This is a genomic window from Pelomonas lactea (genome assembly GCF_043555885.1).
Taxonomy (GTDB): Bacteria; Pseudomonadota; Gammaproteobacteria; order Burkholderiales; family Burkholderiaceae_C; genus Pelomonas; species Pelomonas lactea.
In genome coordinates this window covers 674,672-729,672 of the sequence record NZ_JBIGHX010000003.1, presented here as the reverse complement: position 1 = coordinate 729,672, position 55,001 = coordinate 674,672, and the positions used below count along the sequence as shown (strand labels likewise).

The following is a 55,001-nucleotide window of genomic DNA, read 5'->3' as shown; positions in this document are numbered from 1 at the left end:
TGGAGCAGTTCAAGCTCGACCTGAAGGTGGAGCGCAGCAGCACTGACGCCAACCGCGTCGACGCGGTCATCCCGCCGGACGTCATCAACCAGTTCCGCGTGTTCGCGGCGCAGGTGCAGTTCCGCCTCTGAGGCTTTTTCGCCGAGGCGAAAGGACTTTGAACCCGATGAAAACGACGATCAAGAACGAGGACGCCGAGGGCTCGACCAAGTGCCTGTCGGTGATGGTGGTGACGGTGGGTGACCTCTCCAACAAAGAGGTTCGCCATGCCCTCAAGCCCGGCGAGTCTGTGACGGTGGATGTTGCCGCCGGCCAGTTCGTGATGGTGGACGAGAAAGAGGACTGAACCATGCCCATGACGCATTCGCGCGCCTACATCAAGGTGGACGGCGCGCTGCTGGAAACGATGCCCGGCCCCAAGTGGAAGCTGGGCGGCAGCAAGCGCACGCCGGTCGTGGGCAACCGCGTTCTCGGCTACAGCGAGATGACGGAGCCCGGCGAGCTGGAATGCGAGCTGGTGCTGACGCAGGGCATGAGCCTGGCCGCGCTGAAGGACATCACCGACGCGACGCTGACCATCGAGGCCGACACCGGCCAGACCTACGTGGGCCGCAATGCCTTCGTCACCGATGCGCTGGAAGTGACCAGCGGCGACGGCGGCAAAGTGGCGCTGAAGTTCGCCTGCGACCCGCTGGAGGAGATGGGCGTATGACCACCGATGTGATGCAGGACCGCGTGTACACGCTGCTCGTGCCGGTCGAGCTGAAGAGCACCAAGGGTGAGGTGCTGGACACGCTCACCGAGCTGACCTTCAGGCGCCTGAAGGGCTCGGACGCTCGCAAGGTGCTCAACGCGAAGGACAAGGGCACCGGCGAGTTTGTCGCCGCGCTGGTGTGCGCCAGCGCTGGCATCCCGCCCAGCACGTTCGACCAGCTGGACGCTGCCGACATCTTCAAGGCGGGGGAGCTGGCCTCCGATTTTTTCGGGGTGTCCCCCACGACCTGAACGACGTCCAGGCCGAACTGGCCTTCGTCTTCCACTGGCCGCCCAGCGTGCTGGACGAGCTGACGATGGACGAGATGGCGGCCTGGCATGCCCAGGCCGTTCGCCTGATGAAGAAGTTCCACGGCGCCACCTGACCCATGCTCAAGCTCCAGTTCGTCATCGACGCGGTCGACAAGGCCACCAGCAAGCTCACCGGCATCAACAAGGCCGTGGAGAAGTCCGTCGAGCGCGCGACGGCACCCTATCGCAAGCTCCGTGCGTCGATCAACGGCCTGGTCGAGAACAGCGGCCTGGACAAGCTGCAGGGCGCCTTCGATGGGGTGAAGAGCCGCATCGCCGCGCTGCCGGGTGTGGCCGCCTTGTCGATGGGTGGCGCGTTCGCCGTGATGGTCTCGACCATCCGCCGCATCGACGAGATGGGCGACGCGTCCAAGAAGCTGAACGTCCCCATCCAGCAGTTCCAGCGGCTGGGCTACGCGGCGCAGATGAGCGGCAGCAGCGAGCAGGACATGGCGGCGTCGCTGCAGTTCCTGTCGCAGAACATGGTCGAGGCGATCAACGGCTCGAAGGAGATGCAGCTGTGGTTCACGCGTGTGGGCCTCTCGGTGCAGCAGCTGCGCCGCATGAACGCTGTGCAGGTGTTCGAGGCCATCGCCGACCGCTTCGAGAAGGTGGGCAATGGCGGCCAGAACGCCGAGAAGAAGATCGCGCTCACCCGTGCGCTGATGGGTCGCGGCGGCGCCGAGATGATCCAGATGCTCAACCAGGGCAGCAAGGCGTTTCAGGCGCTGTACGACGAGGCCGACAAGTTCGGCACGCTCACCGAAGAGCAGGCCGGCCAGTTCGCTGACACGGCCGACAACCTCGACCGATTCGAGTTCAGCCTTCGCGGGCTGCTCGCCTCAATCACGCGCATCGCACTGCCTGGGCTGGATGCGATGCTCAAGAAGGTGGCCGACATGAACGCCGCCAGCCGCGCGGAGCTGGGCGACAAGATCGGCCGCTTCCTGTCCGCGGTCATCGAGAAGATGCCCAAGGTGCTGGCGTCGCTGGGCCAGATCGCCAAGGGCCTGATCGTGCTGCTAGGCATCATGGACACGGTGGCGCAGGCGTTCGGCGGGTGGGACACGCTGATGGTGGTGTTCGCCTCGGTGATGGGCGCCAAAGGCGTGTGGGCGGTGTTCGAGATGGTGAAGGCCATCGGCATCCTGTCCGGTGCGCTGGCGCTGACGCCGCTGGGCTGGTTCTTGCTGGCGGTGGGCGCCATCGCGGGGGCGGTGTACCTCGTCTACAAGAACTGGGAGCCGATCAAGAAATGGTTCACGGACCTGTGGGACGGCATCGTCAAGAAGTTCGAGTGGGCGCGCGACAAGGTCACCGGCTGGCTGCCTGAGTGGATGAAGAGCGGCGCCAACCATGCGTATCCCGTGAGCACAGCTGTCGGCCGCGCCAGCGCGGTCCCGCAGGCGGTGGGCTCGCCGATCCGCCCGGAGTTGGGCGGTACGCTGAAGATCGAGATCGACGGTGACGGCAAGCCGCGCGTGCGCGAGATGCGCAAGGCGCCGGGCAGCGTGATGGACTTCGATGTCTACGGCGGCGCCGCGATGGGGATGCCGTGAGCACGTGGCGTGATCAGCTGAAGCCGGCAACGTTCCGCGGCGTGCCATTCTTCGTGGACAACCACGAGACGGCGCTCGGCCGCCGCGTGCACGTCCACGAGTTCCCGCAGCGCGACAAGCCGTATGCCGAAGACCTCGGCCGCCGCACTCGGACGATCAACGTCGTGGCCTATGTGCTGGGGCCGGACTACATGGCGGCGCGCGACGCGCTGGCGACGGCGCTGGACGCGGCCGGGCCCGGGCTGCTGGTGCATCCCTATCTCGGCGAGATGACTTGCTCCGCGGCCGAATGCAGCCTGAGCGAAAGCACAGCCGAAGGCGGCAAGGCGTCGTTCAAGATCGCGTTTGTCGAGTCAGGCGAGAACATCTTCACGACCGCAGCCGAGAGCACGTCGGCGACGGCTGTTGCCAAGGCGGACTTCGCTTCGGCGGCCGTGCAAAGCAACTTCGAGCGCCGCCACAGTGTGCAAGGCAAGCCCGCGTTCGTGGCGCAGGCGAGCGCTGGCATCTTCGGCAAGGCGCTCGGCGGCATCGAGTCGGCCGTGGCGCTGGTGCGTGGTGCCGCCAGCAAGGTGGCCGAGCTGCAGCGCGACATTGACGCCCAGCGCCGTGAGCTGGTGGACCTCATCTACTCGCCCGCGTCGGCCGCGCAGGCCCTCGTCGGCAACATCAAGGCGCTGGTGCGCGGTGTTGCCGAGACGCCGGAGGATGCGCTGAGCCTGGCGCGGTCGCTGTACCGCTTTGGCGCTGACCTCCCTTTGATCGTGCCGGCCACGTCGAGCCGCAAGGCGCAGGCCGCCAACCAGGCGGAGCTGGTGCAGCTTGTGCGTGTGGCGGCGCTGGCCGAGGGTGCGCGCGCCGCGGCGCGCGTGGAATTCGACAGCTATGAGGCTGCGGCCGCGGCGCGTGATGAGCTGGTCGACGGGCTCACGGACGCGATGGAGCGCGACGGCCTGGCCGACGAGGTGTATGACGCGCTGCGCGGGCTGCGCTCGGCTGTCGTGCGCGACATCGCCGCCCGTGGCGCTGACCTGGCTCGCCTGGTCGCCTGGTCGCCGGCGGCCACATTGCCCAGCCTGGCGCTGGCGCAGCAGCTCTACGCGGATGCGTCGCGCGAGCCGGAGCTGCTTGCCCGCAACCGCATCCGGCATCCGCTGTTCGTGCCGGGCGCCGTGCCGCTGGAGGTGCTGGCGGATGGCTGAGCTGGTGGAGCTGCTCGCGGCCGGCCGCAGCCATGCGGGCTGGGAGTCCGTGAGCATCACGCGGAGCATCGAGCACGCGGCTGGCGGGTTCAGCCTGGTCGTGTCCGAGCGCTGGCCTGGTGTGGAGGCGCCGCGCCAGGTGCGGGCTGGCGACGCCTGCGAGCTGACCGTGGGCGGCCAGACGGTCATCACGGGTTTTGTCGACGAAGCCGAGAGCGACCTGGACGCTGCGAGCCACCTGATCTCCGTCGCCGGTCGGGACAAGGTGGCCGACCTGATCGACTGCGGCGCCGTGCGCAAGAGCGGCCAGTGGCGTGGGCTGCGGATCGAGCAGATCGCGGCCGAGCTGGCGGCGCCGTTCGACATTCGCGTGTCTGCTGACGTGGACACCGGCAAGGCCCTGACGAGCTTTGCGCTGCAAGAGGGTGAGAGCGTCTTCGAGGCCATTTCGCGCGCGGCCCGCATTCGTGCGCTGCTGCTGGTGAGCGACGGGAAGGGCGGGCTGCTCATCACCAGGGCCGGCGAGACGCGCGTCGCGACGGTGCTGGAGATGGGTGTGAACCTTCTGTCCTGCCGCGTCAAGCTGGACCTGAAGGACCGCTTCAGCTCTTACCTGCTGAAGGGCCAGGCGCCGGGCACGGACTGGCTCAGCGGTGCATCGGCGGCCCAGGTCGCCGCGAAGGCGGCCGATCCGGGCGTTCGCCGCTACCGGCCTCTCGTCATCACCGCGGATGCGCCGGACATCGCAGCGACGCTGCAGCAGCGCGCGCAGTGGGAGGCCAACAGCCGCGCTGCTCGCTCGCTGACCGTGACCGGCAAGGTGCAGGGCTGGCGGCACGCCGGCGGGTTGTGGGCGCCGAACACGCGCGTCAAGGTTGTCTCCGAGGAGCAGCACGTCAGCGATGAGCTGCTCGTGACGGGCGTCGAGTTCAGCCTGGCCGAGGGTGGTGGCTCCACCACTACGCTCACGATGACGCGCGCTGACGCCTTCACGCTGCTGCCGCTGAAGGCGCCTGACGCGCAGGGCGCGTTCTGGACGCTGCCCGCCAAGGGAGAAGCCAAGTGATGCCCGGCCTGCAGCGCATGCTTCGCCCGCTGGCCCAGCGCGTGCAGCTCATGATTGGCCGCGCGGTGCTGCAGCTCGTCGACGACGGCACCAAGATGCAGAGTCTCCAGGTGGCGCTGCTGGCCGACGAGTTGCGCGGTGATGTGGAGCGCTTCCAGAACTACGGTTTCACCAGCCATCCGATGCCGGGCGCCGAGGGCGTGGCGGTGAGCGTGGCGGGTAGCCGCGACCACGTCATCGTCGTGGCGGTGGATGACCGGCGCTACCGCCTCACCGGCCTGGCCGAGGGCGAGGTGGCCATCTACACCGACGAGGGGGACCACATCGTCATCAAGCGCGGCGGGACCATCGAAGTGCTGGCGGCAACGAAGGTGGACGTTCGTACACCACTCGTCGAGTGCAGCGGCGACCTGGTCGTGCGCGGCACGCTCACGGTCGACGGAGCGGCTGAACTCAACGCAACCCTGCACGTCGACGGCGACATCAGCTCAGACGCCAACATCGCCGCACAGGGCAACGTGGCCGACCAGGGCGGGGCCAAGACGATGGCCGGGATGCGCACCACCTACAACGGCCACAAGCACGGCACGTCGGCCACGCCGACGCCGGGGATGTGACGCATGGCTGACATCCGCACTGCCTGGATCGGCCTCGGCGGCGACTGGCGCCTGTCGGGGCCTTCGCTTGACGAGGACGACGGCCTGGAGACGGGCGTGGTGATCAGCCTGTTCACCGACAGGGTTGCCGACAACGGCGAGGCTGGTGTCGCCGCGACAGCGCGGCGGGGCTGGTGGGGCGATGCCTACGCCGACGCAAGTGGTGACCGGATCGGCTCGCGCCTGTGGCTGCTCGCGCGCGAGAAGCGCACGGCCGAGGTGATGAGTCGGGCCGAGCTGTACGCCCGCGAGGCGCTGCAGTGGCTGATCACCGATGGCGTCGCTCGCAGCGTGGCGGTGACTGCAGAGGCGGCGGGCCAGGCCGGCGAGGTGTTGGCGCTGGCCGTGACGATCACGCGCAGCGCACGGCCTGTTGTTCAGTTCCGTTTCGAGTCTTTCTGGAAGGGGCAGTAAATGCCGTTCGCACGACCATCGCTCACCGACCTGATCGCGCGCGCGGCGGCCGACATCGAGGCCGCGCTGCCGGGTGCCGACGCGCGTCTGCGCCGCAGCAACCTGGCGGTGCTGGGGCGCATGCATGCGGGAGCTGTCCACGGCCTCTACGGCTACCTGGACTGGCTGGCGCAACAGCTCATGGTGGACACGGCCGAGACTGTTTTCCTCGATCGCTTCGCAGGCATCTGGGGCGTACAGCGGGTGCCGGCGGCATTCGCGGCTGGGCCTGTCTCGGTGACGGGAACTGCGGGCGTGGTGGTGCCCGCTGGCACGCAGCTCCAGCGGAGCGACGGCATGGGCTACACGACGACGGCCGATGCGGTGCTGGTGGCCGGCGCGGCCAACGTGCCGGTGGCCGCACTGACGGCTGGCGTGGGTGGCAATGCCGACGCCGGCACGCGGATGGCCTTCACGGCGCCGGTGTCCGGTGTGAACACGGTAGCTGCCGTCGCCGCTGGCGGGCTGACGCAGGGCGCCGATCACGAAGACGACGCGGCGCTGCGCGGGCGCGTGCTGGCGCGCATCCAGCAGCCGCCGATGGGCGGCGCCAGGAACGACTACGAGGCCTGGGCACTTGAGGTTGCGGGCGTCACACGTGCGTGGGTCTACCCCCTGGAGAACGGCCCAGGCACGGTGGTTGTGCGCTTCGTGCGCGACGGTGACGCAAGCCTCATCCCTGATTCGGCCGAGGTTGCCGCGGTCCAGGCCTACATCGACGAGCTGCGGCCGGTGTGCGCCCAGGTGACGGTCGAGGCGCCGACGCAGGCCGCGCTGAACATGACGATCCAGCTCACCCCGAACACAACCGCGGTGCGGGCCGCTGTGCAGGCCGAGCTGGCCGACGTGCTGCAGCGTGAAGCCATGCCGGGCGGCACGATCCTGCTCAGCCATCTGCGCGAGGCGATCAGCGTGGCCGCGGGAGAGACGAACAGTGTGCTGGTCACGCCGACTGCCGACGTCGAGCACGACCCGGGCGAGATGCCGGTGCTGGGCACTATCACCTGGAGCTGAGCATGCCGCAAACCATCGCCATCACCGAAGACGACGGCCTGGAGCTGATCGAGGACTTGATCCTGCGCCGCCTGCGGCTGCGCATCCGGCGCGACGTGGTCGCGTACCTGGGCGACCTGGCCGACCCCTCGCGCGCGGATCGTGGTGCCGGCGTGATGGCCTTCAACCCGCTGCTCGACTATCCAGTCGGCAGCGTCGGCGCTCGCCTCAAGGCCATCATCACCGGCATCGGCGAAGGCCAGCCCTGGGCTGATGTGGACGCGCTGCTGGATGACCTGGTCGGGAAGATCGACCTCGGCCAGCTGCACGCCAGCCTGCAGGCCACCATCGACCTCATCACGGCGGACGCCACCACGACCAACAGTGTCAACAAGCGGTTGGCGGACGAGGCTGCGGCGCGGTCGCTGGCGCTGCTCGCCGAGGCGCAGGACCGGGCGAACGCGATCTCTACAGCCATCGGCGAGCTGCAGACGACGCTGGTCGCCGCGTACCAGGCCGGCGACTCGGGCATCAACTCGCGCATCACGACCGAGATCGGCCTCAGCCAGGACCGCGACACTGCTCTGGGCGCGCGCATCGACACGGTGACTGCACGGCTGAACAGCGGGGGCGACATCTTCAGCGCTATCGCAACGGCGCTGAGCTACTCGTACAGCAAGGCCACCATCGACTCAGCGATTGCTGCGTCGGCTGCGACGCTGACGACGAACTACCAGGCCGGCGACACGTCGCTGAACACGCGGATCAGCAATGAGGCGCAGGCCAGCTCGGACCGGGACACGGCCCTCGGCTCGCGCGTGGACACCATCACCGCTCGGCTGAACACCGGCGACATTGCCACGTCGCTGGCGTCGCTCGCGACCTATGCCTACACGAAGGCGCAGACCGACGGCGCGCTTTCATCGCTCGGCTCGACGCTGCGCAGCGAGTTCACGCCGATCAACAACCGCCTGAACCCAGGTGGCGACATCTACACGTCATTGGCGACGGCGAACAGCTACGCCTACACCAAGGCGCAGAGTGACAGTGCCCTGTCGTCGCTCGGCACGACACTGACGAGTTCCTACACCGCGGCCGACGACGTCATCAAGGCCCGGCTGAATGCCGGCGGTGACATTGCCAACGCCATCGCCACCGCGTCGACCTATGCCTACACGAAGGCCCAGGTCGACGGCGCGCTGTCTTCGCTGAGCACCAGCCTCACCAGCTCGTTCACCAGCGCAGACGACGTCATAAAGGCCCGCCTGAACGCGGGAGGCGACATCGCCACGGCCATCGCCAATGCGTCGACCTACGCCTACACCAAGGCGCAGACCGACTCGGCCATCGCCAGTAGCGCATCGACGCTGCGCAGCGAGTTCAATCCGATCAACGCCCGCCTGAATGCGGGCGGCGACATCTACAGCTCGCTCTCCACGGCGCTGACCTACGCCTACACGAGGGCCCAGTCGGACTCGGCGCTGGCTACCCAAGCCACCACGCTGCGCAGCGAGTACAACGGGCCGCTGTCGTCGCTGAACAGCTCGGTGAGCACGCTTCAGACGGCTGTCGCTGGTGCGGGCGGCCTCCAGGCCCAGTTCGCGCTGAAGACGGTGGCCACGCGCTCGGATGGGAGGCCGGTGATCGGCTATGTCGGCCTGGCCTCGACGGCGCCAAGCGATGGCACTGGTGGTAGTGAGCTGATCCTTCAGGCTGGCCGTATCTTGTTCGTGCCGGACAGCAACCCGAACGCGGCGCCTAGCCAGATGATGGTGCTAGGCACGGTCAACGGTGTTTCGACGCTCGTCGTGCCTGCGGCGGTCATCGGCGATGCCACCATCGCGGCGGGCAAGTTGTCGGTCCCGTACCTCTCGGCGATCTCCGGGAACATGGGCACCTTGATCGCGGGCTCAATCACCGCGGGCTTCTATCAGTCCGACGTGCCAGGCGCAAAGCGCGTCACGATCAACGAGGCGAACGACGTTCGCATCTACTCGACGCTGAGTGGCTCCTACCTTCAGGTGGCGCAGATCGGTGAGTCCTATGACTCCGACTGGGGTAGCTACTTCGCTGGCCGCTTCGGCCACGAGTCGTGGGTGGGAAGTGGCCTGCGCGTTCGCGCCGGCTCCGGCTACGGTGCGTTCATCACTGCCGGCGGTCACGGCGTCTTCTCCCAAAGCACGGGCGGCATCGCCGGCATCTTCTACGGCAAAGGCAGCAAGGGTGCGGTCGTGCTGGGCACCAGCGACGGCGGCGCGATGTCTGAGGCGGCGACGGTCGACGGCACCGTGGTGCTGGGCGCTGGTGCGTCGTCCGCCGGCGGCCGCATGAAGATCGCGAACTACTCGCGCGTGGGTTCGGTGCTGGACACCAACAACATGACGATCACGTCAAGCTCCGCTGCGCCGACCGGCGGCGCGGACGGTGATCTTCATTTCATCGTCTGAGCCATGCCGCAGTTCTGGGTCAACAAGGGTGGCACCTGGTACCAGGTCAAGCAGCTGTGGGTCAACCGCGGCGGTGTCTGGCACCGGGTCAAGACGGCCTTCGTGAATCGCGGCGGCGTATGGAACAACGTGTTCGCTGGCGGCGCGGCGGCCACCGGCAGCCACCTGTTCAACGGTCAGTACGGATACGTCGAGCTGTCGCTGAACCCGGACGGAACGACAAACGTTGGGGCCGATTGGGCGGCGCCGGTCGGTAGCGGGGCCAGTGAGCTGTGGGTGAAGTTCACAAAGGCAGCCGGCGCGGCGAGCTCATCCATCGGCTTTGGTGCTTGGGCCCAGATGGCAAGCCCTCGTGTGCTGTGGCTCGATGGTGAGGGCAGCTACATCTCATCGAGTGGCAACTACTACGTATCAACGGATGGCAGTGACGCGACCGTGATCGGCGGCGGCACTTGGCAGCTCATCACAGAGAACGCTTGAGGGAACTTCAATGGGAATCGAACTGGCAATGAAGCGCCCTGACGGCGCCGTCATGAACTACCACCGCATCGACACCGTGCGCATCACCCGCGCCATCGACCCTCCGCATCGTGCCGCGGGCTTCATGGCTCTGGCCTACATCAACATCACGTCGTTCTCTGACCGAGAGGCTGCAAAGCGGTGGGATCAGCGAGATGACCTGGTGCCGACGGAGGTGATTCAGCGTGTGTGCCCGCTGGCCTCGTTTGAGGCTGTGTCCATCGCCAGCCTGTACGAATGGCTCTGCGCGCCGCTCCAACTGGGCGAAGACGGCAAGCCAATCAACGAAACGGGGTTCAACGACGGCGTGGCTGTCGTTGAAGAACGCGGCGAGTCGTGATGCCAGGTGGTCCGACCTATGACCACGTCTACGTCACCACGGGCGATGGCAGCTTCGTGGTGTTCGGCTCGGCCTACCTGATCTGGGAGCCCAAGATGCAGCAGCAGTTCGGCGTGTCGAGCCGCACGGAAGAAGAGTACCGAGACGCGCTGGCCGCGCTGCTCCCGACCGGCGGCGCCTGGCCGCGCGATCCGCAGTCGCAGCTGATGCGATTCGTCGGTGGGCTGGCTGCTGAGCTTGCCCGCCTCGACGCGCGCGCGGCGCTGCTACTGGCGGAGACTGATCCAGCCGCCACCACCGAGCTGCTGCCGGACTGGGAGCGCGTAGTGGGCCTGCCCGACCCTTGCGTCACGCTGGCCCAGACAGTGGCACAGCGGCGCCAGGCTCTTGAGGGCCGGCTGACGGCTGTCGGCGGTCAGAGCCGTCGCTTCTTCGTCCAGTTGGCGGCGCGTCTGGGCTATGCCATCACCATCGATGAGTTCGCTTCAGCCGCCGCGGCCACGGCGGCAGGCATCACCTTTACTGGCGATGGTTGGGCGCACACATGGCGCGTCAACGTGCCCACGTCGGTTTCCGTCACCCCCTTTCGCGCCGGAGCCGGTGCGGCCGGCGAGCCGTTGCGCGCCTGGAGCAATGAGGTGCTGGAGTGCCAGTTCAACCGCTACAAGCCCGCGCACACGCGCGTCCTGTTCGCCTATGCCGGCGCCTGATTGACCGGCTTTCAAAGGGACTTCAACCATGCATCGAATCGACGGACCTGCAGCTGCGCCTGGCGGCCAGTTCACGGAGGGCGACCCCGGTGTCGGCACACCCGCAACGGTAGTCACCGACGACTGGCTGAATGCCGTGCAAGAAGAGATCGCGAGCGTTGTGGAGGCCACTGGGGTGGCTTTGGCCAAGCCGAACAACGCGCAGCTCCTGGCGGCCATCCGCACGCTGGTTGCAGCTGCGCTGCCGCCTGGCGCGATCCAAGCGTTCGCGGTATCGGTCGTGCCGGAGGGCTGGCTTGAGTGCAACGGCGGGACGTTCGCCGCCGCGGCGCATCCCGCGCTCGCGGCTGCGCTGGGCACCACCTGGGGGGCGGCGCCGGCCGGCCAGATTCGCTTGCCGGACCTGCGTGGCGAGTTCCTGCGCGGCTGGGACAATGGCCGAGGTGTCGACGTTGGGCGCGCGTTGGCTAGTAGCCAGGCTGACCAGATCGAACGCCACAAGCACTTGAACTGCTTGGGCGAAGCCGGCGCCGGCAGCGGCTTCTTCGGCACGTCGAACACTGGCGGCCGCCAGGGTACGAACGGCACCGACTACGACAACTATTGGTACCACACCAACGACGGCAGTGATTACGACGGCGTCGTCAACCCGGCCGGCGTGATCGGGAACGAGACCCGACCGAGGAACGTGGCCGTGCTGTACTGCATCAAGGTCTAGCCGGTTTTGCGACACTTGGTCTGATGCCGCAGATCATCTGTCGTGATGCCTCAGACCAATTGGCGCTTTACAGAAGCTGAGCGTTTTCGCGCGCCGTTGTCGGCGACACGGTGCTCGCGTGCGGTTCAGCGCCTCTTCTTTGGTGACTTTCTTCTGGCGCCGCAGAAGAAAGTTACCCCGCCGCCGGGCGGGACTCCCGGCAATGCACCGATCAGCAGCCAACTCCGCAAAGCCAACCAACACTCACAAACCACCACTCGCCGTCACCCACGGCCCGGTGATCCCGTCCAGCTCGCAGTCCCACAGCGCCTGCGCATCCATCTCGTCGACGACACCCTCGCCATAGACCTTCAGCGCCAGGCTGCGCAGCATGATGACCATGCCGCGCACGAACGCCGCGCGGCCCGCCTCGCCGGCCACGCCCAGCAGCACCGACGCGTCCAGCTTCACGTAGTCCAGCCCCGCCTGGTACAGCCGCTCCACCTGTGCCAGCCCGGCGCCGGCATGCTCCAGCCCCAGCTTGACGCCCAGCGGCCGCAACTGCCGCCCCAGCTCCAGCAGCCGCTCGAAGTGATCGGTGGCCGCCGCCTCCGCCAGGTCCAGCAGCAGCGAGCGCGCCGCCTGCGGCCACTGGCCCAGCAGTTCGCGCAGCTGCGGCAGGAAGCCGGCATCGGCCAGCGACGCCGGCGCCACGTTGATGCAGCGGGCGCGGCCGTCCGCGGCAATGGCCTTCAACGCGAGCCCCACGGCGAACAGGTCCACGGCGGCGGTCATGCGCGCCCGCAGCGCCAGCGGTAGCCACCCGGCGGCTGGCACGAAGCCGCCCTCCAGCTGCAGCTCCAGAGGGCTCTCCAGGTGCAGCACGCGCCCGCCACGGTCGCGCACCGGGAACTCCACCAGCCGGCCGCGCTCCAGCGCCACCGCCTCCTGCAACTGCGCCCGCCACAGGCCCTCGCCCTGCTCACGGCCCACGCCGGGGTCGGCCACCACCTCGACGACGAAGCCGCCGCGCGACTCGCTCAGGTGCTCGGCCCGCGCGAGCGCGGCGTCGGCCTCACCCAGCCAGACGCTGCCGGGCCGCTCGCGCGGCAGCTCGATGGCGCCCAGCGCCACCTGCACGCCGGGGCCGAAGGCCGGCAGGCTGGCGCGCAGCGCGTCGGCCAGTGCATGGGCCGTCTCGGCGGCCACGCCCTGGGCGGGCAGCCACAGCGCGAAGTCCCCGCCGTTGAGCCGGCCCACACGGCAGCCGGGCACGGACTCCGGATAGGCCTGCAGCGCCGTCACGATGGTGAGCAGCACGTCGTCCACCGCGCCGCGGCCCAGCCGGGCGTTCAGGCCAGCCAGGTCACGCAGCCGCACCAGCACGAGGCCGGCGATGACCGGGCCGTCGTCGCGCTGCAGCGCGGCGTCCAGCTCGGCCAGGAAGTGCCGGCGCGTGGACACACCGGTGAGCGCGTCGTGATGCACCTGCTCGCGCAGCACCAGCAGCTGGCCGGCCTGCGCCTCGAACAGCTCGCGCACGCGCTGCACCATCGCATTCATCGCCCGCGTCAGCCGCTGCAGCTCGGGCACGCGCGGCTCGACGACCTGGCCGTAGCTGCCTGCCAGCACGCCCTCCGCCTGCGCCACGGCGGCGTCCAGCGGGCGGCGGATGCGGCGCAGGCCCGCCCAGGCCACCAGCGCCGCGACGATGCCCACGCCCAGCAGCCAGGCCAGCAGCCGGCGCGACGCCAGCCACAGCGTGTCGTAGGCATAGCTGGCATGGCTCTTCAGCTCCACCGCGCCGATGGCGTTCCAGCCGTTGGACAGCTGCGCGACGCCCGGCGCGGCATCGATGCCGACGAGGCCGCGGAACCAGCCCGGCGCCTGGCCCGGCCGGACGGCGCCGGTGCGCTCGAAGCGCAGCTGGCCCTGCGCATCGCGCCAGCGCACGAACTCGTAGGCGCCGGTGTCGTACTGCGCCGAAATCAGCAGCTTGATGAGCTCCGCATCGCCTTGCTGCTGCGACAGCGCCAGCGCCAGCGCCTGCGCGTTGTCGGCGTTCTTGGTCTGCAGCTGGGTCTGCATCAGCTGCCGCGCCGACAGCGTGGACAGCCCCACGGCGCCCACCAGCGCCGCCAGCACCACGCCGAGCACCAGCCAGGCGATCTGCCGCATCAACGACATGTTGTTTCCCTCATATGAAGCCCTCCGCGCGCACCTTCGCGACCAGTTCCCGCCACAGCGACAGCCGCGCCAGCGGGTCGCCCGCCGTGACCTGGCCCGTGCCCTGCCACAGCCCCTCGGTGTTGAAGCTGAACACCGGCGTCAGGTCGCCGCGCAGCGACGCGGGCAGCACCTCGGGCCGCAGGTTGTCCAGGATCAGCGGCTCGGCGCCCGGCTGGGCATAGTAGGCCAGCACCATGTGCGCCAGCGACTGCCCCGAGAGCCGCGCCCGCACGTACACCATGCGCAGCTTGGCCGTGGGCACCCCCGTCGCGGCCAGGCTGAAGTACTTGGCGATGGCGTAGTCCTCGCAATCGCCGGCGCGCTTGTCCAGGCTCTCCAGCGGGGAGGCCCAGTAGTCGGGCAGGCCCCAGGTGACGGCGTCGTCGCGGAAGGCCAGGCGGCGGTTGAAGAAATCGTTGATGTCCTTGAGCCGCTGCAGCTCGTCGGGCTGGGTGCCGCTGCGGTCGATCTGCTGTACCAGCGCCTGCGCCTGCTCCACAACGCGCGGCCCCCGCTCCGCGGCAGCCTCCAGCACGCGGGCCGCGTCGTAGGCGGCCGCCACCAGCACCGGCACGGCTGCCAGCACGGCCAGCCACCAGCGGCTCGGACGCAGTGACAGGGCGAAACAGGTGGGCGAAGTCGGCAAGATTGACGGCGGGCAGCGGTTGATTTCACTGTAACCGCCGGTTGCACCTCTAAGATTTTCGGATCATGCAGAACCCGGCACCTTCCCACGCCAGCGCCCCCCCTGGCACCCGCACGCAGCAGATCCGTGACGACATCGACCAGTCGCGCCGCCGCGGCCCGTTGCAGCAGATCCAGATCCCACCCTGCCCCGAGCTGCTGGCGCAGCTGCAGCAGGCCATGAGCCAGCCGGAGCCCGACCTCAACCTCGTCGCCCGCATCGCATCCAGCGACGTGGCCATGGCCGCGACGCTGCTGCGCATTGCCAACGGACCGCTGTTCAAGCCCGTCGGCCTGCCCTGCACGACGGTGGGCCAGGCCATGACGCGCATCGGCCTGCGCGAGAGTGTGGCCGTCATGACCGGCTTCCTGGTACAGCACGCCATCCCCGTGAACTCGCCGCAGCTGGCGCGCTTCTGGGAGCGCAGCGCCAAGCGCGCCGTCGCGATGGCCACCATCGCCCGCGAACTGCCGGGGCTGTCGCCCGACCTGGCGCACAGCTTCGGGCTGTTCCTGCACGTGGGCATGCCGGTGCTGCTGCAGAGCATGCGCGGCTACGCGGCCACGATGGTGGAGGCCGGCGCGCGCATCGACCGCCCCTACATCGCCACCGAGAACGCCAACCACCGAACCGACCACGCGGTCGTCGGTGCCCTCGTCGTGCGCGTGTGGAACCTGCCACCGACGCTGATGGCAGCCATCCGGCTGCACCACGACTATGCGGCGCTGGGCCATGCCGACATCGACCCGGAGGTGCACACGCTGATCGCCGCAGGCCTGATCGCCGAGCACCTGATGCGCCGCCACGAAGGCCTGCCGGAGGACGCCGACTGGGCCGGCCACCACCAGGCTGCGCTGGACTGGCTGCACATCGGCTGGGACGAGCTCAGCCACTGGGAGGAAGCCGTCGTCGCGCAGTTCGATGCGGCCTAGGCTCCCGCGCCTGCGGGTCATCGTGCTCGCGGCGATGGTGGTGGGCACCACGGCCACGCTGGGCTGGCATTTCCTCGGCCCGTCGGGCGTGGCGGTGGAGCTGGTCAAGCGCAGCTGGCGCTACGAGATCGTCATCGAGCGGCTGCGCGCCGAGTCCGGCTCGGACTGGTGCGACGAGCTGCCCGCCGACGCCCGCGACGTCACGCGCCGCCTGATGGCCGACCCCAGCGGCCGCCGCGCCGAGCCGGCCGAGCATTGCCGCTACACGCAGCTGGCCTGGCGGCGCAGCTGGATCGTCAAGGCCGAAGGCGGCCCCGAGGACCGGCCCGACTGGCCGCGCCCGCCGCTGCGCATGGCCGCACCCGGCGAGCCCGGCGGCGAGCGGCTGGGCCGGCGCGAGGCCTTCTACGAGATCGAACTGCGCGACCGCGCCAACCACGCCTGGGTCTGCCGCGTCGACCCGGCCCGCTGGCAACAACTGCGCGTGGGCCAGCGCTTTCGCCTGCCGGTGGACCGCTTCGGCACGGCCAATTGCCCGGGCATGTACGAATCGGCACTGTGAATCGGCACCTGCCCCGGGCCGCTACCATCGCACGCCTCGGCCGGGGCAACGCCCCGGACCGCCATCCTGGAGAGAACCCATGTCTTTCGCGCTCCGCGCTCCGTTGACCCCGTCGCTGGCCCTGTCGCTGGCCCTGTCCATGGGCACCGCCCTGGCGGCCGACCTGCCGCCGCCGCCCAAGGTCGAACTCAAGCCGGCCATCAGCGCCCAGGGCGTGGACCTGAAGGTCACGCTGTCGGTGGACAGGCTCAAGGTGTCCATCCTGCAGGGCGACGACATCGGCGGCAACGCGATCGGCTGGTTCTGCAGCAACCGCCAGGCGCTGGTCGCGAACGAAAACTTCATCAAGTCCGCGGGCGTCTACCTGTCCAGCCTGACGACTCAGGAACTCAAGCGCCTGGGCTACCCACTGGCCGGCAAGGGCAAGGCCAACGCGTTCGACGTGGACGTCAACGCCGCGCCGGACTTCCGCATCGGCGGCATCCTGACCGAGCTGAAGCAGGAGGTCTGCACCGAACCCGGCAAGGCCGAGGGCTGGGTGCACTACAAGGTCGACTGGGCGCTGTTCTCCGAGAAGAAGCAGAAGGTGGTCTACCAGGCCGCCGCCGAGGGCCTGAGTGTCAGCAAGGAGAAGGTGCCCGACCTGCACAAGCGCGCCTTCCTCGCGTCGCTGGGCAACTTCCTGGCCGCGCCGGCGGTGCTGGAGGCGCTGAAGGCCAACGAGGGCGAGCCCGCCAGCGCCGCTGCGCCCGGCAGCGCGGCCTCCGCGGCCGAGTCCGTCGCGGCCACGAGCGCCGCCACCACGACGCTCAAGGGCGCCGCGCTGGCCGGCGGCGGTGCGCTGAAGAACCAGGCCCAGCTGCGCAACGCCGTCGTCACGCTGGAGACGGCGTCCGGCTCGGGCAGCGGCTTCTTCATCGACAAGACTGGCCACCTGCTGACCAATGCGCACGTCGTGCGGGGCGCCAAGTACGCCCGCATCAAGCTGCAGAACGGCGACAAGGCCGTGGCCGAGGTCGTCAGGGTCAATGAGCAGACGGACGTGGCACTGCTGAAGACCGCGCTGACAGACGGCGACGCCCTGGCGCTGCGCAACGGCCCGGCGCTGGAGGTGGGCTCGGACGTCTACGCCATCGGCTCGCCGCTGGGCGTGCTGAACAACTCGATGACGCGCGGCGTGCTCAGTGCCGACCGCGTGCTGCAGGGCCGGCGCGTGCTGCAGAGCGATGCGGCGGTGACCTTCGGCAGCAGCGGCGGCCCGCTGCTGGACGGCGACGGCCGCGTCGTCGCCATCACGCGCGGTGGCGTCGAGGCGGGCAAGGGCTTCAACTTCTTCATTCCCATCGACGACGCGCTGAAGGCGCTGCAGCTCAGCGTCACGCCCTGACCCTCAGCCCCGCATGACAAAGGCCCCTGCCGCGTCACGGCAGGGGCCTTTGCTTTGCAGCCGCAGGTTCAGCGGATCAACTGCCAGAACCCGACGATGACGTGCCCCCACACCATCACGTTGAAACCCGCCAGCGTGAAGGCGCGCAGGAAGTTCCACAGCTTGGCGGCCCGCTGCAGGGCAGCATCCTCACCGGTGACGAGGTAGAGACCGAGGTAGAACACCGAGGGCAGCAGCGTCGCTGCCATCACGAAAGCCATCAGGCCGTAGAAGAAGCTCATGGCGGCATTGTGGCGTCGCCCGGGGCCGCCTCGCCCCCGGCGTCACCCCAGCCTCCAGCGCACGCACACCATGAAGAAGGCCCGGCACCTTGCGGTGCCGGGCCTTGCTCGATGCGTGCGCGACAGAAGGCTTACTTCTTGCGCGCCGGCGGCACATCCGTGCAGGAGCCGTGCGCCACTTCCGCCGCCATGCCGAGCGACTCGCCCAGCGTGGGGTGCGGGTGGATGGTCTTGCCGATGTCCACCGCGTCGGCGCCCATCTCGATGGCCAGCGCGATCTCGCCAATCATGTCGCCGGCATGCGTGCCAACGATGCCGCCGCCGATGATGCGGTGGCTTTCCTCGTCGAAGATCAGCTTGGTGAAGCCTTCGTCGCGGCCGTTGGCAATCGCGCGGCCGGAGGCCGTCCAGGGGAACAGGCCCTTGGTGATCTTGATGCCCTTGGCCTTGGCCTCGTCCTCGGTCATGCCCACCCAGGCCACCTCGGGGTCGGTGTAGGCCACGCTCGGGATCACGCGGGCGTCGAACTGGCTCTTCTGGAGCTTGTCGTCGCCCAGGATCTCACCGGCGCAGACTTCCGCCGCCACGTGGCCCTCGTGCACCGCCTTGTGAGCCAGCATGGGCTGGCCGACGATGTCGCCGATGGCGAACACGCTCGGCACGTTGGTGCGCATCTGCACATCCACCGGGATGAAGCCGCGGTCACCCACGATGACGCCGGCGTTCTCGGCGCCGATCTTCTTGCCGTTGGGCGTGCGGCCCACGGCCTGCAGCACCAGGTCGTAGCGCTGCGGCTCCTTGGGCGCGCCCTCGCCTTCAAACGTCACGTAGATGCCGTCGGGCCGCGCTTCCGCCGCCACCGTCTTCGTGTTCAACATGATGTTGTCGAAGCGGTGCTGGTTGAACTTCTGCCAGACCTTGACGAGGTCGCGGTCCGCACCCGTCATCAGCGTGGGCAGCATCTCGACCACGTCCAGGCGCGCGCCCAGCGTGGAGTACACCGTGCCCATTTCCAGGCCGATGATGCCACCGCCGACGATGAGCATCTTCTCGGGCTTGACCTGCATCTCCAGCGCGCCCGTCGAGTCGACGATGCGCGGGTCGTTAGGCAGGAAGGGCAGGCGCACGGCCTGCGAACCGGCCGCGATGATGAGGCGCTTGAACGCCACGGTCTGCGCCGTGCCGGTCTTGGCCTGGCCCACGGCGCCTTCGGTGGCTTCCACCTTCAGGTGCTGGGCATCCAGCACGGTGCCCACGCCGCGCAGCACGGTGACCTTGCGCATCTTGGCCATGGCGGCCAGACCGCCGGTCAACTTGCCGGTCACCTTGTTCTTGTGGGCGCGCAGCTTGTCGATGTCCACCGTGGGCGCGCCGAAGACGACACCCAGGTCGGCCATGTGGCTGGCCTCGTCCATGACGGCGGCCACGTGCAGCAGCGCCTTGGACGGGATGCAACCCACGTTCAGGCAGACGCCGCCGAGCGTGGCGTAACGCTCGACGATGGCGACCTTCAGGCCCAGGTCGGCCGCACGGAAGGCGGCCGAGTAGCCGCCGGGGCCGCCGCCCAGCACGACCACATCAAAGGCCTGGTCCGCATTGCCGCTGTAGGTGGCGGCCGCGGGGGCCTGCACCGGCGCAGCCGCCGGTGCCGAGGCAGGAGCCGCAGCGACCGGAGCCGGTGCGGGCGCCGCGGCGCCGTCGGCTTCCAGCGACACGATGACCGAGCCCTTGCTGACCTTGTCGCCCAGCTTGACCTTGATCTCCTTCACCACGCCCGCGGCGCTGGAGGGGATCTCCATCGAGGCCTTGTCGCTCTCGACGGTGATCAGGCTTTGCTCGACCTTGACGGTGTCGCCGGGCTTGACCAGCACCTCGATGACGCCGACTTCGTCGAAGTCGCCGATGTCGGGAACTTGAACTTCAATGAGTGCCATTGGTTCTGCTCCCGATCAGAGGGCGATGCGGCGGAAGTCCGCCAGCAGCGACGCGAAGTAGACGTTGAAGCGTGCGGCCGCCGCGCCGTCGATGACGCGGTGGTCCCAGCTCAGCGACAGCGGCAGGATCAGGCGCGGCTGGAAGGCCTTGCCGTCCCACACCGGCTCCATCGAGCTCTTGCAGACGCCCATGATGGCCACTTCCGGCGCGTTGATGATGGGCGTGAAGTACTTGCCGCCGATGCCGCCGAGCGACGAGATCGAAAAGCAGCCGCCGCTCATGTCGGCCGGGCCCAGCTTGCCGTCGCGAGCCTTCTTGGCCAGCTCCGACATCTCCTGGCTGATCTGGAAGATGCCCTTCTTGTCGGCGTCCTTGATGACGGGCACGACCAGGCCGTTGGGCGTGTCTGCCGCGAAGCCGATGTGGAAGTAGTTCTTCAGCACCAGCGTGTCACCGTCCAGCGAGCTGTTGAACTCGGGGAACTTCTTCAGCGCCGCGACGGCCGCCTTGATCATGAAGGCGAGCATCGTGACCTTGATGCCGGCCTTCTCGTTCTCCTTGTTCAGCTGAACGCGGAAGGCTTCCAGCTCGGTGATGTCCGCGTCGTCGTGGTTGGTGACGTGCGGGATCACCACCCAGTTGCGGTGCAGGTTGGCGCCCGAGATCTTCTTGATGCGGGACAGTTCCTTGCGCTCGGTGGGGCCGAACTTGTCGAAGTCCACCTTGGGCCAGGCCAGCACATTCAGGCCGGAGCCACCACCGGCCGCGGCGGCAGGCGCGACGGCCTTCTGCGCGGCGGTCTGCACGGCGCCGGCCATGACGGCCTTCACGAAGCCCTGGATGTCGGCCTCGACGATGCGGCCCTTGGCGCCGCTGCCCTTGACCTCGGCCAGCGGCACGCCCAGCTCGCGGGCGAGCTTGCGGATGCTGGGGGACGCGTGCGGCAGCTGGCCGGTGGGCGCTGTCGGCTGATGGGCCGGCAGCGCGGCGGACGGTGCGGCCGCCTGCACGGGGGCCGCGGCGGCCGGAGCCGGCGCGGCAGCAGCTGGCGCAGCGGCAGCCGCCGCCGGGGCGGGTGCAGCCGCACCGCCCACCGTCTTCACGCGGGCCAGGGCCGTGCCCTTGGCGACCTTGTCGCCCAGCTTGACCAGCAGTTCCTCGACGACGCCGGCCGTCGACGACGGGATCTCCATCGACGCCTTGTCGCTCTCGACGGTGATCAGGCTCTGCTCCACCTTGACGGTGTCGCCCACCTTCACGAGCACCTCGATGACGGCGACCTCGTCGAAGTCGCCGATGTCCGGCACGACGACGGTGACGCTGCCACCGGCAGCAGCCGGCGCAGCAACGGGCGCGGCCACCGGGGCGGGCGCGGGCGCCGCAGCCACGGGGGCCGGTACGGCAGCCGCCGGCGCGGGCGCTGCAGCGGCGGCGCCCTCGGCCTCCACCACCACGACGACGCTGCCCTGCTTGACCTTGTCACCCACGGCGACCTTGATCTCCTTGACGACGCCGGCCTGCGACGACGGGATCTCCATCGATGCCTTGTCGCTCTCGACGGTGATCAGGCTCTGCTCGACCTTGACGGTGTCGCCAACCTTGACCAGCACCTCGATGACGCCGACTTCGTCGAAATCGCCGATGTCGGGAACTTGGACTTCAACCAATGCCATGTCTTGTCTCCCTCGGCTTTACGCGTACAGAGGATTGATCTTGTTGACGTCGATGCCGTACTTGGCGATCGCCTCGGCCACCTTGGCCATCGGGATGGTGCCCTCGTCGGCCAGCGACTTCAGCGCGGCCACGACGATGTAGTGGCGGTTCACCTCGAAGTGGGCGCGCAGCTTGGAGCGGAAGTCCGAGCGGCCAAAGCCGTCGGTGCCCAGCACCTTGTACGAGCGGCCCTTGGGGATGAAGGCGCGGATCTGTTCCGCATAGTTCTTCATGTAGTCGGTGGAGGCGATCACCGGGCCGGTCGTGCGGCCCAGCTGCTGCGTCACGAACGGCACGCAGGCCAGCTCGGTCGGGTGCAGCAGGTTCCAGCGCTCGGCGTTCTGGCCGTCGCGCGCCAGTTCGTTGAAGCTCGGGCAGCTCCACACGTTGGCGCCGATGCCCCAGTCCTCTCCCAGCAGCAGCTTGGCGACCTGGCTCTCGCGCAGGATGGTGCCCGAGCCCAACAGGTTGACGCTGACGGTCTTGCTCGCGTCGGCCTCTTCCAGCAGGTACATGCCCTTGAGGATCTGCTCCTCGGTGCCGGCCTTCAGGCCCGGCATCGGGTAGTTCTCGTTCAGCAGCGTGATGTAGTAGAAAACGTTTTCCTGGTCTTCCACCATGCGCTTCAAGCCGCGGTGCATGATGACCGCCACTTCGTGCGCGAAGGTCGGGTCGTAGCTGACGCAGTTCGGGATGGTGCCGGCCAGGATGTGGCTGTGGCCGTCCTCATGCTGCAGGCCTTCGCCGTTCAGCGTCGTGCGGCCGGAGGTGCCGCCCAGCAGGAAGCCGCGCGCCTGCATGTCGCCCGCCGCCCAGGCCAGGTCGCCGATGCGCTGGAAGCCGAACATCGAGTAGTAGACGTAGAACGGGATCATGATCCGGTTGTTCGTCGAGTAGCTCGTGGCGGCCGCCACCCAGCTGGCCATGCCGCCGGCTTCGTTGATGCCCTCTTGCAGGATCTGGCCGGCCTTGTCCTCGCGGTAGTACATCACCTGGTCCTTGTCGACCGGGGTGTACAGCTGGCCCTTGGGGTTGTAGATGCCGATCTGGCGGAACAGGCCTTCCATGCCGAAGGTGCGCGCCTCGTCGACCAGGATGGGCACGACACGCGGGCCGATTTGCTTGTCGCGCAGCAGTTGCGTCAGGAAGCGCACATAGGCCTGCGTCGTCGAGATCTCGCGGCCTTCCGCGGTCGGGTCCAGCACGGCCTGGAAGGTGGACAGCTCGGGCGTCGTGAACTGCTCGTCGGCCTTGGCGCGGCGGCTGGGCAGGTAGCCGCCCAGCGCCTGGCGGCGCTCGTGCAGATAGCGCATCTCCGGCGTGTCATCGGCCGGCTTGTAGTACGGGATCGCGGGCAGCTCGCTGTCCGGCACCGGGATGTTGAAGCGGTCGCGGATGTACTTGATGTCCTCGTCGGTCAGCTTCTTGGTCTGGTGGACGGTGTTCTTGCCTTCACCGGCCTTGCCCATGCCGTAGCCCTTGACGGTCTTGACCAGCAGCACGGTGGGCTGGCCCGTCTTGTTGTTGTGGGCGCGCTCGAAGGCGGCGTAGACCTTCTCGGGCTCGTGGCCGCCGCGGCGCAGCTCGAAGATCTCGGCGTCGCTCATGTGCTCCACGAGCTTGGCGGTCTCGGGGTACTTGCCGAAGAAGTTCTTGCGGATGTAGGCGCCATCGTTGGCCTTCATGGCCTGGTAGTCGCCGTCCAGCGTTTCCATCATCAGCTGCTTCAACTTGCCACTCTTGTCGCGCGCCAGCAGCTCGTCCCAGCCCTTGCCCCAGATCAGCTTGATGACGTTCCAGCCGCTGCCGCGGAACTCGCCTTCGAGCTCCTGGATGATCTTGCCGTTGCCGCGCACCGGGCCGTCCAGGCGCTGCAGGTTGCAGTTGACGACGAAGACGAGGTTGTCCAGGCCTTCGCGCGCGGCCAGGGCGATGGCGCCCAGGCTTTCCGGCTCGTCCATCTCGCCGTCGCCCATGAAGGCCCAGACCTTGCGGTTCTCGGTGTTGGCGATGCCGCGGGCGTGCAGGTATTTCAGGAAGCGCGCCTGGTAGATGGCCATCAGCGGGCCCAGACCCATGCTGACCGTGGGGAACTGCCAGAAGTTGGGCATCAACTTCGGGTGCGGGTAGCTGGACAGGCCCTTGCCGTCGACTTCCTGGCGGAAGTTGTCCAGCTGCTCCTCGCTCAGGCGGCCTTCCAGGTAGGCGCGGGCATAGACGCCCGGCGCGCTGTGGCCCTGGATGTAGAGGCAGTCGCCACCGTGGTTCTCGCTCTCGGCGTGCCAGAAGTGGTTGAAGCCGGCGCCCAGCATGGAGGCCAGCGATGCGAAGGAGCCGATGTGGCCGCCCAGGTCGCCACCATCGGCGGGGTTCAGGCGGTTGGCGCGCACGACCATGGCCATCGCGTTCCAGCGCATGTAGGCGCGCAGGCGCTTCTCGATCTGGATGTTGCCGGGGCAGCGGGCTTCCTGGTCCGGCGCGATGGTGTTCACGTAGCCGGTGGTGGCCGAGAACGGCAGGTCGATGTTGTGGTGGCGCGCGTGCTCCAGCATCTCCTCGATCAGGAAATGCGCGCGCTCGGCGCCCTCGCGGTCGATGACGGCGGACAGCGCGTCCAGCCACTCCTTGGTTTCCTGCGGATCGTTGTCGTTCGCGGCGGCGCCGAGAAACTCTTGCGGCTGGGCTGACATGGCCGGTCTCCTACATGGGCCGCCTCTGACGGGCGGCGGTGTCTGAAAGATGTGCTGACGAGGGCGAGCGCGGACGCAGGCGGCCGCGAGCGGGCGGAGTGTCGCACAGGCCTCGCCATTTTCTCAAATGGTGCGAGATGATTTCTTAATATGAAATATTGAGCGACGGCGGGGCCCCGGATAATTTGCCCATGGCCCTAGATTCCCCCGTTCCCGAGGTCCGCACGCGCGGCCAGCGACTGATGGCGCCGCTGCGCCGGCTGGTGACCACCTGGTGGTTCCGGCAGTCGCCGTCGCGCCAGGACCGGCTGGCCACGCTGGGCCCGCTGATCTCGGTGCTGCTGTTCCTGGCGGCCATCATTTCGGCGTTCTGGTACCTGCGCAACGAAGAGATCGAGCGCGAGACCGAGTCCGTCAAGCGCGACACCGAGATCGCGCAGCAGCAGATCCGGCTGCGCCTGATCGAGAACCAGGAGCAGCTGGTGCGCATCGCGCGCGAGGTCGTCACGCGCCAGATCGACGCGCACGAGTTCTCCGCCCAGGCCCAGGCCTTCGCGCGCGACCGGCCGGAGCTGACGCACGTCACCTGGCTCAGCGCCAAGCGCGAGCGCCGCAGCAGCGTCGGCGCGGCCGGCTTCCTGGCCGACGGGCTGATGTCGGCCGACGGCACCGACCCGTCCATGCCCATGCCCAACCAGTCGAACGCGGCCTCCACCGCGTTCGAGGAGGCCAGGCAGCGCCGCCAGCCGTTCTACTCGCCGCCCTTCACCGACAGCAACGGCGTCACCGTCTTCCAGCTGCACATCCCGCTGATCGACCGCGGCGGTTTCGCCGGCGTGCTGATCGCCGAGTACACGGTGGAGTCGCTGCTGCGCTACTACGTGCCCAGCGAGGTGTCCAACCGCCACAGCATCGCGGTGCTGGACGTGCCGCGCGATCAGATCGTCGCCAGCACCGTCACGCCGATGCCGGGCCAGGTCTTGCGCCGCGCCTCGCTGCTGCACGACGTACCGCTCGCGCCGGCGCTCAACGGCCTGGTGCTGCGCGGCCAGGGCTGGCGCACGTCCATCGGCCTCATCAGCAACGCGCTGTTCTGGCTGGTGCTGGCGCTGGCCGGCCTGACGGTGTGGATGCTGCTGGGCAGCTGGCGCCACATGCGCCGGCGCACGCAGATCCAGAACGCGCTGACGCTGGAGACCAACTTCCGCCGTGCGATGGAGAACTCCATGCTGACCGGCATGCGCGCCATGGACATGGACACGCGCATCACCTACGTGAACCCGGCCTTCTGCGCGATGACCGGCTTCTCCGAGGCCGACCTCGTGGGCCGCACGCCGCCCTACCCGTTCTGGCCCACCGACCGCCGCGAAGAGAACGCCCGCCTGCTGCAGCAGGAGCTGCAGGGCCGCAGCCCGTCGGGCGGCGTGGAAGTGAAGATCCAGCGCAAGGACGGCAGCCAGTTCGATGCGCGCGTCTACGTGTCGCCGCTGGTGGACACCAAGGGCAAGCAGACCGGCTGGATGACCTCGATGACCAACATCACCGAGGCCAAGCGGGTGCGCGACCAGCTGTCGGCCTCGCACGAACGCTTCACCACCGTGCTGGAGGGGCTGGATGCGGCCGTGTCCGTGCTGTCCGTGCAACCGCCCGAGCTGCTGTTTGCCAACCGCAGCTACCGGCTGTGGTTCGGCGCCGATCCGGCCGGCCACGCGTTGCTGGCCGGCGGCCAGCTCGGCGGCACCACCAGCCGCCACGGCGGCCTGGACGAAGGCGCCGACGAGGAGGTGGACGACTACTCCGGCCTGCCCGCCGAGGCGCTGACCGACCTGGGCTCCGACCCGCGCGAGGTCTACGTCGAGTCGCTGGCCATGTGGTTCGACGTGCGCGCACGCTACTTGCAATGGACCGACGGCCGCCTGGCGCAGATGCTGATCGCCACCGACATCACGATGCGCCGCCACGCCGAGGCGCAGGCCGCGCTGCAGGCCGAAAAGGCCCAGGTCACCAGCCGCCTGATGACGATGGGCGAGATGGCCTCCAGCGTCGCGCACGAGCTGAACCAGCCGCTGACCGCCATCACCAACTACTGCAACGGCATGGTCAGCCGCGTGCGCAACGACAGCATCGACAAGGACGCGCTGCTGGCCGCGCTCACCAAGACGGCCAAGCAGGCCGAGCGGGCCGGGCAGATCATTCACCGCATCCGCAACTTCGTGAAGCGCAGCGAGCCGCAGCGCCAGCCCGCCCACGCCGCCGACATCGTCGAGGATGCCGTGGAGCTGGCCGGCATCGAGCTGCGCCGCCGCAACGTGGCCATCCACACCTACGTGGCGCAGCGCCTGCCGCAGCTGATGGTGGACCCCATCCTCATCGAGCAGGTGCTAATGAACCTGCTCAAGAACGCCGCCGAAGCCATCGACAACGCGTCACTGCCGACGTCGCGCCGCCACATCGAGCTGCGCGTTGTGCCCAAGCACAGCGCCGAACTGGGCGGGCACATCGAGTTCTCCGTCACCGACATGGGCCCGGGCTTGCCGGATGAAGTCCTCGCGCGCATGTACGAGGCCTTCTTCTCCACCAAGGCCGATGGCCTGGGCATCGGATTAGGGTTATGCCGGTCTATCGTCGAGTCCCACCAGGGCCGGATAAAAGCCGAGAACCTCTACAATGGCTCCCTGGTCGTCGGGTGCCGATTCGCCTTCACGATCCCGGTCACCATCACGTCCGAACACCTGCGGCAAGACCCCGCCAACGGTACCGCCAGCAGCGCTCAGAGAACCGAACCCACCACACCATGAGCTTGATCCCCAAGAAGGGCAATGTCTACGTCGTTGACGATGACGAAGCGGTCCGCGACTCCCTGCAATGGCTGCTTGAAGGCAAGGATTACCGGGTCAAGTGCTTTGACTCCGCCGAGTCCTTCCTGACTCGCTACGACCCCCGCGAGGTCGCCTGTCTGATCGCCGACATCCGCATGGACGGCATGACCGGCCTGGAACTGCAGGACCGCCTGATCGAGCGCAAGAGCCCGCTGCCCATCGTCTTCATCACCGGCCACGGCGACGTGCCGATGGCGGTGCAGACGATGAAGAAGGGCGCGATGGACTTCATCGAGAAGCCCTTCAAGGAAGAAGAGCTGCTGGCGCTGGTGGAGCGCATGCTCGACCAGGCCCGCGACGCCTTCTCCAGCCACCAGGAAGCCGCCAGCCGTGACGCGCTGCTGGCCCGCCTGACGACCCGCGAGGCGCAGGTGCTGGAGCGCATCGTCGCCGGCCGCCTGAACAAGCAGATCGCCGACGACCTCGGCATCAGCATCAAGACGGTGGAGGCGCACCGCGCCAACATCATGGAAAAGCTCAACGCCAACACCGTGGCCGATTTGCTCAAGATCGCCCTGGGTGCCACGGCGAAGGCCTGATCCCCGCGCAATTTCACAGAGGCCGCTGCATGCGGCCTCTTTGCATTTAGGAGTTTGAAGATGACCGCCCAACTGATCGACGGCCTCGCCCTCGCCAAGCAAACCCGCGCCGACGTCGCTGCCCGCGCCGCGGCGCTGACCGCACAAGGAAAGCGCCCGGGCCTCGCCGTCGTGCTGGTGGGCGACAACCCGGCCAGCCAGGTCTACGTGCGCAACAAGGTCAAGGCCTGCGAGGAAGCCGGCATCCACTCGGTGCTCGAGAAGTACGACGCCACCATGACCGAGGCCGAGCTGCTGGCCCGCGTCGACGCGCTCAACAACGACCCGACGATTCACGGCATCCTCGTGCAGCTGCCGCTGCCCAAGCACATCGACGACCACAAGGTCATCGAGGCCATCTCGCCGGCCAAGGACGTCGACGGCTTTCACGTCGCCAGCGCCGGCGCGCTGATGGTGGGTGAGGCGGGCTTCAAGGCCTGCACGCCCTACGGCTGCATGAAGATGCTGGAAAGCATCGGCATGAAGGACCTCAAGGGCAAGCACGCCGTCGTCATCGGCCGCAGCAACATCGTCGGCAAGCCCATGGCCATGATGCTGTTGGCCGCCAACGCCACCGTCACTGTGTGCCACAGCGGCACCGCCGACCTGGGCGCGATGACCCGCCAGGCCGACGTCATCGTCGCGGCCGTCGGCAAGCGCAACGTGCTGACGGCCGACATGGTCAAGCTCGGTGCCGTCGTCATCGACGTGGGCATGAACCGCAACGACGAGGGCAAGCTGTGCGGCGACGTGGACTTCGACGGCGTCCGCAATGTGGCGGGCTGGATCACCCCGGTCCCGGGTGGCGTCGGCCCGATGACCATTGCCATGCTGCTGGTCAACACGCTTGAATCCGCAGAACGTGCCGCAGGCTAGGCACACCTCCTACCGGCTTCGCCGTGCCAAAGCCAGACGCTTTGTCCTTCGGCAGGCACAAAGAGTCCTCAGGACTCTTTGTGTCCGGCCTCAGTCCCCTCAAGGGGACGCCGCCAGTGGCCCGGCAAAGCCGGTTCCACGGCGGCCGCGCGATGGCCGGCCCGCAAAGCGGCCGGCTTGAAATCTGCGCGAGACTCAACACATGGCTGAAATGACCAATCCCCTGCTGTCCACCGCCGCCCTGCCCGACTTCGCGGCCATCCAGCCCGAGCATGTGCAGCCTGCCATTACCGAGTTGCTGGCCGCGGCGCAAGCTGCGCTCGATGAGGCGGTGAAGCCCGAGACGCCGGCCGACTACGACGTCCTCTCGCGCATCCTCGACACCGCCACCGAGCAGCTGGGCACCGCCTGGGGCGCGGTGGGCCACCTGAACGCCGTGGCCGACACGCCGGCGCTGCGCGAGGCCTTCAACGCGATGCTGCCGGCCGTCACCGAGTTCAGCACCGCCATGGGCGCCAACGAGGCGCTGTTCGCCAAGTACAAGGCCGTGATGGCCACGCAGGGCGACCGCCTGAGCGCGCCGCGCCAGCAGGTGCTCAAGCACGCCATCCGCAATTTCGTGCTGTCCGGCGCCGAGCTGCAGGGCGAGGCCCGCGAGCGCTACGCCGTCATCCAGGAGCGCGCCGCCGAGCTGCAGCAGCAGTTCAGCGAGCACGTGCTGGACGCCACCGACGGCTGGAGCTACGTCGCCACCGCCGAAGAATTGACCGGCGTGCCGCAGGACGTGCTGGACGCGACGAAGCTGGACGACGGCGGCCACAAGCTCACGCTGCACTTCCCGGTCTACCTGCCCGTCATGCAGTACGCGGAGAACCGCGCACTGCGCGAGCGGCTCTACCGCGCCTACGTGACGCGCGCCAGCGAGCAGGGCAAGCCCGAGTGGGACAACACCGCCGCCATGCGCGAGATCGTCGCGCTGCGCCAGGAAGAAGCGAAGCTGCTCGGCTATGCCAGCTTCGCCGAGGTGTCGCTCGCGCCCAAGATGGCGTCGTCACCCGCCGAGGTCATCGCCTTCCTGCGCGACCTCGCCCGCCGCGCGCGGCCCTTCGCCGAGAAGGACCTGGCCGAGCTGCGCGAGTTCGCCAAGGGCGAGCCGCTGGAAAGCTGGGACGTGTCCTACTGGAGCGAGAAGCTCAAGGAAGCCCGCTACGCCTTCAGCGACCAGACCGTGAAGCAGTACTTCACGGCACCCAAGGTCGTCGCCGGCCTGTTCTCCATCATCGAGCGGCTGTTCGACGTGCAGATCAGCGAGGCCCGGGCCTCGGTCTGGCACGACACCGTGAAGTTCTACGAACTCCGGCGTGGCGGCCAGCTCATCGCGCAGTTCTACCTCGACCTGTACGCTCGGCCGGGCAAGCGCCCCGGCGCATGGATGGACGAGGTGCGCAGCCGCTGGCTCAAGCCCAGCGGCGAACAGCAGACGCCGGTCGCGCAGCTGGTGTGCAACTTCGCATCGCCCGTCGGCGACAAGCCCGCGCTGCTGACGCACGACGACGTCATCACGCTGTTCCACGAGTTCGGCCACGGCCTGCACCACATGCTCACGCAGGTGAACGACCTGGGCGTGTCGGGCATCTCCGGCGTCGAGTGGGATGCCGTCGAGCTGCCCAGCCAGTTCATGGAGAACTTCTGCTGGGAGTGGGACGTGCTGCAGCAGTTGAGCGGCCATGTCGACAGCGGTGAGCCGCTGCCGCGCGAGCTGTTCGACAAGATGATCGCGGCCAAGAACTTCCAGAGCGGGCTGATGACGCTGCGCCAGATCGAGTTCGCGCTGTTCGACATGCGGCTGCACGGCGAGCCCGGCTCGGAGGCTGACGTGCAGAAGGTGCTGAACGAGGTGCGCGCCGAGGTGGCCGTGCTGATCCCGCCAGCCTTCAACCGCTTCCAGCACAGCTTCTCGCACATCTTCGCGGGCGGCTATGCGGCCGGCTACTACAGCTACAAGTGGGCCGAGCTGCTGAGCGCCGACGCGTGGAGTGCGTTCGAGGAAGAAGGCGTGTTCAACGCCGCCACCGGCAAGCGCTTCCTGACCGAGGTGCTGGAACAGGGCGGCGCGCGCGACGCCATCGACAACTTCAAGGCCTTCCGCGGCCGCGAGCCGCGCATCGATGCGCTGCTGCGCCATCAGGGCATGAGCTGATCGTCAGCCGGCGTCGTCCAGCGCGTGCACGCGCATGCCCAGGTCGTCGTGCCAGGGCGTGCGCCAGGCGGCCCGGGCCAGCACACGCTGGCCATCCTTCAGGCCCGCAGCCCAGCGGGCGGCGAGCCGGCTGTCGCTGAAGTCGATGTCGCGCCAGGAGTCCTCGCCCGGGAGCGCCTGCATCACGAGATGGACCACGTCGATGCGTGAATCGCAGCCCAGCGCCAGCAGCGCCTTCACGGCGGGGTCCGCTGCCGTCTTCGCGTCCAGCCGGCGGCCGATGACGCGCAGCGCACGGCGCAGGTTCTGCATGCGCTCATGGTCGTCCAGGTGCTCGCAGATGCGGCTGGCGTACTGGATGTCCTTGTAGCGCGTCAGCGCGCCCGCCATGGTGCCGGGCGCGGCCTCGCTGGCGTCCCACAGGTCCACCATGAAACACAGCGTGTCGCGGCGCTCGGCGTCGTCCAGCACCACGTCCAGCGGCGTGTTGCTGTAGATGCCGCCATCCCAGTAGGCCTCGCCGTCGATGACCACTGGCGCGAAGCCGGGCGGCAGCGCGCCGCTGGCCAGCACATGCTCGGGGCCGATGCGCGTCTTGCCGTCGCGGTTATCGAACAAGGCCAGCGCCCCCGAGCGCACGTTGACGGCGCACAGCGTCAGCCGCGTCTCGGCGGCGGCGATGCGGTCGAAGTCCACCAGCTCGCGCAGCGTGGCGGCCAGCGGTGAGGTGTCGTAGAAGCCCAGCTCGGCCAGCGGCGCGCGGCGGTTCATGTCCCAGGCCTGCGGGCCGCGCGGCTTAAAGAAGCCGGGCACGCCGCTGGTCAGCGTCTGCCAGGTCTGCAGGCCCTGCTGCCACAGCGCCGTCCAGGGGCTGGCGGGCAGCTGGAACGATGGCGCCGGCCGCGTCACGCGGTCCCAGAAGCTGCGCAGCGCGGCCAGCCGGTCGGCCGGCGCATTGCCGGCGATCAGCGCAGCGTTGATGGCGCCGATGGACGTGCCCACCAGCCAGTCCGGCGGCAGCTGCGCGTCCTTCAATGCCTCGACGAAACCCGCCTGGTAGGCGCCCAAGGCGCCGCCGCCCTGGAAGACGTAGACGGTCTGGGGCGGGCGGCGGGTGGCCATGGGTCAGCCCAGCTGGACGGCGTCGTCGCAGGGCACGGCGCGGAACACTGGCAGCTGCTCGACGGCATCGGCATGCGCGGCCAGGTGCGGGAAGGCCTCGGCCGGCGCGCACTCGGGCAGCACGAAACGCGTGAAGCCCCAGGCCACGCCCACCGTGATGCCGGCCTGCGTGAGCCCGGCCTCGGTGACCGTGTGCAGCGGCCGCGCGGCCAGCTCGGCGTCCAGCGCGCAGTGGGCGGCGGCCAGCTGCCCCGTGACGCGGTCCACCCAGGGCTGGTGGTGCTTCTCGGCCGGGCGCAGGCCGCGTTCGTAGACGATCTGCGCGGTCTTCTCGCAGGCCGCCAGCGCCAGGCCGATGAGCCGCAGCTCGTGTTGCAGCCCGGCCGGCGTGGTGGGCAGCAGGCTGCGGCCGGCCAGCGCCTCGGCGTACTGCAGCAGCAGCGTGGAGTCCATCAGCACGGTGCCGTCGTCGCAGACCAGCGTGGGCGCCTTGACGACCGGGTTGATCTGCCGGAACGCGTCGAAGCCGCGGAACACCGACACGGCCGCATGCTCGAACGGCAGCCCCAGCAGCCGCATCGAGATGGCGACGCGGCGCACGAACGGCGAGTCCAGCATGCCGATGAGCTTCATGGCTTGTCCTTCTCGTCCTTGCCGCCATCGGGCGGGCTGGGCATGGGCAGCAGTTCGTCCGCGACCTCGCGGCCGTGGCGGCGCTCGATCTCGGCGCGCATCACGCGGTTGTACGCGTCGGCATGGGCCTGGGTCAGCGGCGTCGGCGACTTGCCCTTGTTGACCCACGTGAGCCCGTAGCGCTGCTTCGCGAGCCGGGCCTGCGCGGGTGTGACCGCGTCGCCGAAGGTCTCCAGCTGCAGCAGGCTGGCCTCGACGTCCGCACGGGCCCGGGCCTCGCCGCGCGCGGCCGCGCCGGCCGGGTTGCCCACGCGCAGGTCCACCGCCGCGACGAGCTGCCGCTCCACCTTGCCGGGCCGGTTGGCCTCGATGACGCCGAACTCGCTGAACAGCACGTAGACGACGCCCGCCGCCAGCAGTGCGCTGAGCACCGCCACGACGTGGATCTTGCGCACGCCGCGGCGCTGCTGCCACTTGGGCTCCACCCAGTCAGGAAACATCGCGGGCGACGGGTCGGGTTTCACGGTGCTCGCCGAACGCGGCGATCAGCGGCATGGCCTGCGCGATGACGGCCTTCACGGCCGGCAGCTGCAGTGACGCCTTGTGCGCGGCGGCGTCCGTCCAGACCTCGGTGACCCACACGGTCACGTCGTCGGCGGGGTCCTCGGCCACCACGTAGCTCAGGCAGCCCGGCATGTCGCCCGTCTCCGCCAGCAGCAGGCGGATGAGTTCGGCCCGCCGGCCCTCGGCCGCCTTGAAGCTGCCAATCAATCCATACATCGCATCAACTCCTTGGGCCACGATTTTCCGCCAGCGGCGCGAGCGCGGCCCGCACCCGCCCCTGCCAAGCCGTGCGCTCGTCGGCCGCCCAGTCGGGCCAGCGGCCGGCGTCGGCCTCCAGTTCGTCCGCCAGCGCCTGCAGCGGCGCCTGCCCGGACACGCGCGCCGCCAGGCTCAGCCGGGCCAGCCACTCCTGCGCCTCGCGCACCTTGGGATAGGCCGCGAACAGCCAGCGCGCCACGTCGGGCCGCGCGCGCCAGTCGTCGACGGTGCCGAAGCGCGCCGTGGCCAGGGCGGTCAGGCGCTGGCCGGCGCCCAGGCAGTCGAAGGCCACGCAGCCGCTGAAGCCGCGCTCGATGAGGTCGCCGTGGATGCCGCAGCGGTGGTCGGCGCACAGGTGCCGGCAGGGTGTCTCGGCCGGCTTGTCGAAGCCGAAGCCCTGCACGGCGTCGAACGGCGGAATCACGCAGCACAGCGCCGCGCAGGACGAGCAGTCGGCCAGCAGGTGCGCGGGCAACTGGGCGGCCTGCATCAGGGCGCCGCGTCGTCCGATACGCCCACCATCCAGCTGACGCCGAAACGGTCGGTCACCATGCCGAACAACGGTGCCCAGAAGGTCTTGCGCAACGGCATGCTCACCTGGCCGCCCTCGGCCAGCGCCGCGAAGGCCTCGCGGGCGGCGTCGGCGTCGGGGCAGTCCAGCGACAGCGAGAAGCCCTTGAAGCTGGCCTCGCCACCACACAGGCCGTCGGACATCATGACCAGCGCGCCGCCGATGTGCACCGACGCATGCATGACCTTGTCCTCCGCCCCCGGCGGCAGCATGCCCTCGGGCGGCGGCTCAGGGCTCTCGGCATTGCGCATGAGGAACTCCACCTTGGCGCCCAGCGCCTGCTGGTAGAACTCGATGGCTTCCTCGCAGCGGCCGTCAAAGAACAGGTAGGGCTCGATCTTCATCGCAGTCTCCGAGACATCGGCGGTATGCCAACTCTACGGATTCTTGAAATCGCCGGCGGTCGAGATGATGAAACTGTCGGCACGGATGTGCTTGCGCCAGGCGGCGTTGGCCTGCTCGACGGTCACATTCGCCAACGCCTCGTCACGCTTCTGTGCCTGGCCCCAAGTCTCGCCGCGCTCGGCCATGCTGGTGAGGCCACCGGCCAGCGCGCCGGGGTCGGCGCGGCCCTGCTTGCGGCCTTCCAGGATGTCCTTCTTCGCACGCGCCAGTTCGGCGGAGGTGAGGCCGTCGCGGGTCATGCGCTCGACCTCCTCCTGCACGACGGCGATGACGCGCTCGCGCTTGTCCGGCGCGTAGCTGGCCTGGATGGCGAAGCTGCCGGCATTGCCCCAGTAGCCGGCGCCCAGCGAGGCGCCGATGCCGTAGGTCAGGCCCTCTTTCTGGCGCACGCGCTCGGACAGCCGGCTCTCCAGCCCGCCGCCGCCAAACACATGCACGGCCAGCTCCAGCGCCGCGTAGTCGGCGTCCTCGGTGTTCAGCGGCAGCGTCTGGTGCAGGCGCACGATGGCATTGGCCTTGTCGCGCGCGATGGCATCAAAGCGCGCCGGCGGCACCGCCACATGCTGCGGCACATGGCGCACGAACTTCGGCGCGGCCGGCTTCTTCCAGTCGCCGAACAGCTGCTCCAGCTCGGCGGCCAGGCCGTCCGGCAAGGCGCCGACGACGCTGACCTGCGCCTCGTTGGCGCTCCAATAGTCGGCATAGAAGCGCTTCACGTCGTCCAGCGTCGTCGCCTTCAGGTTGGCGATGCGCTCGTCCACGCTCATCACGTAGTCCGGGTGGCCCAGCGTGACGCCGCGCGCGGCGTTGTAGTGCTTGCGCGTGGCCTCCTGGCGCAGCACGCCGGGCTCCTGGCGCGAGGCCTCGATGCTGGCCAGGCTGGCCTTCATGTCGCGGTCGAAGCCGTCCTGCGGCAGGTTGGGCCGGCGCAGTGCGTCGGCGGCCACGCGCAGCGCGGGCAGCAGCGTGTCGCGCTCGGCGCTCAGGTAGATGGTGGCGCCCTGGTCGTAGCTGGTCACGTTGAAGCTGGCGCGCAGCTTGATGAGCGCGTCCTGCAGCTGCTGCTTGGTGTAGCCGGCGCTGCCCTCGTCCATCAGCTGGCCCACGGCACCGGTGCCGTTGCGGGCGAAGGTGGCGTCGCGCTCACCCCAGCGCAGCTGCATCTGCAGCACCACGGTGTTGCCGCGCGTCTGCTTCTGCAGCGTGTGAAGCGCGATGCCGCTGGGCAGCGTCGTGCGCCTGGTGCGCGACTCCAGCACCGCCGGCACCGGCTCCAGCTGCTCGCCGGACTCCACCTTGGGCGGGCCCTTCAGGTCGGCCAGCCGCCGGTCCAGCGGCGGCGCGACGGGAATCTCCACGCGCTCCACGGCCGCGGCCGGCAGGTAGCGGCCCAGCGTGCGGTTGGCGGGCTTGAAGTAGGCCGCGCGCACGCGCTCCACGTCGGCCAGCGTGACCTTGGGAATGTCCTCCATCAGCTGGAACAGCAGCCGCCAGTCGCCGGCGGCGATGAGGCCGGAGATCTGCTGGATCAGTGCCTCGGGGTTCTTCATCTGCTGGCGGTAGCTGTTGACGGCGATGTCGCGCACGCGCGCCAGCTCGCTCTCGTCGAACGGCTTCGCGTCGCGGCCTTCGGCGAGGTCCAGCAGCAGCTTCTCGACCTTGTCCACATCCGCGCCTGGAGGCAGCGCCGCGAACGCGTTGGCCACGCCCGGCTCCGCGCCGCCCGAGCCGCCGATGCCGGCCGCCACGGCCAGCTTGGTGTCGACCAGCTGCTTGTAGAGCTGACCGCTGGGCTGCAGGCTCATCAGCAGGCCGTAGACGATGAGGGCCGGCGTATCCGGGTGCGTGATGGCGGGCACGTGGTAGGCCGCCAGAAGAATCGGCTGGCCGCCCACGCGGCGCACGACGACGCTGCGCTCGCCGTCCTGCGGTGGCTCCACCGTGTACGGCTGCGGGATGGGCTCGGCGGGCCGGGCCAGCGGGCCGAAGTGCCTGCCGATCAGCGCCAGCGTGGCCGCCTTGTCGAAGCTGCCGGCGATCAGCAGCGTCGCGTTGTCGGGTCGGTAATAGCGCTTGTAGAAGCCCTGCAGCTTCTCGATGGGCACGTTCTCGATGTCGCTCTTCGGGCCGATGGTGGCGTGGCCGTACGGATGCCAGGCGAAGGCCGCCGCGTTGACGCGCTGGGCCAGCACGGCGAAGGGCTGGTTCTCGCCGCGCTCGAACTCGTTGCGCACCACCGTCATCTCGGTGTCCAGGTCGGCCTTGGCGACGCGGCTGTTCACCATGCGGTCGGCTTCCAGATCCAGCAGGAAGGCCAGCGTGTCGGCATTCGCGTTGAAGCTGGCGAAGTAGTTCGTCCGGTCCGTCGTCGTCGTGCCGTTGAAGCGCACGCCGCGCTGCGCCATCGCACCGGGGATGTCCTTTTGGCGCGCGGTGCCCTTGAACAGCATGTGCTCCAGCAGGTGGGCCATGCCGTACTCGCCCGGCGCCTCATGGCGGCTGCCGACGCGGTAGGTGATGTTGACGGTGGTCGTCGTCTGCGTCGCGTCGGGGAACAGCAGCACCTGCAGGCCGTTGGGCAGGCGGTACTCCTCGATGCCGCCCAGCTCCCGCACCGGCTCGGGCTGTGCCGCCGCGGCGACGGCCACCGGGCGTGGCGCGCCGGGCTTGACGCGCGCCGCCGGCTGCGCCTGCGCGCTCCCCAGCGCCAGCCCCAACAGGGCAGCGCCCAGGCTCCGCGCCACCCACCCATTCACCGTGATCCGCATCTGTCTCGCTCCAGCGGCCGCATGTTCGGCCTGGCGCGGATTCTGCGTGCTTTTGCGACGGGGGCCGTTCGTCAGATCCTAATCGCCGCTTGGGCAGCCCGGCGCGGCGTCAGCGGAACACGCCCACGGCGTCCACCAGGCTGGCCGCCTGCTGGCGCAGGCTGTAGGACGCGGCCGTGCTCTGTTCCACCAGCGCGGCGTTCTGCTGCGTCACCTGGTCGAGATGGCTGACGGCCTGGCCCACCTGGGCGATGCCGGTGCTCTGCTCGCGCACCGAGCCGCTGATCTCGCCGATCAGGTCGGACACGCGCTGCACCTTGGTCTGGATCTCGGCCATCGTCTTGCCGGCGTCGTCCACCATGCGCGAACCGGCCTCCACCTGCTCCACGCTGGCGCCGATCAGCGACTTGATCTCCTTGGCCGCCTCGGCCGAGCGCTGCGCCAGGCTGCGCACCTCGCCCGCCACGACAGCAAAGCCGCGGCCCTGCTCGCCGGCACGCGCGGCCTCCACCGCCGCGTTCAACGCCAGGATGTTGGTCTGGAACGCGATGCCGTCGATGGTGCCGATGATGTCGGCAATGCGGCGCGAGCTGGCGGAGATGTCGCCCATGCGCGCGATGACCTGGGCCACCGCCTCACCCCCCTGCGCCGCGGCGGAGCGCGCCTGGCCCGACAGATCGTTGGCCTGCGCCGCCGTGTCGGCGTTGTTCTTCACGGTGGCGGTCATCTGCTCCATCGACGAGGCCGTCTGCTCCAGGCTGGACGCAGCCTGCTCGGTGCGCGAGCTCAAGTCCTCGTTGCCCTTGGCGATCTCGTTGACGGCGGTCTGCAGGTTCACCACCTGCTGGCTGACGTCGCTGACCAGCCAGCGGAACATCAACCCCAGCTGGCTGATGCAGCGCATGCTCATGCCGATCTCGTCGACACGGCCCATGTCGGCCACATCCTGCTGCGCGCCGGTGGCGACGGCCAGCGCCTGGCGCTGCAAGGCCTCCAGCGGACGCGCGAACATCTGCTCGAAGACGATTGCCGTGATGACCATGCCGACGCCAACGACCGACGCCAGCCGCGCCAGCGCCGCCCAGTCCGACGCGATGGGCATGCCCACCAGCAGCATGACCAGCCACACCACCGACAACGTGAGCCGGATGCGGCCCCGCGCGCCCATCGTCTTGCGCCAATTCGACAGTGCCCCGAAAGCCCCGCGGCCCAGCAGCAACCCCTTGTGCAGGCGCACGCTGGCGCGGCCCGCTCGCATCTCGGCATAAAGCTGCTCGGCCGCGGCGGCCTCGTCGCGAGAGGCCCGCGTGCGCACCGACATATATCCCTGCGTGCGCCCCCCGCGCACGATAGGCACCGCGTTGGCCCGTACCCAATAGTGGTCGCCGTCCTTGCGGCGGTTCTTCACCAGCCCGGTCCACGGCTCGCCGCCCTTCAGCGTGGCCCACATGTCGGCGAACGCCGCTTCCGGCATGTCTGGATGGCGCACGAAGTTATGCGGCTGCCCGATGATTTCTTCTCGCGTGAAGCCGCTGACCGCGACGAACGCGTCGTTGGCGTACTTCACATGGCTCTGCGGATCGGTGGTTGACATCAGCGTGGCATCGGCCGCGAAGTCGAACTCACGCTGGGTCACCGGCTGGTTGACGCGCATATCACCTCCCTGAATGGTTGATGCGTATTCCGGACGCCCCATGATCGCGCAATCACTCCGGTTGAGGGCGGCGTTAGTGCGATTCGCGCCACTGCCTGGGAAAGCCCTCATTCGGTGCTGGATGGCCGTCAACCACAGCGCGACCATGGCCAACGGCCGCACGAAGGGCGGGTCGTGCAGCTGGAAGTGGCCGCCCGCGGCCAGCGCGAGGTCGGGCCGCGGCGGCTCGCGCACCCGCAGCAGCGCAGCCGCGACGGCTGCAACGGCCGAGCAATCCGGCAGCAACAGCCGCGGCAGCAAAGCGCACATGCCAAGCCGCCTCATCGACGGGGGCTGGCCGGCCAGCTGGACGCCGCCAGTAGCACGGCCGGTCCCGGTGCCTGCCACGGAGGCTGCCGTTGATCGTCGGCCTCGCGCACCGCCGCAGGCCGGGCGCCCGGGGCGTTCTGCAAAACCCTCTCTAGAGCTTGCGTGCCGGAAGCTGTGCCAGCAGCAGCGCGCCGGCCATCACCCACATGGGCGCCGCCAGCGCCGTCGCCGCGGCCAGCATGCCGAAGCCCATGGGCATGCTCACCGTTGCGCCGTTCACCGTCAGCATGCGCAGCCCCAGCGCCTGGCCGTGGCGCTCGGGCGGCGTGGCGCGGTGCATCATGGCCAGGATCATGGGCTGCACCGAGCCCAGCGCCGTGCCCAGCAATGCCGAACCCAGCATCAGGCCCAGCGTGCCGGGCAGCCAGGCGTAGGCGATGAAGGTCAGCGTCGCCAGCGCCATCGCGGCGCGCAGCACGCGGGCCTCGTCGATGTCGTCGGCGAAGCGCACGATGGCCAGCCGCACGGCGGTGGCCGCCGTCGCGAAGCTGCCCAGCACCAGCCCGATGCTGGCCGCCGACAGCCCGCGCGCATGGCCCACCACGGGCACGACGAAGCTGTGCGCATCCCACCCCGCCGACAGCGCCAGGTTGACCAGCAGCAGGCGCCGGTAGGCCGGCAGGCGGAACAGGTCCCACGCCGCGGGTTCGCGGAAGCTCTTGGTGACGACCTTGGGCGGGTTGCGCGGCACCTTGCGCGCCAGCGCCCAGGCCAGCAGCGGCAGCAGCGTGGCCAGGCCGAATGCAGCGGTCATGCCGACGTGGTCGATCAGCAGGCCCGCGACGATGGGCGACAGCGCGTTGGACAGCGCCGGCCCCAGCGCCATCCAGCTGAAGATGCGCTTGAGGTCGCCGGGATCCTCGGCCATCAGCCCGGCCTCGCGCTGCAGCGCGACGGCCGCCACGGCCACGGCGCCGCCGCACAGCAGGCAGCCGGTGGCGATGGCCCAGAGCTTGGGAATGGCCAGCGCCAGCAGCGCGCCGGCAAACGCCAGCGCCACGCCCACGCCCACCGGCCGATGAAAGCCGTGCCGGTCGGCCAGCCGGCCGGCCCACAGCGACAGCACGATGGGCGCCACGGCGAACAGGCTCAGCAGCATGCCCACCGACGCCTCGCCATAGCCCTGGTTCAGCACCCACAGGCTGGCGGTCACGCGCGTGGTGGCCATGCAGGCGTGCACGCAGATGATGGTGGCGATGAGCCACCAGAACGCGTCGCGCATGGCCCTCTTCGCCACCGGCGCGCGCGCGGGGTCGGTCACTCGGCGTCCTCACCCAGGCTGAGTTGCAGCAGTTGCTGCGCCGCGTCGTCGGGCAGCGCCTCCACGCCCTTGAGCTTGCGCGTCATCGCGCGCGTGCGCACCTCGGCGGCGTCCAGCGTGTTGCCGGCTTCTTCCAGCTTCTTCTTCGCCTTGGCCAGCACGTCGCCGAACTTGCCGAACTCGGTCTTGACGGCGCCCAGCACCTCCCAAACCTCGGCCGAGCGTTTCTCCAGCGCCAGCGTGCGGAAGCCCATCTGCAGGCTGGTCAGCGTGGCCAGCAGCGTCGTGGGGCCGCACAGCATGACCTTGTGCTCGCGCTGCAGGCTCTCCAGCAGGCCGGGGCGGCGCAGCGCTTCGGCGTAAAGCCCTTCCGTCGGTACGAACAGGATGCCGAAGTCGGTGGTGTGCGGCGGGGCCACGTACTTCTCACGGATGGTCTTGGCCTCCAGCCGCAGCCGGTTCTCGATGGCCTTGCCGGCGGCCTCGGCAGCGGGGGCGTCGGCGCGCTCCTGCGCATCGAGCAGGCGCTCGTAGTCCTCGCGCGGAAACTTCGCGTCGATCGGCAGCCACAGGGGCTTGCCGTCGTTGCGCTGCCCGGGCAGCGAGATCGCGAACTCCACGCGGTCGTTGGAGCCCGGCAGCACCGCAACGTTGGCGGCGTACTGCTCGGCGGTGAAGACCTGGTCCAGCAGCCCGGCCAGCTGCACCTCGCCGAACACGCCGCGTGTCTTCACATTGGTCAGCACACGGTTCAGCGAGCCCACGTCGCGCGCCAGGTTCTGCATCTCGCCCAGGCCCTTGTGCACCTGCTCCAGCCGCTCGGCCACCTGCTTGAAGCTCTCGCCCAGGCGCTGCTCCAGCGTCGCGTGCAGCTTCTCGTCGACGGTGGCGCGCATCTGCTCCAGCTTCTTCTCGTTGTCCTGCTGGATGGCGGTGAGGCGCTGCTCCACCGTCAGGCGCAGCTCGGCCAGGCGCTGGTCGTTGGTCTTGGACAAGGCCTGCAGCTGCTCGCGCATTGCATCGTTCAGCTTCTGCATGGATTCGGCCTGGGCCTGCACGCCGCGCAGCGCGGCGGCATCCTGCGCCTCGCGCGCGGCCAGCGCCTGTGCGCTGAGCGACTGGTTGCTTCCCTGCAGCCCCTGCGTCAGCACCTGCTGGAACTGCGCCAGCCCCTGCAGCAGCTCCTGCCGCGTGCCGCTGGCGCTGCGGCCCAGCTCGTCGCGCAGCTCGCGCTCCAGCCGCTCGTTGCCCTGCAACAACTGGTCCGCGGAGAAGGCTTTCTGGCGCATCCAGACCAGCCACAGCAACACCACCACCACGGCCAGCAAGGCCAGCAACACCGCATCGAACACGCTCATGCGGCCATTGTCCATGCTGGCCGCGGGGCCGCCGCCGGCCGCCCATGCTTCACGCGCTCGCTGGCCGGCCTACGGCGCGACCAGGCCCTTCATCACGCGCGGCATCTCGGCCTCGATGAGCGCCTCCAGCGCCTTCACGCGCTGCTCGGGCGCCGTGGTGGCCCAGGGGTTGGCCTCGCCGGCCTCCACGGGCAGCCGCGCGGCCACGGCCAGCGACTGCTCGCGCTTGAGCCGCATGTCGGTGAGGTCGATCAGCGCGACGCGGATGGACACGAATGGCGCGAACACCGGCTTGCCGGGCTGGCCGTCGAAGCCGATCTGCCCGCTGGGGCGCTGGTCCAGCACGAAGCCGGGGCCTTCCAGCGTGGCCAGGATGCGGCCGGGCAGCGCGGCAGCCAGCGCCGGCTCCTGGCGGCTGCGCGTGACCAGCAGCAGGTTGGCTGCGCCGCTCTGGCGCACCGCGGCCGTCAGGTTGCCGGGCAGGCTCAGCCTGCCGTCGACGAACAGGTTGGCCGGGTCGCCAAACAGGCTGCGCGTCGTGGACGTGTAGAGCTTGGCCTCGCGCTTGTCGCCGCTGGCCTTGACGGCCTCGTTCAGCGCCTGCAGCACGGCGTCGTCCAGCGTGCCGGCGGGGGTAGCGGTCCACTCGCCGCTCTGCACCGTGTCGCCGCGTGCCGGCGTCAGCGCCAGCAGCTGCACGCGGTCGCCCAGCAGCGCCAGCGCGGCGAACTTGTTGGGGTCGCGCGGCGTCTTGTCGTCCTCCACCTTCTCGGGCGCCTTGCCGGGTTCCGGGCGCTTGATGCGGTCGGACTGGCCGAAAGCCAGGGCGGGGGCGAGAACGAGGGCAAGCAGCAGCGGTTTCATCACAGGGGCAGGATTTCGGGATTCAGCGGCGTGGGCGGCGGGGCGCCGGTCAGCGCGGCGATCAGATTGTCGGCGGCAAGCGTGGCCATGGCGATGCGCGTGGGCATCGTGGCGCTGCCGATGTGCGGCGTCAGCACCGCGTTGGGCAAGGCCAGCAGCTCGGGGTTCACCTGCGGTTCGCCCTCGAACACGTCCAGGCCCGCGGCGGCAATGCGCCGCTCGCGCAGCGCTGCTGCAAGCGCGTGTTCATCGACGATACCGCCACGCGCGATGTTGACGAGCGTGGCCGTCGGCTTCATCAGCGCCAGCTCGGCCGCGGCGATGCAGTGGTGCGATTCGGCCGAGTACGGCAGCACCAGCACGAGGTGATCGGCCTCGCGCAGCAACGCTTCTTTACTCAGGTAGCGCGCGCCCAACTCGCCTTCCGCCTCGGCCGGCAACCGCGAGCGGTTGTGATACGCAACCTGCATGCCGAAGCCGAAGCGCCCGCGCCTTGCGATGGCCTGGCCGATGCGGCCCATGCCCAGGATGCCCAGCGTCGTGCCGTGCACTTCCGCGCCGGCCAGGAAGTCCCAGCGCCAGCTCTTCCAGCCGCCGTCGCGCAGCAGCCGCTCGCCCTCGCCCATGCGCCGGGCGGTGGCCATCAGCAGCGCGAAGCCGAGGTCGGCGGTCGTCTCGGTCAGCACGTCGGGCGTGTTGGTGACGAGCACGCGGCGCGCCGTGCAGGCGGCCAGGTCGATGTGGTTGTAGCCCACGCTCATCGTGCAGATGGCGCGCAGCGCGGGGCAGGCGTCCAGCAGCTCGGGCGTGATGCGCTCGGTGCCGGTGATGTAGGCACCGGCCTTGCCCTGCAGGCGGCCGCGCAGCGCTTCGGCGGTCAGCGGCAGCTCGCCGTCGTGGTAGTCCACGTCGAAGTGCGCCTTCAGCTTCTCGAGGACTTCGGGCGGCGCAAGCCGCGCGACGAGGATCTTCTTCAATGCATCCATATCGAGGCCATCACGAACAACAGCGGCAGCAGCACCGCGCTAGACCACAGCAGATAGCCGCCGAAGCTGGGCATCTTCACGCCACGCTCCTCGGCAATCGCCTTGACCATGAAGTTGGGCGCGTTGCCGATGTAGGTCATCGCCCCCATGAAGACGGCGCCGCCCGAGATGGCGGCCAGCACCGGCGCGCCCTCCGTCATCAGCCGCGCCGCGTTGCCACCGGCGAGGTTGAAGAAGGCGAGATAGGTGGGCGCGTTGTCCAGCACCGACGACAGGCCGCCCGTCAGCCAGAAGTAGGCCGCCGGCGACGGCTGGCCGTCGGCGCCCGTCAGCAGCGCGGCCAGCGGCGCGAACACGCCGGCCGGGCCGGCCTTGAGCATGGCGATGACGGGCACCATGGTCAGGAAGATCGCGATGAACAGCTTGGCCACCTCCTGCATGGGCGCCCACGAGAACTGGTTCTTCTCGCGCACGCCGGCCGGCGTGATCCACAGCGATGCGGCCGTCACGGCGAGCAGGCCCAGGTCACGCACCAGCGCCTGCAGCGGCAGCGACGTGCCCCACAGGTCGAACACGATGCCGGGCTTCCAGGTGCCGCTCATCAGCACCAGGCCCACGGCCACGGCCAGCGGCAGCAGGTTGATGCTGCCCTCCAGGCCCAGCCTGGGGGTGTCGGGCGTGGGGTCGGCGCGCGTGACGCCCTCCTTGCGGTACAGCCAGGCGTCGACGGCGCAGAACACGGCCAGCAGCGACACCAGCAGGAACAGCGTCTCGCCCCACAGCTGGCTGGCCGTCCAGAAGAAGCCCACGCCCTGCAGGAAGCCGAGGAACAGCGGCGGGTCGCCCAGCGGCGTCAGCGAGCCGCCGACGTTGCTGACGATGAAGATGAAGAACACGACGACATGCGCGTTGTGGCGCCGGTTGTCGTTGGCGCGAATCAGCGGGCGGATCAGCAGCATGGAGGCACCCGTCGTGCCCATGAAGCTCGCCAGCACGGCGCCCAGCGCCATCAGGCCGGCGTTCAGCGCCGGGCTGCCGTGCAGGTTGCCGCGGATGAAGATGCCGCCGGCCGTCGTGTACAGCGCGCCCAGCAGGATGGTGAACGGCAGGTACTCCTCCACCAGCGTGTGCACCAGCACATGGCCCGTCTCTCCGGCGCCGAAGACCAGCGTGAACGGCAGCAGCAGCGCCACCGTCCAGGCCGCGGCGATCTTGCCGAAGTGGTGATGCCAGAACGCCGGCGCCGCCAGCGGCATGACGGCGATGGACAGCAGCAGGCCGGCGAAGGGGGCGGCCCAGGCCAGACCCAGTTCGGCACCTTGCAAAGCCATCAGTCCTCCAGGAAGCGGGCGAACTCGGCCACCGGCGCGCGTTCGGTGACGAGGCCGTTCTCGACGGCAGCGGGGTCGGCGAACCCCAGCGACATGCCGCACACCAGCATCTGTTCGTCATTCAGCTGCAGCTCCTCGGCGATCAGCCGGTGGAACTGCGTGAACGCCGCCTGCGGGCAGGTGTGCAGGCCGCGGGCGCGCGCGGCGATCATGACGTTCTGCAGGAACATGCCGTAGTCCAGCCACGAGCCCTGCTGCATGACGCGGTCGATCGTGAAGAACAGCCCCACCGGCGCATCGAAGAACACGAAGTTGCGGCCGTGCTGGTGCTGCATGCGCGCCTTGTCGGTCTTGGCGATGCCCAGCAGGCCGTACAGGTCCCAGCCCACCTTGCGGCGGCGGTCGATGTAGGGGCTGCGCCACTCGTTCGGGTAGTAGGCGTACTCCTCCCGGTGAGCGGTGTTCTGCTCGGGGTCCAGGTAGGCGGCCTGGATGCGGCTGGCAGTGCGCTTGAGCGCCTCGCCCGTCAGCACATGCACCTGCCACGGCTGTGTGTTGGTGCCCGACGGCGCCCAGCGGGCCACCTCGAGGATGTCCTCGACGGTCTGGCGCGGCACCGGCGTGGGCAGGAAGGCGCGCAGCGAGTGCCGGGTCTTGATGGCGGCGTCCACCGCGGCGGTCTGCTCGGGCGTGGGCGTGGCGAAACGGCTCATGGGGTCAGGGCTTTCAAAGCTTGAAGGTAGGCGGGCGGCAGCTCGGTCACCGGGCGGCGGCTGTCGCGGTCCACGTAGACGTGCACGAAGTGGCCGCGCGCGGCGCACAAGTCCGATCCTTCGGCGAACAGGCCGATCTCGTAGCGCACGCTGGAGCGGCCCTGGTGGGCCACGCGCACGCCAGCGTCGATCTTCTGCGGGAAGGCCAGCGACTCGAAGAAGTTGCAGTGCGTCTCCACGACCAGCCCGATGACGCCGCCGGCATGGATGTCCAGCGCGCCGGCCTCGATGAGCAGGCGGTTCACGGCGGTGTCGAACAGGCTGTAGTACACGACGTTGTTCAGGTGGCCGTAGACGTCGTTGTCCATCCACCGCGTCGTCAGCGGCACGAATTGCGGGTAGGCGTGGCGGGCGTCGGGCTGCGGTCGCGTCATGGGGCGGCATTCTTCCATGCGTGCATTGCGCCACAGGAACGCCCGCCATCGCCGCACCGCACTTGCGCGCGGCGAAACCCCGGAGCGACACTGGCCCGGAGCCCGTCGGCTCGCAAGGAGCACTCGCATGAACCGAACGCTTGCAGGTCTTGCCCTCACATGCGCCGCCCTCGTGGGCTCCCAGCCGGCGCTGGCGCAGAACGCGACCAAGGACGACGCGGTGGCCATGGTCAAGAAGGGTGTGGCCTACATCAAGGCCAGCGGCAAGGACAAGGCCTACGGCGAGATCACCGCCAAGAGCGCCCAGTTCATCAAGCACGACCTCTACCTCGTCGTCTACGGCCTGGACGGCAAGTGCCTGGCGCACGGCGCCAACGAGAAGCAGGTAGGCCGCGACCTCATCGACCTCAAGGACATCGACGGCAAGGCGTTCGTGCGCGAGCGCGTGGAGCTGGGCCGGTCCAGCCCCAAGGGCTTCTGGCAGGACTACAAGTTCACCAACCCGACGACCAAGAAGATCGAGCCCAAGCAGATGTACTGCGAGCGGCTGGACGAAACCATCGTCTGCGGCGGCATCTACAAGTAACCCCTGGCCGGGTGCCGCCATGAAGCTCGCTGCCAAGATGCTGCTGCCGCCGATGGCGGCGCTGGCGGTCGTGCTGGCCATCGGCCTGGGCAGCACCCTGCTGTCGCTGCGCGAGGTGGTGGCCGCCAACGAGGCCGGCCAGCAGCGCAACGAGGTCTTCATGACCACGGTGGCGGTGCAGACCCAGGTGGGCGAGATGCACGGCGGCGTCTACCGCGCCATTGCGCTGATCTCGTCGCTGGACGATGCCAAGGTCAAGGCGCTGCGCGCGCAGCTCAAGACGCAGGTCGAAGGCGTCTCGCGCACGCTGCAGACGCTGGCCGACATGGACAGCACGCCGCCCGAGACCGACGAACACATCAAGCAGTGCCTGCCGCTGCTGCAGACCTACCTGACCAAGGCCGACGGCGCCATCGACCTGTCGTCGGTGGACCCCAACACCGGCGTGGCCGCCATGCAGGACGCCGAGGCACGCTACAAGGACGTGGCGGCGCTGATCGGCAAGATCGTGCAGAGCATGGGCGCCGACCAGCAGGCCGCCGCGGACAGCCAGCAGGACGGCGCACGCCGCCGCGCGTGGCTGTTCGCGCTGGTGTCGCTGCTGGCTGCCGGCGCCGGCATGGGCGTGCTGCTGGTCAACCAGCGCCGCATCGCGCGCGACGTCCACGCGTCGCTGTCGCTGGCCGAGGCCGTCGCCGCGGGCGACTTGACGCGCCGCGCCGCGCCGACCGGCCACGACGAGCTCGCGGGCCTGATGCGCGCGCTGAACCAGATGTGCGAGCAACTGGCCGGCACGGTGGGCGAGGTCATGCGGGTGGCGGACTCCATCCGCACCGCGTCCGCCGAAATCGCGTCGGGCAACCAGGACCTGAACCTGCGCACGGAGCAGACGGCCTCCAGCCTGCAGGTCACCAGCTCGTCCATGGCGCAGCTGACCGGCACCGTGCACCAGAGCGCCGGGCATGCGCAGACGGCCAACCAGCTCGCCACCAGCGCGGCCGATGTGGCCCACCGCGGCGGCAGCGTCGTGCAACAGGTGGTGGACACGATGAACGACATCGCCGCCTCCAGCAAGCGCATCGCCGACATCATCGGCGTCATCGACGACATCGCGTTCCAGACCAACATCCTGGCGCTGAACGCCGCCGTGGAGGCAGCGCGCGCCGGCGAGCAGGGCCGCGGCTTTGCCGTCGTGGCCGGCGAGGTGCGCAGCCTGGCGGGCCGCAGCGCCGCGGCGGCCAAGGAGATCAAGACGCTGATCGGCGCCAGCGTGGAGCGCGTCGAGTCCGGCGCCCGCCACGTGCAGGAAGCCGGCGCGACGATGGGCGAGATCGTCGGCGCCGTGCAGCGCGTGACCGACATCATGGGCGAGATCAGCGCCAGCGCGTCGGCGCAGAGCCAGGGCATCGCCGACGTGAACCAGGCGGTCACGCAGGTCGACGACATGACGCAGCAGAACGCCGCGCTCGTCGAGCAAAGCGCCGCCGCGGCCGAGTCGCTGCGCGAGCAGGCGCAGCGGCTGGCGCAGGTGGTCAGCCAGTTCCGCGTGCGATAGCGGCCCAGGACTGCGCCGCGAGGTTCAGCGTGGTGACCTGCACGGCCACCGTCGTGGCCAGGTCGTGCCCGTAGCCACCGGCCATGCTCAGCGCCACCGGGATGCGCCGCTCGCGCAGCGCCGCCAGCACGCGGCGGTCCCGCTCGGCCAGGCCGTCATAGGTCAGCTTCAACCGGCCCAGGCGGTCGGCCTCGTGCGGGTCGGCGCCGGCCAGGTAGAACGCCAGCCCTGGCTGGCAGCGCCGCCACACGTCGTCCAGCGCGGTGTCGAGCGCGGCCAGGTAGTCGGCGTCGCCGCAGCCGTCGGGCAGGTCCACGTCCAGGTCGCTGGGCTCCTTGCGGAACGGGAAGTTGCGCGCGCCGTGCATGGAGAACGTGAACACCGTGTCGTCGTCGCGGAAGATGGCCGCGGTGCCGTTGCCCTGGTGCACGTCCAGGTCGATGACCAGCACGCGCAGCGTGCTGCGGTGGCTGCGCGACCACTCGGCCTGCATCAGCCGCGCGGCGACCGCCACATCGTTGAAGACGCAGTAGCCCGAGCCCTTGTCGGCGTAGGCATGGTGCGTGCCGCCGGCCATGTTGGCGGCCACGCCGTCGGCCAGCGCGGCGCGCGCCGCGGCGATGCTGGCGCCCACCGAGCGCCGCGAGCGCTCGGCCATCGACGGGCTCCACGGGAAACCGATCTCGCGCTGCTGCGCCGCGCTCAGCGTGCCGCGCTGCACAGCGTCGATGTAGTCGGGTGTGTGCACCAGCGCCAATTCGTCGTCGCCGGCGGCCGGCGCCGGCTGCATGCGCAGCAGCCCCGGCTCGCGCTCGAAATGCTCGCGCAGCAGCCGGTACTTGGATTGCGGGAAGCGGTGCCCCGGCGGCAGCGCCAGGCTGTGGGCGTCGGAATGGAAGGCGAGCATGGGGGTCGGCGCAAGGCTCGCAACGATAGCGTCAGCCGTTTTTCACGCGCGGCCATCCCTAATTTGCTGCACCGCACAAAAAAGTGCTTGCAATCCGCCAAAGCGCTCCTATCATTCAGCTCATGTTGCAGTGCAGCAATCAAGCACGGCAAACGTTTCATCCACTCGAAATGGGAGTCTCTCCATGCTGACCGCTGAACAAGTCCTCGCCGCCCACAAGGCCAACGTCGAAACCCTCTTCGGCCTGACGAACAAGGCGTTCGAAGGCGTCGAGAAGCTTGTCGAGCTGAACCTGCAGGTCGCCAAGACCGCGCTGAGCGAAGCCGCCGACACCACCGCCGCCGCGATGTCCGTGAAGGACGCGCAGGAACTGCTGTCGCTGCAGGCCGCGCTGCTGCAACCCACCGCCGAGAAGGCCGCTTCCTACAGCCGCCACGTCTACGACATCGCCTCCAGCACCGGCGCCGAAGTGGCCAAGGTCGCCGAGAGCCAGTTCGCCGACGCGCAGAAGACCTTCTCCACGATGGTGGACACCGCTGCCAAGAACGCCCCGGCCGGCACCGAGAATGCCGTCGCACTGGTGAAGTCCGCCGTGGCCGCCGCGAACAACGCGTTCGAGTCGGTGCAGAAGGCCACCAAGCAGGCCGTCGAAGTGGCCGAAGCCAACTTCCAGGCCGCCACGACGCAAGCCGTCAAGGCCACGCAGACGGCCACCCGCACCGCCAAGCGCGCTGCCGCCTGATTCCGCGCAGGCTCCGTGCCTGCCGACACCGCAGAAAGCCCGGCGTCTGGACGCCGGGCTTTTTTCATTGGCGCCGCCTGGCGTCGATCCGTCGCCGCACCTGGCGATTCGCCGCATGCGCGTCGCGCCGCCGTGCCTTGGCGGGTCCACTGGCTTCACTGATCAACCGGAGACCGCCATGCACGCCCCAACCCACCATCCCCTCCACCACGTCGCCACCGGCCTGGCTGCCATCGGCATCGGCGCCCTGGCCCTGCTGGACCGCCAGCAGCTGTTCGGTCTGCCGCTGCTGCACACCTTCTGGCCGCTGGCGCTGGTACTGCTGGGGCTGGCGCGCCTGGGCTGGTCGCGCCAAGGCGGTGGGCTCGGCGGCCTGGCGCTCATCGCCGTGGGCGGCCTGCTGACCACGCGCAACCTGGGCCTGACCAGCTTCTCCCTGCGCGACGCGTGGCCCATGCTGGTCATCCTCGCCGGGCTGGCCGTCGTGCTGCGCGGCCTGCGCACGCGCCCGGCCGCCGACGCTGCGGGCCGTTGATTCGTCGGCTGCGGCCGTCGATTCGCCGCTGCCGCTGCCGCACCGGCGCCTGGCCGAGGTCTACTTGCTGCTTCCTGCCCTGCCTGACCTGACATGCCGTCCCACCCTCCCCGCTCCCTGCAGCACGCCGGCCACCGCATCCTGTTCGGCCTCATCGTCATCGGCGTCGGCGTGCTGGCGCTGCTGGACAACCTGCACGTCTTCGACATCGCGCTGCTGCGCACGTTCTGGCCGCTGGGCCTGGTGTTGTGGGGCCTGGGCCGGCTGGCCTGGCCGCGGCTGGCGGGCAGCGGCTTCATCGGCGTGCTGATGATCGGCGTGGGCCTGGCGCTGACGGCACAGAACCTGGGCTTCATGCACTTCCACTGGCGCGACTGGTGGCCGGTCGTCATCATCGTGGCGGGGTTGTCCATCCTGATGCGGGCCGTGTTCCCGCGCCCCGCCGCCGGCCGGCCGCTGGCGCTGACGGCCAAGCCGCTGGCACCGGGCGAGCGGGTGGACATCGACGTCAGCTTCAGCGGCATCAACCAGCGCGTCGAGGCCGGCCCGTTCAGCGGCGGCCACATCACCAGCACCTTCGGCGGCATCGAGCTGGACCTGACGCAGGCCAGCATCGCCGACGGCGAGGCGCGGCTGGACATCTCGGCCCGCTTCAGCGGCATCGAGCTGCGCGTGCCGCGCGACTGGCAGGTCGTCGTGGAGATCACGGCGCTGTTCGGCGGCGTCGAGGACAAGACCGTGCCGCCGATGGCGCCCGGGCCGCGCCTGGTGCTGCGCGGCGACGTGATGTTTGCCGGCGTCGAAGTCAAGAACTGACGCCGCCTTGCACCCCCTGCTGACCCATCTGCGCGGGCTGGCCGTCTACCTGCTGGCCTGGGGGCTGGCCGGCCCGGCGCTGGCTGCGCTGCTGCACGCGCTGGGTGTGGCGCCGCTGGGCTGGGCGCTGCCCTGGGCCGTGCCGCTGTGCGGCGTGCTGGCCTTCGTCGTGCTGGCCACCTACTACCCCTGCCGCAGCCGGCCGTTCGGCGTGGCCGACTGGCCGGCCGCGCTGCGCTACCGCGTGGGCCTGGTCGCCACGCTGACGACGGTGATGCTGGGCCTGGCCGCCGCGTGGGATGCCGCCGGCGCCCTGTTCGGCCACGCCGACGGCTGGGTGGGCCTGGGCCAGCGCGGCCTGGCGCTGCTGACCGCCGCGCTGCTGGCGCTGCTGACGCTGGCCGTGCTGGCGCACGACCTGCTCATCGCGTTCCAGAACACCCAGGCCGCCGCGGCCCGCGAGGCGCAGGCGCGGCTGCTGGCGCGCGACATGGAGCTGCAGCTGCTGCGCCTGCAGATCGACCCGCACTTCCTGTTCAACAGCCTGAACTCCATCAGCGCCCTCACCCAGCTGGACCCGGCCGCCGCGCGCGCGATGGCCATCGACCTGGCACAGTTCTTCCGCCAGACGCTGGACCTGGCCGGCCGCGAGCGCATCCGGCTGGCCGACGAGCTGGGCCTGGTGACGCACTACCTCGCCATCGAGCGCCAGCGCCTGGGCGACAAGCTGGCCACGCACATCGACGCCGCGCCCGACGCGCTGCCTGCGCTGCTGCCGCCGCTGACGCTGCAGCCGCTGGTGGAGAACGCGCTGAAGCACGGCCTGCGCCCGCGCGACGACGGCGGGCTGCTCAGCGTGCAGGCGCTGGTGCGCGACGGCTGGCTGCACATCGCCGTGCGCAACCCGGTGCCCGAGCCGGGCGACGCGCCGTCCAACGAGGCCGGCCTGGGCCTGGGCCTGCGCAACCTGCGCGAGCGGCTGGCCGCGCAGTACGCCGGCCGCGCCCGCGTGCACTGGGGCGCCACGCCCGACGGCTTCGCGGTCGAGATTTCACTCCCCTTCGAGACGACGCCATGACGCTCCAAGCGCTGATCGCAGATGACGAACCGCTGGCCCGCCGCCTGCTGGCCGAGTACCTGCGGCCGCATGCCGACATCACCGTCGTCGCCGAGGCCGGCAACGGGCTGGACGCCGCCCGCGCCATCACCGAACTCCGGCCCGACCTGGTGTTCCTGGACATCCAGATGCCCAAGCTCACCGGCCTGGAAGTGCTGGAGCTGACCGGCCGGCGCGACGGCATCGTCTTCACGACGGCGCACGACCAGCACGCGCTGCGCGCCTTCGAACTGCACGCGGTGGACTACCTGCTCAAGCCCTTCGCGCAGGACCGCTTCGACGCCGCGCTGGACCGCGCCCGCCGGCTGATGGGCCAGCCGCAGCCGGCGCTGGAGCGGCTGGTGGCCGCGCCGCCGCGGCTCACCCGCGTGCTGGTACGCGACAACGACAAGGAGGGCGGCATGCAGGTGCTGCTGGTGGACGACATCGCCTACATCGAAGCCCAGGCCGACCAGGTCGCCTTCCACGCCCACGGCCGCGAGCACCTGAAGACGCAGCGCATCTCCGAGCTGGAGGCGCAGCTGGACCCGGCCCGCTTCGTGCGCGTGCACCGCTCCTTCATCATCAACCTGGCCGCGCTGCAAGGCCTGGAGAAGACCGAAAGCGACGCCTACACGGCGCGCATGAAGAACGGCAAGCGCATCCCCGTCAGCCGCAGCGGCTACGACAAGCTGCGCGCCGCCGTCTGAGGACACCCCCATGAAACCCCGCCTGCTCATTCCCATGCTCGTGTGCGCCGACGCCGCCGCGCAGATCGCGTTCTGCCAGGCCGCGTTCGGCGCCGTCGAGCTGTCGCGCCGCACCGGCCCGCACGGCCGCGTCATCCACGCGACGCTGTCGGTCTTCGACTCGCTGTTCATGGTGCACGACGACACGCCCCACCTCGGCAGCCGGCCGCCCGCCGCGGACGGCAGCTCGCCAGTGGTGCACTACCTGTACTGCGACGACGTGGACGCCACCATCGCCCGCGCCGTGGCCGCGGGCGCCCGCGTGCTGATGCAGGCGGCCGACCAGGCCTGGGGCGACCGCGTGGGCCGCCTCATCGACCCGGCCCACCATGTGTGGAACGTGGCCTCGCGCACCGCCTGACCATGCAGTTCGCCAAGCAGCTGCGCGAGGGCGTGCGCAACGGCAGCATCACCACCAGCATCCGCATCTGGCAGTCGCCGCACGTGAAGGCGGGCGGGCGCTACGCGGTCGAGGGCGGCAGCATCGTCGTCACGTCCATCCGCGAGATTTCGCTCACCGACATCTCGGACTCGCTGGCGCGCGAGTCGGGCTTTCGCAGCCTGGCCGACCTGCTGCAGACCGCCCGGCACGGCGGCGGGCACAAGGTCTACTTCATCCGCTTCCGCTTCGAGGCCGCCGAGGGCACCGTCTGACGCAACGGGCGCTGTCCTACAGGCAGCGAGCCTGCTCGCGGCCAGACTGCCGGCATGCAAAGGCTTGTCCCTCTACGCCCGCTGGGCCGCGTGCTGCGGCTGACCTTCGACGGCTTTCTCGACGACCGCGGCCCGCGCATGGGGGCGGCACTGGCCTACTACACGCTGTTCTCGCTGGCGCCGCTGCTGCTCATCGTCGTGTCGGTGGCCGGCCTGGTGTGGGGCGCCGAGGCGGTACGCGGCGAGCTGGTGGCGCAGCTCTCGGGCCTGCTGGGCACCGCCGGCGCAGCCACCATCGAGGGCATGCTTCGCAGCGTGGCCTGGCCGGTCGGCGGCTGGCTGAGCACGGTGCTGGGCCTGGGCCTGATGCTGGTGGGCGCCACCACCGTGTTCGCCGAACTGCAGGATGCGCTGGACACCATCTGGCGCGCGCCGGCACGGCCGTTGCAGGGTTGGTGGGCCTGGCTGCGTGCACGGCTGCTGAGCTTCGGACTCATCCTGGGGCTGTCCTTCCTGCTGCTGGTGTCGCTGCTGCTGGGTGCGCTGCTGGCCGCCGCCGAGGCCTTGTGGAAGCCCTGGTTCGGCCAGTGGCTGCTCGTCGCCGGCATCGCCAACGCCGTCATCAGCCAGGGTCTGGTGGTGGCCGTGTTCGCGCTGATCTTCAAGTGGATGCCGCGCGCGCGCATCGCCTGGCGCGACGTGCTGCTAGGCGCACTCGTCACCGCCGCGCTGTTCGAGCTGGGACGCTGGGCCATCGGCGTGTATCTGCGCAGCAGCGGCGTCGTGTCGGGCTTCGGCGCCGCGGCGTCGGTAGTGGCGCTGCTGGTTTGGGTGTACTTCTCGGCGCAGATTCTGCTGATCGGCGCCGAGTTCACTTGGGCCTATGCGCGCGTGCTGGGCTCGCGGCGCGAGGCCCCTAGACTCTCGCCACCTCCGCTACCCGCGACGAGATGACCACCACCGACGACGGCCTCACGCTCCACACCCGGCACTGGCCCGCCACCGTACCCGCACGCGGCCAGCTGCTCATCGTGCACGGCCTGGGCGAACACATCGACCGCTATGCCCACGTGGCCGCCGCACTGAACACCGCCGGCTGGGACGTGCACGGCTGGGACCACCGCGGGCATGGCCGCAGCGAAGGCCGCAAGGGCGACATTCCCGACCACGACGCGCTGCTGCGCGACACGGCACGCGTCATCGACGCCGTGCGCCGCCCCGGCACGCCCTTCGTGCTGCTGGGCCACAGCCTGGGCGGCCTGATCGCTGCACGTTTTGCCGACGAGGCGCTGGCCGCGCAGCCCGCTGCGTGGAGCCGGCCGCTGGACGGCCTGGTGCTGTCGTCACCCGCGCTGGACCCGGGCCTGTCCGGCGGCCAGAAGCTGGCGCTGGCGCTGGCCGAGAACCTGGCGCCGG

56 protein-coding genes (2 of these 56 running past the window's edge) are annotated in these 55,001 nt (G+C 69.5%); 34 read left to right on the top strand and 22 right to left on the bottom strand.

Features of this window, described 5'->3' with window-relative positions:
• The 16 genes in view from ACG04Q_RS11845 to ACG04Q_RS11770 are tightly spaced (at most 35 nt apart) and all read left to right on the top strand, a layout consistent with a single transcriptional unit that may run on beyond the window.
• Positions 1–131, top strand: the 3' portion of a protein-coding gene (locus ACG04Q_RS11845) for a phage tail sheath subtilisin-like domain-containing protein (RefSeq protein ID WP_394511125.1). 1,330 nt of this gene lie to the left of the window's left edge; only the last 131 of its 1,461 coding nucleotides appear in the window; its start codon lies beyond the left edge, outside the window; the stop codon is at positions 129–131.
• 35 nt (positions 132–166) lie between these two features.
• On the top strand, positions 167–346 hold the full coding sequence (locus ACG04Q_RS11840) for a hypothetical protein (RefSeq protein ID WP_394511124.1): 180 nt from the start codon (positions 167–169) through the stop codon (positions 344–346).
• A 3-nt stretch (positions 347–349) separates the two neighbouring features.
• Positions 350–712 (top strand): phage tail tube protein, encoded by a 363-nt coding sequence (locus ACG04Q_RS11835; protein ID WP_394511123.1) that lies wholly within the window; start codon positions 350–352, stop codon positions 710–712.
• On the top strand, positions 709–1,005 hold the full coding sequence (locus ACG04Q_RS11830) for a phage tail assembly protein (RefSeq protein ID WP_394511122.1): 297 nt from the start codon (positions 709–711) through the stop codon (positions 1,003–1,005). The genes ACG04Q_RS11835 and ACG04Q_RS11830 overlap by 4 nt, the downstream gene beginning before the upstream one ends.
• Positions 894–1,139 carry a GpE family phage tail protein gene (locus ACG04Q_RS11825; RefSeq protein ID WP_394511121.1) on the top strand — a complete coding sequence of 82 codons (246 nt, stop codon included), beginning with the start codon at positions 894–896 and terminating at the stop codon, positions 1,137–1,139. Before ACG04Q_RS11830 ends, ACG04Q_RS11825 begins: the two co-directional genes overlap by 112 nt.
• Before the next feature lie 3 nt (positions 1,140–1,142).
• Complete coding sequence (locus tag ACG04Q_RS11820) at positions 1,143–2,624, top strand: phage tail tape measure protein (protein ID WP_394511120.1); 1,482 nt, start codon at positions 1,143–1,145, stop codon at positions 2,622–2,624.
• Positions 2,621–3,826, top strand: a complete 1,206-nt coding sequence (locus ACG04Q_RS11815; RefSeq protein ID WP_394511119.1) for a DNA circularization protein — start codon at positions 2,621–2,623, stop codon at positions 3,824–3,826. The genes ACG04Q_RS11820 and ACG04Q_RS11815 overlap by 4 nt, the downstream gene beginning before the upstream one ends.
• On the top strand, positions 3,819–4,892 hold the full coding sequence (locus tag ACG04Q_RS11810) for a phage baseplate assembly protein (protein WP_394511118.1): 1,074 nt from the start codon (positions 3,819–3,821) through the stop codon (positions 4,890–4,892). Before ACG04Q_RS11815 ends, ACG04Q_RS11810 begins: the two co-directional genes overlap by 8 nt.
• Positions 4,892–5,509 carry a phage baseplate assembly protein V gene (locus ACG04Q_RS11805; RefSeq protein WP_394511117.1) on the top strand — a complete coding sequence of 206 codons (618 nt, stop codon included), beginning with the start codon at positions 4,892–4,894 and terminating at the stop codon, positions 5,507–5,509. Before ACG04Q_RS11810 ends, ACG04Q_RS11805 begins: the two co-directional genes overlap by 1 nt.
• Positions 5,510–5,512: 3 nt before the next feature.
• Complete coding sequence (locus ACG04Q_RS11800; protein ID WP_394511116.1) at positions 5,513–5,962, top strand: phage GP46 family protein; 450 nt, start codon at positions 5,513–5,515, stop codon at positions 5,960–5,962.
• Positions 5,963–7,015 carry a baseplate J/gp47 family protein gene (locus ACG04Q_RS11795; protein ID WP_394511115.1) on the top strand — a complete coding sequence of 351 codons (1,053 nt, stop codon included), beginning with the start codon at positions 5,963–5,965 and terminating at the stop codon, positions 7,013–7,015.
• A 2-nt stretch (positions 7,016–7,017) separates the two neighbouring features.
• Positions 7,018–9,441, top strand: coding sequence for a hypothetical protein (locus tag ACG04Q_RS11790; protein WP_394511114.1), 2,424 nt, complete (start codon positions 7,018–7,020; stop codon positions 9,439–9,441).
• 3 nt (positions 9,442–9,444) lie between these two features.
• On the top strand, positions 9,445–9,921 hold the full coding sequence (locus ACG04Q_RS11785; protein WP_394511113.1) for a hypothetical protein: 477 nt from the start codon (positions 9,445–9,447) through the stop codon (positions 9,919–9,921).
• Positions 9,922–9,931: 10 nt separating this feature from the next.
• Positions 9,932–10,300 (top strand): hypothetical protein, encoded by a 369-nt coding sequence (locus ACG04Q_RS11780; RefSeq protein ID WP_394511112.1) that lies wholly within the window; start codon positions 9,932–9,934, stop codon positions 10,298–10,300.
• Complete coding sequence (locus ACG04Q_RS11775) at positions 10,300–11,010, top strand: YmfQ family protein (RefSeq protein ID WP_394511111.1); 711 nt, start codon at positions 10,300–10,302, stop codon at positions 11,008–11,010. The genes ACG04Q_RS11780 and ACG04Q_RS11775 overlap by 1 nt, the downstream gene beginning before the upstream one ends.
• A 28-nt stretch (positions 11,011–11,038) precedes the next feature.
• Positions 11,039–11,728: a tail fiber protein gene (locus ACG04Q_RS11770; RefSeq protein WP_394511110.1), complete on the top strand. Its 690-nt coding sequence runs from the start codon at positions 11,039–11,041 to the stop codon at positions 11,726–11,728.
• 243 nt (positions 11,729–11,971) lie between these two features.
• Here ACG04Q_RS11770 and ACG04Q_RS11765 read toward each other — a convergent pair whose 3' ends face one another.
• Positions 11,972–13,885, bottom strand: coding sequence for a bifunctional diguanylate cyclase/phosphodiesterase (locus tag ACG04Q_RS11765; RefSeq protein WP_394511109.1), 1,914 nt, complete (start codon positions 13,883–13,885; stop codon positions 11,972–11,974).
• 19 nt (positions 13,886–13,904) lie between these two features.
• Positions 13,905–14,522 (bottom strand): transglutaminase-like cysteine peptidase, encoded by a 618-nt coding sequence (locus tag ACG04Q_RS11760; protein ID WP_394511108.1) that lies wholly within the window; start codon positions 14,520–14,522, stop codon positions 13,905–13,907.
• A 125-nt stretch (positions 14,523–14,647) separates the two neighbouring features.
• Between ACG04Q_RS11760 and ACG04Q_RS11755 the strand changes: the two genes are divergently transcribed.
• From ACG04Q_RS11755 to ACG04Q_RS11745, 3 genes are all read left to right on the top strand, one after another.
• Positions 14,648–15,553, top strand: a complete 906-nt coding sequence (locus ACG04Q_RS11755; protein WP_394511107.1) for an HDOD domain-containing protein — start codon at positions 14,648–14,650, stop codon at positions 15,551–15,553.
• Positions 15,543–16,115 carry a hypothetical protein gene (locus tag ACG04Q_RS11750; protein WP_394511106.1) on the top strand — a complete coding sequence of 191 codons (573 nt, stop codon included), beginning with the start codon at positions 15,543–15,545 and terminating at the stop codon, positions 16,113–16,115. Before ACG04Q_RS11755 ends, ACG04Q_RS11750 begins: the two co-directional genes overlap by 11 nt.
• Before the next feature lie 79 nt (positions 16,116–16,194).
• Positions 16,195–17,502, top strand: a complete 1,308-nt coding sequence (locus ACG04Q_RS11745) for a S1C family serine protease (RefSeq protein WP_394511105.1) — start codon at positions 16,195–16,197, stop codon at positions 17,500–17,502.
• Between the two features lie 68 nt (positions 17,503–17,570).
• Here the strand turns inward: ACG04Q_RS11745 and ACG04Q_RS11740 are convergent, their stop codons facing one another.
• The 4 genes from ACG04Q_RS11740 to aceE form a co-directional block, all read right to left on the bottom strand.
• Complete coding sequence (locus ACG04Q_RS11740; RefSeq protein ID WP_394511104.1) at positions 17,571–17,783, bottom strand: hypothetical protein; 213 nt, start codon at positions 17,781–17,783, stop codon at positions 17,571–17,573.
• 131 nt (positions 17,784–17,914) lie between these two features.
• Complete coding sequence (lpdA, locus tag ACG04Q_RS11735; RefSeq protein WP_394511103.1) at positions 17,915–19,717, bottom strand: dihydrolipoyl dehydrogenase; 1,803 nt, start codon at positions 19,715–19,717, stop codon at positions 17,915–17,917.
• 15 nt (positions 19,718–19,732) lie between these two features.
• Positions 19,733–21,391, bottom strand: coding sequence for a dihydrolipoyllysine-residue acetyltransferase (gene aceF, locus ACG04Q_RS11730; RefSeq protein WP_394511102.1), 1,659 nt, complete (start codon positions 21,389–21,391; stop codon positions 19,733–19,735).
• 18 nt (positions 21,392–21,409) lie between these two features.
• Positions 21,410–24,121 carry a pyruvate dehydrogenase (acetyl-transferring), homodimeric type gene (gene aceE / locus ACG04Q_RS11725; protein ID WP_394511101.1) on the bottom strand — a complete coding sequence of 904 codons (2,712 nt, stop codon included), beginning with the start codon at positions 24,119–24,121 and terminating at the stop codon, positions 21,410–21,412.
• Between the two features lie 191 nt (positions 24,122–24,312).
• On the opposite strand from aceE, the gene ACG04Q_RS11720 reads away from it, so the two are divergent.
• The 4 genes from ACG04Q_RS11720 to ACG04Q_RS11705 all read left to right on the top strand — a co-directional run bounded on the left by ACG04Q_RS11720 (position 24,313) and on the right by ACG04Q_RS11705 (position 30,654).
• Positions 24,313–26,919: a PAS domain S-box protein gene (locus ACG04Q_RS11720; protein ID WP_394511100.1), complete on the top strand. Its 2,607-nt coding sequence runs from the start codon at positions 24,313–24,315 to the stop codon at positions 26,917–26,919.
• Entirely contained in the window at positions 26,916–27,539 is a 624-nt protein-coding gene (locus tag ACG04Q_RS11715; protein WP_268165499.1) for a response regulator transcription factor, read from the top strand. The genes ACG04Q_RS11720 and ACG04Q_RS11715 overlap by 4 nt, the downstream gene beginning before the upstream one ends.
• Before the next feature lie 60 nt (positions 27,540–27,599).
• Positions 27,600–28,454, top strand: a complete 855-nt coding sequence (folD, locus tag ACG04Q_RS11710) for a bifunctional methylenetetrahydrofolate dehydrogenase/methenyltetrahydrofolate cyclohydrolase FolD (protein ID WP_394511099.1) — start codon at positions 27,600–27,602, stop codon at positions 28,452–28,454.
• A gap of 211 nt (positions 28,455–28,665) precedes the next feature.
• Entirely contained in the window at positions 28,666–30,654 is a 1,989-nt protein-coding gene (locus ACG04Q_RS11705; protein WP_394511350.1) for a M3 family metallopeptidase, read from the top strand.
• Positions 30,655–30,657: 3 nt separating this feature from the next.
• On the opposite strand, the gene ACG04Q_RS11700 is transcribed toward ACG04Q_RS11705, so the two are convergent.
• From ACG04Q_RS11700 to ACG04Q_RS11630, 15 genes are all read right to left on the bottom strand, one after another.
• Positions 30,658–31,776, bottom strand: coding sequence for a patatin-like phospholipase family protein (locus tag ACG04Q_RS11700; RefSeq protein WP_394511098.1), 1,119 nt, complete (start codon positions 31,774–31,776; stop codon positions 30,658–30,660).
• Positions 31,777–31,779: 3 nt separating this feature from the next.
• On the bottom strand, positions 31,780–32,409 hold the full coding sequence (locus ACG04Q_RS11695; protein ID WP_394511097.1) for a glutathione S-transferase: 630 nt from the start codon (positions 32,407–32,409) through the stop codon (positions 31,780–31,782).
• Complete coding sequence (locus tag ACG04Q_RS11690; RefSeq protein ID WP_394511096.1) at positions 32,406–32,909, bottom strand: hypothetical protein; 504 nt, start codon at positions 32,907–32,909, stop codon at positions 32,406–32,408. The genes ACG04Q_RS11695 and ACG04Q_RS11690 overlap by 4 nt, the downstream gene beginning before the upstream one ends.
• Positions 32,899–33,189, bottom strand: a complete 291-nt coding sequence (locus ACG04Q_RS11685; protein WP_394511095.1) for a putative quinol monooxygenase — start codon at positions 33,187–33,189, stop codon at positions 32,899–32,901. Before ACG04Q_RS11685 ends, ACG04Q_RS11690 begins: the two co-directional genes overlap by 11 nt.
• A gap of 4 nt (positions 33,190–33,193) precedes the next feature.
• Positions 33,194–33,721: a hypothetical protein gene (locus ACG04Q_RS11680; protein ID WP_394511094.1), complete on the bottom strand. Its 528-nt coding sequence runs from the start codon at positions 33,719–33,721 to the stop codon at positions 33,194–33,196.
• Positions 33,721–34,146: a VOC family protein gene (locus tag ACG04Q_RS11675; protein WP_394511093.1), complete on the bottom strand. Its 426-nt coding sequence runs from the start codon at positions 34,144–34,146 to the stop codon at positions 33,721–33,723. The genes ACG04Q_RS11680 and ACG04Q_RS11675 overlap by 1 nt, the downstream gene beginning before the upstream one ends.
• A gap of 33 nt (positions 34,147–34,179) precedes the next feature.
• Positions 34,180–36,975, bottom strand: a complete 2,796-nt coding sequence (locus ACG04Q_RS11670; RefSeq protein ID WP_394511092.1) for a M16 family metallopeptidase — start codon at positions 36,973–36,975, stop codon at positions 34,180–34,182.
• 109 nt (positions 36,976–37,084) lie between these two features.
• On the bottom strand, positions 37,085–38,629 hold the full coding sequence (locus tag ACG04Q_RS11665; RefSeq protein WP_394511091.1) for a methyl-accepting chemotaxis protein: 1,545 nt from the start codon (positions 38,627–38,629) through the stop codon (positions 37,085–37,087).
• A 460-nt stretch (positions 38,630–39,089) separates the two neighbouring features.
• Positions 39,090–40,259, bottom strand: a complete 1,170-nt coding sequence (locus ACG04Q_RS11660) for an MFS transporter (RefSeq protein WP_394511090.1) — start codon at positions 40,257–40,259, stop codon at positions 39,090–39,092.
• Positions 40,256–41,617 carry a DNA recombination protein RmuC gene (locus ACG04Q_RS11655; protein ID WP_394511089.1) on the bottom strand — a complete coding sequence of 454 codons (1,362 nt, stop codon included), beginning with the start codon at positions 41,615–41,617 and terminating at the stop codon, positions 40,256–40,258. The genes ACG04Q_RS11660 and ACG04Q_RS11655 overlap by 4 nt, the downstream gene beginning before the upstream one ends.
• A gap of 69 nt (positions 41,618–41,686) precedes the next feature.
• The gene (locus ACG04Q_RS11650; protein WP_394511088.1) at positions 41,687–42,481 is read right to left on the bottom strand and encodes a hypothetical protein; all 795 of its coding nucleotides are present in this window, start codon (positions 42,479–42,481) and stop codon (positions 41,687–41,689) included.
• On the bottom strand, positions 42,481–43,467 hold the full coding sequence (locus tag ACG04Q_RS11645; protein ID WP_394511087.1) for a 2-hydroxyacid dehydrogenase: 987 nt from the start codon (positions 43,465–43,467) through the stop codon (positions 42,481–42,483). Before ACG04Q_RS11645 ends, ACG04Q_RS11650 begins: the two co-directional genes overlap by 1 nt.
• Complete coding sequence (locus ACG04Q_RS11640; protein ID WP_394511086.1) at positions 43,455–44,798, bottom strand: sodium:proton antiporter; 1,344 nt, start codon at positions 44,796–44,798, stop codon at positions 43,455–43,457. The genes ACG04Q_RS11645 and ACG04Q_RS11640 overlap by 13 nt, the downstream gene beginning before the upstream one ends.
• Positions 44,798–45,511, bottom strand: a complete 714-nt coding sequence (locus ACG04Q_RS11635; protein ID WP_394511085.1) for a nitroreductase — start codon at positions 45,509–45,511, stop codon at positions 44,798–44,800. The genes ACG04Q_RS11640 and ACG04Q_RS11635 overlap by 1 nt, the downstream gene beginning before the upstream one ends.
• Complete coding sequence (locus ACG04Q_RS11630) at positions 45,508–45,945, bottom strand: acyl-CoA thioesterase (RefSeq protein ID WP_394511084.1); 438 nt, start codon at positions 45,943–45,945, stop codon at positions 45,508–45,510. Before ACG04Q_RS11630 ends, ACG04Q_RS11635 begins: the two co-directional genes overlap by 4 nt.
• A gap of 127 nt (positions 45,946–46,072) precedes the next feature.
• Between ACG04Q_RS11630 and ACG04Q_RS11625 the strand changes: the two genes are divergently transcribed.
• Together ACG04Q_RS11625 and ACG04Q_RS11620 are read left to right on the top strand one after the other, a co-directional pair.
• Complete coding sequence (locus tag ACG04Q_RS11625) at positions 46,073–46,531, top strand: cache domain-containing protein (RefSeq protein ID WP_394511083.1); 459 nt, start codon at positions 46,073–46,075, stop codon at positions 46,529–46,531.
• 19 nt (positions 46,532–46,550) lie between these two features.
• Positions 46,551–48,086 (top strand): methyl-accepting chemotaxis protein, encoded by a 1,536-nt coding sequence (locus ACG04Q_RS11620; protein ID WP_394511082.1) that lies wholly within the window; start codon positions 46,551–46,553, stop codon positions 48,084–48,086.
• On the opposite strand, the gene ACG04Q_RS11615 is transcribed toward ACG04Q_RS11620, so the two are convergent.
• Positions 48,064–48,993, bottom strand: a complete 930-nt coding sequence (locus ACG04Q_RS11615; protein WP_394511081.1) for a histone deacetylase family protein — start codon at positions 48,991–48,993, stop codon at positions 48,064–48,066. The two genes, ACG04Q_RS11620 and ACG04Q_RS11615, sit on opposite strands and share 23 nt — an antisense overlap.
• 184 nt (positions 48,994–49,177) lie before the next feature.
• On the opposite strand from ACG04Q_RS11615, the gene ACG04Q_RS11610 reads away from it, so the two are divergent.
• The 9 genes from ACG04Q_RS11610 to ACG04Q_RS11570 all read left to right on the top strand — a co-directional run.
• Entirely contained in the window at positions 49,178–49,735 is a 558-nt protein-coding gene (locus tag ACG04Q_RS11610) for a phasin family protein (protein ID WP_394511080.1), read from the top strand.
• Between the two features lie 178 nt (positions 49,736–49,913).
• A complete protein-coding gene (locus tag ACG04Q_RS11605; protein WP_394511079.1) occupies positions 49,914–50,270 on the top strand; it encodes a LiaI-LiaF-like domain-containing protein in 357 nt (118 codons plus the stop codon).
• Between the two features lie 93 nt (positions 50,271–50,363).
• Positions 50,364–51,086: a LiaI-LiaF-like domain-containing protein gene (locus ACG04Q_RS11600; protein WP_394511078.1), complete on the top strand. Its 723-nt coding sequence runs from the start codon at positions 50,364–50,366 to the stop codon at positions 51,084–51,086.
• A gap of 7 nt (positions 51,087–51,093) precedes the next feature.
• Positions 51,094–52,164 (top strand): sensor histidine kinase, encoded by a 1,071-nt coding sequence (locus ACG04Q_RS11595; RefSeq protein WP_394511077.1) that lies wholly within the window; start codon positions 51,094–51,096, stop codon positions 52,162–52,164.
• On the top strand, positions 52,161–52,892 hold the full coding sequence (locus tag ACG04Q_RS11590; protein WP_394511076.1) for a LytR/AlgR family response regulator transcription factor: 732 nt from the start codon (positions 52,161–52,163) through the stop codon (positions 52,890–52,892). The genes ACG04Q_RS11595 and ACG04Q_RS11590 overlap by 4 nt, the downstream gene beginning before the upstream one ends.
• Positions 52,893–52,902: 10 nt before the next feature.
• Positions 52,903–53,292: a VOC family protein gene (locus ACG04Q_RS11585; protein ID WP_394511075.1), complete on the top strand. Its 390-nt coding sequence runs from the start codon at positions 52,903–52,905 to the stop codon at positions 53,290–53,292.
• A 2-nt stretch (positions 53,293–53,294) separates the two neighbouring features.
• A complete protein-coding gene (locus tag ACG04Q_RS11580) occupies positions 53,295–53,585 on the top strand; it encodes an ASCH domain-containing protein (RefSeq protein ID WP_394511074.1) in 291 nt (96 codons plus the stop codon).
• A gap of 54 nt (positions 53,586–53,639) precedes the next feature.
• On the top strand, positions 53,640–54,539 hold the full coding sequence (locus ACG04Q_RS11575; RefSeq protein WP_394511073.1) for a YihY/virulence factor BrkB family protein: 900 nt from the start codon (positions 53,640–53,642) through the stop codon (positions 54,537–54,539).
• Positions 54,536–55,001, top strand: partial view of an alpha/beta hydrolase gene (locus tag ACG04Q_RS11570; RefSeq protein WP_394511072.1) — the 5' portion only. The gene runs 356 nt beyond the window's last position; 466 of the gene's 822 nt are visible here — the first part of the coding sequence; its start codon is at positions 54,536–54,538; its stop codon lies beyond the right edge, outside the window. Before ACG04Q_RS11575 ends, ACG04Q_RS11570 begins: the two co-directional genes overlap by 4 nt.

Bases quoted from the DNA above. Each gene is read 5' to 3' on its own strand.
- ACG04Q_RS11580 (WP_394511074.1), top strand. From the start codon at position 53,295: ATGCAGTTCGCCAAGCAGCTGCGCGAGGGCGTGCGCAACGGCAGCATC.
- ACG04Q_RS11775 (WP_394511111.1), top strand. From the start codon at position 10,300: ATGCCAGGTGGTCCGACCTATGACCACGTCTACGTCACCACGGGCGAT.
- ACG04Q_RS11770 (WP_394511110.1), top strand. From the start codon at position 11,039: ATGCATCGAATCGACGGACCTGCAGCTGCGCCTGGCGGCCAGTTCACG.
- ACG04Q_RS11610 (WP_394511080.1), top strand. From the start codon at position 49,178: ATGCTGACCGCTGAACAAGTCCTCGCCGCCCACAAGGCCAACGTCGAA.
- ACG04Q_RS11590 (WP_394511076.1), top strand. From the start codon at position 52,161: ATGACGCTCCAAGCGCTGATCGCAGATGACGAACCGCTGGCCCGCCGC.
- ACG04Q_RS11805 (WP_394511117.1), top strand. From the start codon at position 4,892: ATGCCCGGCCTGCAGCGCATGCTTCGCCCGCTGGCCCAGCGCGTGCAG.
- ACG04Q_RS11675 (WP_394511093.1), bottom strand. From the start codon at position 34,146: ATGAAGATCGAGCCCTACCTGTTCTTTGACGGCCGCTGCGAGGAAGCC.
- ACG04Q_RS11695 (WP_394511097.1), bottom strand. From the start codon at position 32,409: ATGAAGCTCATCGGCATGCTGGACTCGCCGTTCGTGCGCCGCGTCGCC.
- ACG04Q_RS11670 (WP_394511092.1), bottom strand. From the start codon at position 36,975: ATGCGGATCACGGTGAATGGGTGGGTGGCGCGGAGCCTGGGCGCTGCC.
- ACG04Q_RS11780 (WP_394511112.1), top strand. From the start codon at position 9,932: ATGGGAATCGAACTGGCAATGAAGCGCCCTGACGGCGCCGTCATGAAC.
- ACG04Q_RS11785 (WP_394511113.1), top strand. From the start codon at position 9,445: ATGCCGCAGTTCTGGGTCAACAAGGGTGGCACCTGGTACCAGGTCAAG.
- folD (WP_394511099.1), top strand. From the start codon at position 27,600: ATGACCGCCCAACTGATCGACGGCCTCGCCCTCGCCAAGCAAACCCGC.
- lpdA (WP_394511103.1), bottom strand. From the start codon at position 19,717: ATGGCACTCATTGAAGTTCAAGTTCCCGACATCGGCGACTTCGACGAA.
- ACG04Q_RS11755 (WP_394511107.1), top strand. From the start codon at position 14,648: ATGCAGAACCCGGCACCTTCCCACGCCAGCGCCCCCCCTGGCACCCGC.
- ACG04Q_RS11585 (WP_394511075.1), top strand. From the start codon at position 52,903: ATGAAACCCCGCCTGCTCATTCCCATGCTCGTGTGCGCCGACGCCGCC.
- ACG04Q_RS11645 (WP_394511087.1), bottom strand. From the start codon at position 43,467: ATGGATGCATTGAAGAAGATCCTCGTCGCGCGGCTTGCGCCGCCCGAA.
- ACG04Q_RS11680 (WP_394511094.1), bottom strand. From the start codon at position 33,721: ATGCAGGCCGCCCAGTTGCCCGCGCACCTGCTGGCCGACTGCTCGTCC.
- ACG04Q_RS11835 (WP_394511123.1), top strand. From the start codon at position 350: ATGCCCATGACGCATTCGCGCGCCTACATCAAGGTGGACGGCGCGCTG.
- ACG04Q_RS11665 (WP_394511091.1), bottom strand. From the start codon at position 38,629: ATGCGCGTCAACCAGCCGGTGACCCAGCGTGAGTTCGACTTCGCGGCC.
- ACG04Q_RS11625 (WP_394511083.1), top strand. From the start codon at position 46,073: ATGAACCGAACGCTTGCAGGTCTTGCCCTCACATGCGCCGCCCTCGTG.
- ACG04Q_RS11830 (WP_394511122.1), top strand. From the start codon at position 709: ATGACCACCGATGTGATGCAGGACCGCGTGTACACGCTGCTCGTGCCG.
- ACG04Q_RS11795 (WP_394511115.1), top strand. From the start codon at position 5,963: ATGCCGTTCGCACGACCATCGCTCACCGACCTGATCGCGCGCGCGGCG.
- ACG04Q_RS11605 (WP_394511079.1), top strand. From the start codon at position 49,914: ATGCACGCCCCAACCCACCATCCCCTCCACCACGTCGCCACCGGCCTG.
- ACG04Q_RS11715 (WP_268165499.1), top strand. From the start codon at position 26,916: ATGAGCTTGATCCCCAAGAAGGGCAATGTCTACGTCGTTGACGATGAC.
- ACG04Q_RS11740 (WP_394511104.1), bottom strand. From the start codon at position 17,783: ATGAGCTTCTTCTACGGCCTGATGGCTTTCGTGATGGCAGCGACGCTG.
- ACG04Q_RS11720 (WP_394511100.1), top strand. From the start codon at position 24,313: ATGGCCCTAGATTCCCCCGTTCCCGAGGTCCGCACGCGCGGCCAGCGA.
- ACG04Q_RS11810 (WP_394511118.1), top strand. From the start codon at position 3,819: ATGGCTGAGCTGGTGGAGCTGCTCGCGGCCGGCCGCAGCCATGCGGGC.
- ACG04Q_RS11615 (WP_394511081.1), bottom strand. From the start codon at position 48,993: ATGCTCGCCTTCCATTCCGACGCCCACAGCCTGGCGCTGCCGCCGGGG.
- ACG04Q_RS11790 (WP_394511114.1), top strand. From the start codon at position 7,018: ATGCCGCAAACCATCGCCATCACCGAAGACGACGGCCTGGAGCTGATC.
- aceF (WP_394511102.1), bottom strand. From the start codon at position 21,391: ATGGCATTGGTTGAAGTCCAAGTTCCCGACATCGGCGATTTCGACGAA.
- ACG04Q_RS11620 (WP_394511082.1), top strand. From the start codon at position 46,551: ATGAAGCTCGCTGCCAAGATGCTGCTGCCGCCGATGGCGGCGCTGGCG.
- ACG04Q_RS11800 (WP_394511116.1), top strand. From the start codon at position 5,513: ATGGCTGACATCCGCACTGCCTGGATCGGCCTCGGCGGCGACTGGCGC.
- ACG04Q_RS11600 (WP_394511078.1), top strand. From the start codon at position 50,364: ATGCCGTCCCACCCTCCCCGCTCCCTGCAGCACGCCGGCCACCGCATC.
- ACG04Q_RS11575 (WP_394511073.1), top strand. From the start codon at position 53,640: ATGCAAAGGCTTGTCCCTCTACGCCCGCTGGGCCGCGTGCTGCGGCTG.
- ACG04Q_RS11700 (WP_394511098.1), bottom strand. From the start codon at position 31,776: ATGGCCACCCGCCGCCCGCCCCAGACCGTCTACGTCTTCCAGGGCGGC.
- ACG04Q_RS11640 (WP_394511086.1), bottom strand. From the start codon at position 44,798: ATGGCTTTGCAAGGTGCCGAACTGGGTCTGGCCTGGGCCGCCCCCTTC.
- ACG04Q_RS11840 (WP_394511124.1), top strand. From the start codon at position 167: ATGAAAACGACGATCAAGAACGAGGACGCCGAGGGCTCGACCAAGTGC.
- ACG04Q_RS11765 (WP_394511109.1), bottom strand. From the start codon at position 13,885: ATGCGGCAGATCGCCTGGCTGGTGCTCGGCGTGGTGCTGGCGGCGCTG.
- ACG04Q_RS11650 (WP_394511088.1), bottom strand. From the start codon at position 42,481: ATGAAACCGCTGCTGCTTGCCCTCGTTCTCGCCCCCGCCCTGGCTTTC.
- ACG04Q_RS11690 (WP_394511096.1), bottom strand. From the start codon at position 32,909: ATGTTTCCTGACTGGGTGGAGCCCAAGTGGCAGCAGCGCCGCGGCGTG.
- ACG04Q_RS11745 (WP_394511105.1), top strand. From the start codon at position 16,195: ATGTCTTTCGCGCTCCGCGCTCCGTTGACCCCGTCGCTGGCCCTGTCG.
- ACG04Q_RS11655 (WP_394511089.1), bottom strand. From the start codon at position 41,617: ATGAGCGTGTTCGATGCGGTGTTGCTGGCCTTGCTGGCCGTGGTGGTG.
- ACG04Q_RS11635 (WP_394511085.1), bottom strand. From the start codon at position 45,511: ATGAGCCGTTTCGCCACGCCCACGCCCGAGCAGACCGCCGCGGTGGAC.
- ACG04Q_RS11750 (WP_394511106.1), top strand. From the start codon at position 15,543: ATGCGGCCTAGGCTCCCGCGCCTGCGGGTCATCGTGCTCGCGGCGATG.
- ACG04Q_RS11685 (WP_394511095.1), bottom strand. From the start codon at position 33,189: ATGTATGGATTGATTGGCAGCTTCAAGGCGGCCGAGGGCCGGCGGGCC.
- ACG04Q_RS11820 (WP_394511120.1), top strand. From the start codon at position 1,143: ATGCTCAAGCTCCAGTTCGTCATCGACGCGGTCGACAAGGCCACCAGC.
- ACG04Q_RS11630 (WP_394511084.1), bottom strand. From the start codon at position 45,945: ATGACGCGACCGCAGCCCGACGCCCGCCACGCCTACCCGCAATTCGTG.
- aceE (WP_394511101.1), bottom strand. From the start codon at position 24,121: ATGTCAGCCCAGCCGCAAGAGTTTCTCGGCGCCGCCGCGAACGACAAC.
- ACG04Q_RS11705 (WP_394511350.1), top strand. From the start codon at position 28,666: ATGACCAATCCCCTGCTGTCCACCGCCGCCCTGCCCGACTTCGCGGCC.